Source organism: Bacillus sp. 05T21, from assembly GCF_056396785.1.
This window is the reverse complement of record NZ_JBFTMD010000010.1, coordinates 114,941-165,779: the sequence shown is the minus strand read 5'-3', so window position 1 is coordinate 165,779 and position 50,839 is coordinate 114,941. Positions and strand designations below refer to the sequence as shown.

Below are 50,839 nucleotides of genomic sequence, written 5' to 3'. Positions count from 1 at the left end.
TTAGATTATAAAGATTGTCAAACCTTTGAATCCCTTGAGCTCAACATAAAGGATTATATGGAGGAGTATAATTATAATCGTTATCAGTGGACATTAAAAAAGATGGCTCCGATCGAATATCGGAACCACCTTTTAAGTGCTTGATTTTTTCAGGGCTTTTTTATTAAACTGTCCATTTTATAGGGTACAGTTCATAATGAGAAGCACCCTTTTTAAATTTCGGGATAAGTGATTGTAATGTTAGGCCATTTGCTTTGCCATTTCTTTTGATTAACTCTTTTGTTGTACATATGTATTCGTTCTTTCGTTTCCAGAAAATGAGGTGTAGGTTTCACTTGTAATGAAAGTACATCTTCAATTCCACATGGAGCTGTTAATATGAGATTGTTTTGCTCGTCAAGCGTAACTCCTAAAGCGGTTGCTGTTTCAGGAAATTTAGAAATAGCATCAACAGAAGAAGAGTATGGTGGCATTCCATTCACTACATGCATGCGAGTTTGATTTTTTACTGACCAAGGGATAGAGGCATCCATATTCGCCAGCTTCTGTTTTAATGATTGTTCGTACGCCTCATCTTTATGTAATGGATCATAATAAATGACATCGACATCTGGCGTAGCCGTTCTTACTTCGTAGTTATGTAAAGTATCCCAAATTTTAGAACGGACAAACCCAGCACAAATCCACCAATCAGGTAGCTCTAGTGATTTTGCCATTTTTAATACATACATCATCCATTCGTCGTTTTCTATAAAACGAATTATATCTTGCTCTGTTTTTATCTTCATTGATACATTCACCTTTCTAGTAAATTAATGCATCAGTTCAATAATCCATAAAATCCAGTAAGCACCTGGTACAAATAGTAGTTGTGCCAATAATGTGCCGAAAAGTCTAGATATCATTAGCCAACCATACATTTTACTCATTGCCTCAGCACCCTTTTCAGATTGTAAAGCACGTTCTGTTAAAAGGGCAATGCGTGGATCGAGTAGCACTGTTAATAAAATAGTGGCGAAACCATTCACAAGGCCAGAAGCTGTACTTGCATTTGTTGCATAAGTCGGATTTAAAAAAGAAGCATATAGTGCGGAAAGAACACCAGCTGTATAAATGGCAGTGGCAAACATATTAATAAGCATAATTCGCTTCGGAATTCCGCCAATACGCATTCGATGAATCATCTCAAGCTTTGGAAAGCGTACATATTTTTTTGTGTACTTTAATTTTTGAATGTTATTTGTTTTCATCATTCGAATGAATGAACCATCCGTTTCAAAGTTTTGAATAACGTATCCAAATAGCTTTGTCAAAGTTGGGTAGAGTATAATCGCGAGCAATGTACCGACAGAAGCAGATAATAGAACGAGCCGTATAATATGCTCTAAATCAATAGAAGAATCTAGCTTTGCTTCATCGACAATACCACCAATTAAAAAAGCTTGTAGTAAGTTAGATGTTCTTGAAATAAGTAGTACCATTCCTACGATGGATAAGGCAACGACAATCTTTTTTAAACGAACACCAGCTAATCGAATACTATAAGAGCTAGTTTCAACCGCGTGGATAACAATTGTGAAAGCCATTATAAAAATTAATGTAATTGACATTTGATTCACCAGTTTCTATTAAATTGAGTATAACTTTTTCACTTTATCATATCTTTTGTGATTTTGTAACTGAAAGTATAAGGATAAGAAAAAGTAATTTTCTGAAAAGTTAAATGGTGATAGTATAGTAAAGGGCTAAGTAGGAGCATGGCTTTAATGGGGTACATATAAAATCAGTGGGGGAATTAAATATGTATAAAACATTTCTATTTGATTTAGATGGAACATTAACGGATCCGAAAGAAGGGATTATAAATTCTGTTCTATACGCGTTAGAAAAAATCGGGATTGAAGAAGTAAATATAAGCGAGTTAGATTCATTTATCGGCCCACCAATACAACAATCTTTTGTAGATAGATATAATATGAACGAAATAGAAGTAGAACGAGCAGTGTTTTACTTTCGGGAGTATTTAAAGCAAAGTGGTTTATTAGAGAATAAAGTATACGATGGAATTACAACCCTGTTGCAAGAATTAAAGGATGCTGGCAATCGTTTGTTTGTAGCAACTTCAAAGCCTACTGTATTTGCGAAACAAGTAATAGAGCACTTTCAGTTAACATCTTTTTTTGAAGAGATTGTTGGGAGTAATTTAGATGGGACAAGAATAAAAAAGGAAGAAATAATTGCTCATATTTTACAAACAAATGAAGAACTCAAAAAAGAAGAAATGGTGATGATTGGTGATAGAAAGCATGACGTAATCGGTGCGAACAGTAACGGAATTGCCTCAATAGGTGTATTGTATGGATATGGTAGTGAGATTGAATTGAGTGATGCTGGGGCGATTCATATAGTGAAAGATGTCGAAGAGTTACAAAGCTTTTGTATAGAGAATAGTACGATAAAACTATAGAAATAGAACCTAGAAATCCCTTTATAACATATGACGATGAAATCGTTTTTGTTTAAAGGGATTTTACATATGTAATCGAATACTATAATTAGACAATTTTAGCATGAAAAATTTGTAATAAAGTAAAACTTTAATTAGTGGAAGTTTTGTCCATCCGGCACTGATTATCAGCCCTCACCAATCGGGCTGTTACGAGCAGTTGATATCCCGCCTAGCTTCTGCACATTTGCTGAATTTTAAGGTGGGAGTCTTACTGCCCGCAAATAGCGGGATAAAAAGAGGAGGAATGTCATGAAATAAAAGGGTTCGAAATACGAGTAAAAGTTCGCCATTAAAAGATTGAATTTTCAGTTTAAAAGGAGGGTTATAATTGGAGCTAGTTATTATTTTATTAGCACTTAGTTTACTCATGTTTGTAGCATATAAAGGATTTTCTGTAATATTATTCGCACCGATTTTTGCATTATTTGCGGTATTTTTGACAGAGCCTAGTTTTGTATTACCTTTCTTTTCAAATATTTTTATGGAGAAAATGGTAGGATTTATTAAATTATATTTCCCAGTGTTTTTACTTGGAGCAATATTTGGGAAAGTAGTAGAAATGTCAGGAATCGCTGATTCCATCGCAAAGACGATTGTAGAGTTAGTTGGAGAAAAACGTACAATTTTAGCAATCGTTTTAATGGGAGCTATTTTAACGTATAGCGGTGTTAGTGTGTATGTAGTGGTGTTCGCTATATTTCCGTTTGCGGCGAAGTTGTTTCGACAAGCGGATATTCCAAAGCGTTTAATCCCTGGCACAATCGTTCTTGGAGCAGCAACATTTACAATGGATGCGCTTCCTGGATCGCCACAAATTCAAAACGTAATACCTACAACTTTTTTTAAAACTGATATTTATGCAGCACCGATACTTGGTATTTTAGGCGCAATCTTTGTTTTAACGTTAGGTTTACTTTATTTAGAGAGTAAGCGTAAGAAGGCAAAAGCAGCAGGAGAAGGGTATTTTGGTTTTAACGATGGAAATTCTGAAATGGCAGCATCTTTGCAATTAGAACAAAAAGATATGCCGATATTAAGCAGTATTGAAATTACAAGAGTACAGCAAGTAATTGCGTTTGTACCACTTATTTTAGTAGGTGTAATGAATAAAGTTTTCACAATCATGATACCAAAGTGGTATCCAGATGGTTTTGATTTCTCAGCTATTGGTATGAAAGCATTTGGAAAAGTTGAATTAAGTGCGGTAGTTGGGATTTGGTCTGTAGAATTGGCACTTATTATAGGGATTTTATCAACGCTTTTATTATATTGGAAACGAGTAGTAACTGGATTTCAAGCTGGATTGAATACAAGTATTGGTGGAGCGCTACTTGCAACAATGAATACAGGAGCTGAATTTGGATTTGGTGGTGTTATTGCAGCACTTCCAGGCTTTGCAATTATGAGAGATAGCATCTCTGCAACTTTCACGAATCCATTAGTAAATGGGGCAGTAACGACGAATATTTTAGCTGGAATTACAGGTTCAGCATCAGGCGGAATGGGAATTGTGTTAAGTGCGATGGGTGATAAATTTATTGCTGCAGCAACGCAATATAACATTCCATTAGAAGTTATGCACCGCATTGTATCAATGGCATCAGGCGGAATGGATACATTACCACATAATGGGGCAATTATTACTATTCTAACGGTAACAGGATTAACACATAAACAGTCATATAAGGATATATTTGCTATTACAATTTTGAAAACGATTGCTGTATTTGCAGTCATCGCATTCTATACTTTAACAGGGATCTATTAATACTAGTTAATATACGAAAAGAAAATATTTATTAGATTGATATTTTACATAATAAAATATTTATTGTAACTACTCAGTCACTCTATGAAAAACAGGCAGAAAAGTTTTTTAGTTGGCCAAGAGAGGACCTGGATATTTATAGGAGCGGTCAGGGCCTTTCCTGCCACGCGCAAAGTTTTAAAACAAAGAAAGGTAGTAAGGTGTAGGCCCATTTTTAACTTCATGGCAGCAATCTATATGCTGAAAAATGAAAACAACTTTCTATAGTTAATAAGGGGGCTTATTTTAACTGGAATAATAGACTTTATCAAACTCCTGAATGAAATGCATGGCTGAGTAGTTGCAAATATTTATTATAGATAGAAGGGGTGGAGTACTTGCAAGAAGTTGCTGAGTTTCGTATGCCGAAGTCTGTATTATATGGGAGAAATTCGTTTGAAAAACTAGGGGATCAATCAAGAAAGTTAGGGAAAAGGGCTTTTATTGTAAGTGATACAATTATGGAGAGTTTGGGTTATGTTGAAAGATGTGTGGATCACTTAAATGCAAAAGGGATTACTGTTATTACGTACAATGAAGTAAACACTGAGCCTACAAATTCACACGTATTGGAAGCGTTATCTATTTGTAAAGAAGGAAAATGCGATTTTATCATAGGTATTGGAGGAGGAAGCTGTATTGATGCTGCGAAAGCAGTAGCAGTGTTATATACAAATGGTGGAGAAATTGAAGATTACGTCCAAAAGGATATAGAAATAGAATACAATCCACTACCGCTAATCGCAATCCCGACGACTTCTGGTACTGGATCGGAAGTAACAAGTGTAGCAGTAATTACAAATAAAAAAACAGATGTGAAAATGATGATAAAACATCCAAGCTTTATCCCTCATGTTGCTATAATAGACCCGATTTTTACAAGTTCGGTACCACCTCATATTACTGCAGCAACGGGAGTAGATGCATTATGCCATGCAATTGAAGCTTATATTTCTAAAGTTTCACAACCTCTTACAGATGTTCTTGCTCTTTCAGCTATTGAAAGCATTATGAAATATTTACGTATCGCATATGAAGATGGAGATAATATGGAAGCAAGGGAAGCAATGATGATTGCTTCATTACAAGCTGGGATTGCTTTTTCAAATGCATCTGTTACATTAGTGCATGGTATGTCCCGTCCAGTGGGAGCATTATTCCATGTACCACATGGAATATCGAATGCAATACTATTACCTACAGTTTTAGAGTTTACAAAAATGAGTGCAATAAAAAGGTTAGCAGAAGTAGGACGTAGCTTAAACAAAGATTTGTATTCTCATTCTGATGAAGAAGTAGCGAACTACACGATTGCTGAAATTAAGAAACTTTGTTTTGATCTTCGTATTCCTAATTTAAGAGAATACGGAATTGACGAAGTTGAATTTGAAAATGCTATTTCTAAAATGGCGAAAGATGCAATTGCAAGTGGTAGCCCAGGAAATAATCCACGAGTTCCTTCTTATGATGAAATCAAACAGTTGTATCGAGAGTGTTTTAATTATCAATATGAAGATTCTATAAAAACATCAGGGTTTTAATTTCAGAATATTATAATAAAATTTCCTTGGAAATAGTTAAAACAAGACTTTATATTATAAATTTAAAGTCTTGTTTTATTGTGTATAATATACATAATAAAATGTTGTTATTAGTTTTATAAAAATAGTTTAGGTAGGTGTTTACTATGAAAACGATAGGTCTTATAGGTGGTATGAGTTGGGAATCAACTTCAGAATATTATCGAATTTTAAATGAAGAAATAAAAAGTAGATTAGGTGGATTACATTCAGCCAAATGTCTGATTAATAGTGTGAATTTTGAAGAGATTGAACGATTCCAGTCTAGCGGAGATTGGGATGGAGCAGGAGAAGTATTAGGGAATACGGCGTATTCATTGCAGAAAGGAGGAGCAGACTTTATAATCATTTGCACAAATACAATGCATAAAGTAGTTGAGAAAATAAAGGAGAATATTAACATTCCAGTATTACATATTGCGGATGCAACTGCAAAAGAAATAAATAGAAAAGGTATTCAATCGGTTGGTCTGCTTGGAACAAAATATACGATGGAGCAAGATTTCTATAAATCACGTATAGAAGAGAATGATATAAAAGTAATAGTACCATTAGGAAAAGATAGAGAAAAAATAAATGAAGTAATATACAAAGAATTATGTTTAGGAAAGATAACATCTCAATCTAGAGAGTATTATAAAAGAGTTATAGAAGAGTTAGTGCAAAAAGGGGCGCAAGGAATAATATTAGGGTGTACAGAAATAGGGTTATTAATAAAACAGGAAGACATATCAGTTCCAATATTTGATACAACGCATATACACGCGATTGAAGCAGTCAATTTCGCTTTACATAATAGATTGTAATTATATTATGTAAACTTAACTCATTTGTCTGGAAAACATTCAGAAAATATTTTATAATGTAAGTGGTTACATTTAAGGGGGAATGCGGATGTTTTCAGTTCAGCCAATCGCATTTGTACATAATGAAAGAAAGGAAATAAAAGATGATGAGTGGGGAGAAGTAAGATCCTATATTACTTTAACTGATATGTATACAGAGGAAAGTATACAAGGGATTGAAGATTTTTCTCATATTGAAGTTGTCTTTTATTTTCATAAAGTAACTGATGAACAAATTCAATATTTTGCTAGACATCCTAGAAATAATAATGATTATCCTAAAGTAGGCATTTTTGCACAGCGCGGGAAAAATCGTCCGAATCGCATAGGAGCTACAATTGTAAAGGTGATCAAAAGAGAAGGCAAATCAATTATTGTCGAGGGGTTAGATGCTATTGATGGCACCCCTATATTGGATATAAAGCCGATAATGAAAGAGTTTATGCCGAAAGAAGAAATTCTACAGCCTAAATGGGTAACGGATATTATGAAACAATATTGGAAGGGGAATAAAACAAAATGAGAATATATGAGGCAACAATTGCAGATTTAGATGGACTAACATCTGTTTTTAATAACTATCGCGTATTTTATCGACAAGATTCCGATATTGAAGGAGCAAAAGTATTTTTACGAAATCGAATCGAGAGAAAAGAATCCATTATTTTCGTGGCAGTTGAAGATGGAGAATATATCGGGTTCACGCAACTATATCCATCATTTTCTTCTATTTCGATGAAAGAGTTATGGATTTTAAATGATCTGTTTGTACAAAAGGCGAAGCGCGGATCCGGAACAGGTAAAAAATTGTTAGAAGCTGCAAAAGAATTTGCATTAGAAAATGGTGCAAAAGGTGTAAAATTACAAACAGAGATTGATAATTTATCAGCACAGCGATTATATGCTGAAAATGGATATTTAAGAGATAATCGTTATTTCCATTATGAATTAACTTTTTGAAATATATATAGTTAAATGAGACGTTTTCAAAGTGAAGACGTCTCATTTAATTTTTTTATCGATGATTTAAAATCCAATTTGTAGCATCTTCAAAGTTTTTTGCGATGTAATTTGGTTCAATATGTGCCCATTTATCTCGGAACGTATGTAAAGCATCATATCCAGCACCAGTTTGAACTAATATAGTCGTTGTATTTACTTTTGCCCCAGCAACAATATCTGTCCAGCGATCACCGATTACAGCGCATTTTGTTAAATCAAGCCCATGTTTTTCCGCTGCTTGCAGGAGCATACCTGTGCTCGGTTTGCGGCATTCACATCCGCCACCATGTTTATGAGGACATAGATAAATATCATCAAAACCAAACCTTTTTAATTCTTGCACAAAATCATTCGCAGTTGCTTTTCCATCCGCGATACCTGGTTGATTCGTAAAAGAGAATAGTTTAATATTTTGAGCTTTTAACCTTTGTAAAGATTCCTTTGTAAAAGGAAATAACGTGAAAGAACCTGGATAATGTATTGTAGTATCACCGCCAATTGTTCCGTCACGATCAATGAATATTGCTTCAATGTTTTTCATAGTTATAGTCCTTTCTTTGTACCAGTAGTTTACAAATGTTTTACAAATCGATACCCATTCACTTCATAGCCCAATTTTTCATAGAAGGGGTGTGCTTCTTTTCGGTTCATTCCACTAACAAGCCAAGTACCAATACAGTTATGCTCTTTTGCTAATTGTTCTGCGTAGTCCATTAACACTTGTCCAATACCTTTACGACGTATTGTAGAATCAACACTAATAATTGAAATTTCTCCATAACGAGTTACATCTTCTAAATTTTCACGTATACGAAATCCTAGTAATCCAAAAATAGTATTCTCTTCCTCATAAACATATAAAAAATCAAAAGGGCTCATTTTTACGAATTGTAAACGATTATTCATATCTTCATTAGAGATAGAGGATCCTTTTAATTCTTTTGTAAGAGAACAAAGTGAATCTATATCATCTATAGTCGCTTCACGAATTTGAACTGACATATGATCAACCCCATTTACTTTAAAATCTTCAAACATTAAATATTCTGTTAAAGTATGTTTTTTCCTGCTACCGAAACAAATATTTTAGAAATGATATAATACTATATTAGGAGGGATATGTTATCATTTTCCTTGATTGTATTGTAAATGGAAAGAAGGGGAATGTATGCTAGAAGTGAATATCCGCTCAGCCGGATATGAAATTGGTGAAAAGACAGTTCATGATATTGCATTTGCAATTGAAAAAGGAGAGTTAGTGGCTCTTATTGGTGCAAATGGTGCAGGAAAGAGTACGACAATTAAATCGATACTCGGTTTGCTTGTCAATATGGATGGTGAAATTTCGTTTGGTGAAAAGAAAAATCCATATGCCTATGTACCGGAGCATCCCACTTATTATGATTATTTAACTTTATGGGAGCATATTGAATTGTTAATGGCTGCTCGTGGAAATAAAGTAGGAAATTGGGAGGACAAAGCAAGGGAATTATTACATACGTTTCGAATGGAAAAACATATACACGAATACATATCAAAGTTTTCAAAAGGTATGAAACAAAAATCGATGCTTATACTAGCATTTTTAACAGAGCCAGATTTTTATATTATTGATGAGCCTTTTATTGGTTTAGATCCAGTAGCTACGAAAGAATTCTTGAACTACTTATATAAAGAAAAAGAGCGAGGAGCCGGAATTTTACTTTGTACGCACGTACTGGATACAGCTGAAAGAATTTGTGAAAGATTTTTACTCATTTCGCAAGGTACGTTAGTAGCAGATGGGCATTTAGAGGCGATCCAATCGTTAGCAGAAATGCCAGGAAGTACACTGTTAGATTGTTTCGATGCAATTGTAAGGCGGGAACAACATGATTAAACAACAGTTTAATAAAAGGTTACGTCATGAATTGCAAAGAAAATGGAAAGCGATTCGTTCTGTAACAGATTGGACAGTCGCATTATATATTATTATTCCAGCACTTATATTTGCGGGGATCTATTATCGTTCACTATGGATGAAAGAATTATCGATGGAAGAGACCATCTATTTTGGGTTAGGTTTACTCGCGTTTTATTTTGTCACATTTTCAAGAGGAGTTCGCTCATTTTTTGAACAAGCAGATAGTTTATTTTTAATTTCGTACCCAAATCATATGCGAAAATTAATGAAGCTTGGCATGATATATACGTTAATTCGGATTGCAATAACGAACGCAATTGTAGTATTCATTATGCTGCCTATACTGATGAAAAGTACGGGAGCGACAATTATACAAATCGTACTGTTCTGGATGTTCTTTACTGTTTTTCGATTTATGCTATCGTTGTTGACGAGATTCATAAATGTACGTGTGGGGAAACGATGGGTTTTATTGATTATAAAAGATGTTATATTTTCTTTAAGTTTAGTCTGTTTTGGAATGAGTGTATTTTTCATTTTTAAAAATCCATTGTATTTCATATTATTTACCGGCCTAGTAGCTGTACTTACTGTAGTCTTAGTAAAAGAAAAGATGAATTATAAAAATTTCTTTTTTAAAGAAGTTGAGAAAGAAAAAGAAGAAAGTATGCGCTGGACTGTAGGGATTATGCAAGTTGGTGGTCATGCTGCGAAGCCGAGTAGTTCGAATAAAAAACCGTGGATGTTCCCTCGGTCTAAAAAGATATTAGGAAAAAATTCTGATTCGCGTATTGTAGAAGCTTTTTTAAAAGAATTTTTGCGTACAAGTAGTGCTTTAATGTTTTATGTTCAAATTGTATGTATAAGCACTGTAAGTATTATCGTGACTCCGCAGTGGATAACAGCTATTATTCTTGTATTTGCTATAGTTGCTATTTCTCGCTATGCGCGTGATTATTGGAATGAATTTACGAAGAAAATGTTTCTACATTTATATTGTGATGAAGGAGAATTACTATTATTAAGGTGGAAGGCGGATCGTTATTTGCTCCTTCCAGTCGTATTTATGTACGGAACAGTCATTCTCTCACAGTTTTATTTATTGCCAGCAATAATTATTGGGGTTATTTTTATAGTATTCATTGGTTGGATTGTATTTTTACCATAGAAAAAGAGCCGGAAATGGCTCTTTTTCTAGTCTGTAACACACTGGTAAATAAAATATACTAAAAGGAGTATGCTTGCGGCTGAGTACACGACATCTAAAGTCATCTGATTGCCCCCTCATTGTTGTTGTATTTATAGTGTATGAAATCTTACAATTTCATATTCAAGTGAAAAATATGTGAACGTTAACAAAATTGTAAAGTGCAAAAATTACAATCATTTTGTATAATAGAAGAAACAACCGTTATATAAAATATAATGAGTGAAAGGGGAGGGAACATAAATGCCAAATTGGTTTAGAAAAACCTTAGTCGCATTAATTACCGTATTTACGTTTGGTTTAGTGACGCCTCCTTCCATATTACTTGATAATGCCAAAGCTGCGGACAAGCCTACGAGCACAGCTGGGCAACAAAATTTGGAGAGTACGTCCTATACATATGAAGAAACAAATGATAGGTTAACCACCGATACTTTTGTTAACTATGCGATGCAAGAAGCAGAGAAGCAATCTATGCAAAAATTCGGCTCTAAAATTGGGCCTGTAATTGAAGATGAATTTAAAGATGTTGTATTACCTAAAATTGAAGAGGCAATTGCGGAACTTGCAAATGATGTGCCAGAAGAATCGTTACAATCATTAGCGATTTCTCAAAAACCAGCTGGTGGAAATAATGAAAAGATTTTTCATGTTTATGACACAAAATCAGGAAATGACTTACTGCGATTTCATGTGAGGAGAGATCATCCACCGCAAGATGGATATTATTTTAATTTCCACTATCATCGTTTTGATGATGGATATTCAGGACACCATGAGTTAGGAAATATTTATTGGAATACGAATGTACCGCCGAAATGGTTGTCTTAAAAAGAACGAGAGAAATCTTGTTCTTTTTTTCTTTATGAAAGGATACGACATTTATGTTGTTGAATAACATATGTTTAGGAAAAAAGAAAAAAGGGAGTATGGGGATGCAAAAATATATCGTTTTTGACTTTGATGGCACATTAGTAGATTCACAAAATATATTTGTACCAATTTATAATCAACTTGCTGAAAAGCATGGATATAAGACAGTTAGTGAGGAAGAAATTGAGCCTTTACGAAAATTGACTATTTTTGAAAGATGTAAAAAACTCGATGTACCACTTTATAAACTTCCTATATTGGCGTTAGAGTTTTATAAATTATATCAACCTGCCATAAAAGATCTCGTTTTATTCCATGGGATGAAGGATGTATTAGATGAATTACATAAAAAAGGCTACGGGATTGCGGTTATATCTTCGAACTCAGAAGAGCATATTAGGGCATTTTTACATAGTAATGGCATAGAAAATATTCAAGAAGTGTATTGTTCTAAAAATTTGTTTGGTAAAGATAAAATGATTAAAAGATTTTTAAAGTCGAAAAAGCTAACAGAACAAGATATGTTGTATGTCGGTGATGAACAACGTGATATTGCAGCTTGTAAAAAAGCTGGTGTGAATGTCATTTGGGTTTCGTGGGGGTATGACGTAATTGAGGCAGTAAAAGGAGACGCGCCAGATTATATGGTTAATACGCCAGGGGAAATTGTGCAAGTAGTACAGGCGGCACATTCTTAATATAAATAAACTTTGAGCAGGTATTCATCATATTGAATTTTGGGTAGCAAAGTTTCTTACTGGCAATAAGGTGAAGGTTATACGTGGTCCAATTGAAATGAATCATTATTCGGATGTTACTATACAATAGACTTTTATAACCCGAAGGGCTTTATTGTAGAGGTTGCGTATACACCGAATACAGAAATGTAAGGAGAATAGACATGAAGATAATTACAACGTGGAAAAACAATATACAAATAGTAAAAGATGCTGCAAATATTGAAGAAATCTCTAAAGGTTTCTCACCTGATAAAAAATATATTATTACGACTAGTGATGATAAAAAATATTTATTACGGACAGGTGATATAAAAGAGTATGATAGGAAAAAAATAGAGTTTCAAATTTTAAATGAAATGGTAAAACGTAACGTGCAGGCTCAAAGACCAATTGAACTCGGTATATTGGAGGAAGAAGATTTATGTTATAGTATTTTTTCATATTTAGAAGGAGAAGATGCTAAGAAGCTATTGACTACATATACGCCAAGAGAACAATATGATATTGGTATAGCAGCAGGAAAAGACTTAGCAAAAATGCATACACATGAAGCTCCTAAGGATATACTCCCATGGTATGAAAGAGCAATGAAAAAACATCGAAAATATGTAGAGGCATATAAAACATGCGGAATACAAATTAAAAATGATGATAAAATCATAAAGTTTATAGATGAAAATGAAAAATATTTAAAGAACCGCCCAAATCGATTTCAACACGATGATTTTCATTTAGAAAATATAATTGTACGTGATGCGAAATATGTAGGTGTTGTTGATTTTAATGGCTACGACTGGGGCGACCCACTTCATGATTTCGTAAAAATAGCACTATTTGCAAGGGACATTAGTATTCCATATTCAATCGGACAAATAGAAGGATACTTTAATGGGAGAATACCAGAGGAGTTCTGGAAATTATATGCGGTGTACGTTGGCATGACAGTTTTCTCATCAGTTGTCTGGTCCTTACGAGCAGCACCGCATATGTTAGATGATACGTTAGAACGTCTTACTATAGTTTTAGAGGATCATAAAAACTTTGAATTATCAAAGCCAATCTGGTTTGATAGTGAAATGATGAATAAAAAATAAGGATAGCAGGTGGGAAATCTCACACCTGCTATTTGTAAATAACTCATGAGACGGTCTCTTTACATACTATATATGTAGTTTTTTATGAAGGAATGAAAACCTTGACGTCTACTTTATAATATAAAAAGGGGGTGGACTATTGAAAATCAGGCAAGGCAAATATGAAGAAATAAAATTACGCGATAGAATTCCAGGAATGGTTGAATATATAGAGGATACAATGTTACCTACTGGTTTTCACTATTATATTCCTCCTCATTGGCATAGAAGTATTGAAATTAGTCTAGTCGTATTTGGAGAAGTTTTCTTGTATGTGAATGGGCAAAAAAAGAAAGTATCCGCTGGCGAATTTATTTTTGTGAATAGTGGAGATGTTCATGAATTCGAAAAAGTTGAAAATACAAGTTGTGCAGTAATGATGTTAATTATTTCTTATGAGTTTCTTAAAGAGGTAAATGGAGATTTTGATAAATATAGATTTAATATAAAAGAATTAGTTGTTCAGAAAACTAACCTCCAGCAAATATTTTATGAATTAAAGGAGTTAGTCACAAATTCTGATGATTTAAGTTACATAAAAATTAATAGTTTAATTTATGAAATTGTTTATATTCTATTGCGATATTGCAAAGATGGAGAGAGTATAGACAATAATTATCAACTTGGAAATAAACAGAAAGAAATGATTACGTATATTTATAAACATTATGATGAAGAACTTAAACTGAAAGATGTAGCTAAACATTTTTTTGTAAGTGAAGAACATTTTTCCCGTATGTTCAAAAAATCGTTCGGATCAAATTTCACCACTTTTTTAACGAGATACAGGCTCTATAAAGCGTATGAAGATATTATTAATAGTACAAATTCTATACAAGATATAGCAGTAAAACACGGATTTCCAAATGTAAAATCATTTATTTCACAGTTTAAAGAAAAATACGGATATACACCATTACAGTATAGGAAAAATATCATATCAAAAAATGACAATAATCGAATCAAATATGAACAACAATAAAAATACGTTCCATGGTACATTTTGTACATGGAACGTATTTTTATTTAGTAAACGGGAAGTTATATAATCCTGAATAATGAAAGCGCTTGAATTTAGAGGGGAGAAATATTAGATGACTAGAAAATATGACTTAGACTTATTAGAAAAAATGCAAGAAAAACAAGAAACCATCAATGTACAGGGGGCGAAAGTTTTAGTAAAAAACATACCAGATTGTGATGAAAAAGGAGCGATGGATCCACGTCTTTACAAGGACACGAAGGTTCAAATGAATGTAATGAGGTTTATGCCTAAAAATATGATGAAAATGGACGCTTCTGAAAAATCAGTAAGGAATATGCGAAAACAATTTAATGGAATTAAGAGTGTTCCAATTGTCACTAAAGACGTTAATATTACGCATAAAACAGTGAAAGCGGAAGATGGATATGATATTCCGATAAGAATTTATAACAGTGTTTCTAAACAAGAGAATGCGCCAGTTTTATACTTTATTCATGGTGGTGGATTTATGGCAGGATCACCAGATGTAGTAGAAGAACTTGTGAAATTGATAGTAGAAAAAACAGATATACTAGCCGTTTCTGTGGATTATCGATTAGCTCCGGAAAATCCTTTTCCAACTGGGCATACAGATTGCTACACTACTTTAAAGTGGATTTATGAAAATGCTGATACATTAGGCGGGGATAAGAATAATATCTTTGTGGCAGGTGATAGTGCAGGAGGGAACTTAACACAGTATTGTACAACTAAAGATATGGAAGATGGTAGGAAGTACGTGAAGGGACAGTTGCTTTTGTATCCTACACTTAATATGTGTGACTATGAAGATGAATTTTATTCTTGGAGTATAGATAAATATGAAATTGCTCCTAAGTATAAAAAAGGATTAGAAAAAATGCTTAATATAATGCATTCAATGGTTGGAGGTATGTCAGAAGTACTTGGTACGAAAGAAATTCATTCTAAGTATTTAAGTCCATATGTTGATGTATCCCCGGACTATCCAAGTACATTTATTACGGTAGGAGAGCATGATTTTTTAATGATAGAATGTTTAGCGTATGCAGCTAAATTGACTAAAAAAGGAGTGGATACTGAAACAGTCCTTTATCGTGGTTTAGGGCACGCTTATGGAGATAATGTAGGTGTCTATCCTCAAAGTGAAGATTTAGCAATTGAGATGGGGAATTTTATATTAAAGCATAGTGGAAAGTAGGAGAAATGATGGGAAACAGAAAAGTGATATTAATTTCCAGCTTCGCTATTTTACTATGTATCTTTGCATTTACAGACTTACAAATATCCAATAGTTTATATGAACCAACTAATAAGATACTAGTACCAATGAGTCGTATTGTGGTAGGAGCCCATTTTGCTTCAGATGTTACAGTTGGAGTCGCTATTTCAGTTACTGTTTTTATGTGTTTGAAAAAATTTATATGGAAAGATAAGAAAAATAAACGCACAAATAATAATGATGTTCTTCCACATTCATTGAATCGGTAATAAGAAAGTCTTTTCCTTTGAGGGAATATAATAATTAATGCATGGCTTGTTCATTAAGCTGTTTTGTTGAACTACTCACCACTTAACATTCTCACGGACTGTTTGAAGTGGGAGTTTCCTAAGTACAGAAACCTAACGGTTTCTAATTCATTAGGCTATCCCCGTAGTTCCTACGGTTAAGAGACGAATTGCTTCATTTCTAAGATTGAGTGCTGCATTTCGATCTCTATCGTGATGTGCGCCACAAGAAGGGCAATCCCACTCACGAATGGTTAGATTTTTAACGTCTTTGTTTTTGTATTCACAATTGGAGCATAATTGACTAGAAGCAAATGTTTTAGATACTATAACAACTTGTTTGCCATACCATTTTGCTTTATATTCCAACATAGTCCGAAATTGTGACCAAGATACTTCACTAATCGCTTTTGCAAGCTTTCTATTTTTGAGCATGTTACTGACTTGTAAGTCTTCCATACCGATAACATCGAGGTTTTTGATGATTTCAGTAGAAAGTTTATGTAAGTAATCAGCTCTTGCATTTGCAATATGTTCATGGATTCGTGCAACGTTCACACGTTGTTTATTCCAGTTCGAAGAACCTTTTGTTCTTCTAGAAAGGATACGTTGTGCTTTCGCTAACTTCTCTTCTAATGTACGGAAGAATTTAGGGTTCTTGTATGTTGTGCCATCAGAAAGAATGGCAAAATCTTTTAATCCAACATCAATTCCACAAGTGGAATCAGTTTTAGGCATTTCTTGTACGCTTGTTTGAACAAAGATAGATACAAAGTATTTACCACTTGGGTTACGACGAATCGTTGCATGCAAGATACGCCCTTCTACTTCACGACTTTTAGCAAAGCGAACAAGGCCAAGTTTCGGTAATTTTATTGTGTTGCCTACAATTCCAATATTTCCGTTTGTTTGCTTAGTTGTGTAGGATTGAACTGTATTCTTTTTAGACTTGAATCGAGGCATATCATTCTGTTTCTTGAAAAAACGTGAAAAAGCATCTGCGAGGTTTTTTAATGTGGATTGAAGAGCGATACTATCTACTTCTTTTAACCAAATCGTATCCTGTTGCTTCTTTAATTGAGTAAGCTTGGCAGAGCAAGAAAAGTAGGTTAACCCTTTTCTTGCTTCTTTATACGTATCATTCCAAAGAGCAAGGAAATAGTTAAATACAAAGCGACTGCAACCGATTGTTTTAGCAATTAATATTTCTTGTTTCTTATTCGGGTAGATACGAAATTTATATGCTTTATTTACTAACATAGGTTGCACCTCACTTTTTCATCGTATATCTACAGTATACAAAAAAACGTAGGCTTACGCCTACTGACATTCCTCTCCCACCTAAAATGGGTGTTTCACACCTTCACATTTTTGAGGAAGGAGTCTTCTGTCAGAAAACGATAAATAATTTAGCATTTGGGTTATCCTCATTTCATTTATTAAATTCAATAATAGGATTGGTTGCAAGGTGAATTTCTAATTCCGAAATAATAGAGGGAAGAGTAATCTTCCCTCTATTTAATTTGTTATTTAATTTTCGTAAATGTAAGAGGCTGAGTACTTAAAGTTGCAGGTACGTGTAATTGAAGAGTCGGGAATTCACCATTTACATTCATATCATAAGCGAATAAAAGCCCCATTTTCATTTGGAACAAACTAATTGATGCTGAGAAGATGTCGTAATGATGATGTTTAAGCTGAAATTCCATATCCATAAATTGTACATGTAGGAAATCATCTTGTTTGTATACTTTCAGTGTTCCATAAGCGGGATGCTCAAAAGTTCCAGTGTAGTCATCTAATGCATGAGAAGAGGTAGTCCCTTTTATTGGTTCGGGAAGTGATGTAGTTGCCTCTTTCATCATTTCTTTCATTTTTTCACTATCTTCTACAGCACGTTCATGCCAGTCGATATATTCTAGTCCGAGAAGTTCATCGTAAATATGCTTTGTAATATAAGTAGGAAGTAAAGTTTGTCCAGAATTTGTTAGTACGATAATACCGATATTTTCGTTTGGCATAAATGACGCAAGTGCAGAAAACCCATCAATATTACCGCCGTGATGAATCATTTTATAACCGCGGTAAGCACTAATAAACCAACCGAGTCCATAGCTATTTAATGGTGATTCACTCGTTGATAACATTGGCTGATCCGGGATTGGAGTGTGTGGTGTATACATGTCTTGGAGTAGTTCAGTAGAAATCAAATCATGATTTTCTATTTTTCCTTCGTTTAAATGAAGCAAAACCCATTTTACCATATCTTCAATGGTAGAATTAATACATCCAGCCGCTCCAACTGTATCGATATTTCGGAATGGAATTTCTTTTATTTCACCGTCATTTTCAATATAAGGTAAAGCATAATCATCTGTATTTTGTGAGTCTGTAACAGAGAAGTTTGTATGCCTCATATTTAAAGGCTCTAAAATATGTTCTGTAACGTATTGCTCCCATGTTTGATTCGTAATATTTTCCACAATATAACTAATTGTCGCATACATTAAGTTGTTATAAAGAAATGCTGTGCGGAACGGAGCATCAAGTGATAAATGTTTTATTTTTTCTACTATATCTTTTCGAGTTAAAGAAGAGCTGTACCAAAGAGCATCATGACGACTTACCCCAGTACGATGAGAAGCTAAATCTCGTCCTGTAACTTGCGAGTTAGCGAGCATATCGGATAGAGAGAAGTTAGATACGTAAGTTTGGATAGGAGTATCCCAATTAAACTTTTTTTGCTGTGCTAATAAGCTTAATGAAAGTGTACCGAATGCTTTCGTCGCAGAACCGATTGCGAATCGTGTCTGCGGAGTAACAGCCTCTTTTTTCTCTATGTTACGATAGCCGAAACCTTCTGAAATAATGACCTCACCATCTTTTATAACAGCTACAGCAGCGCCAGGAACGTGTAAATCTTTCATCATCTTCTCAACCTTATGTTGTAACGTACTTAAAACAGGAGTTTTGATTTTAGACATGCTTCCAACCTCCAAATATAAATTTTATGTTCCGCACTATACTTTCTGTAATAGAAAAGTGAAAACCTTTTTTAATATTGAAAGTTAATAATTTTGTAAGAAATATTGAAAGAATTTTTATTAATTTGGATTATTAAATTCGCTGTTTTTCATGTTATGATAAATCTCATATAAGATTGAAAGAAGGTTTTCCTACATATGAAACATGCTGAATATGAATACTTAAATTTATGCCGTCATGTAATGGAGCACGGTACGAAGAAAGAAGATCGTACAGGGACAGGTACTGTATCTGTATTTGGATATCAAATGCGTTTCGATCTAAGTAAAGGATTTCCTTTATTAACGACAAAGAGAGTCCCATTTCGCCTAGTAGCAAGTGAACTGCTTTGGTTTATGAAAGGTGATACAAACATTCGTTATTTATTGCAACATAATAATAATATTTGGAATGAATGGGCGTTTAAGAGCTGGGTAGAAAGCGATGAGTATACTGGCCCTGATATGACAGATTTCGGTCTTCGCTCACAACAAGATGAGGAATTTAAGAAGCAATACGATGAGCAAATGGAATTGTTTAAAAAGAACGTTTTAGAAGACGATGAATTCTCAACGAAATTTGGATATTTAGGAGACGTATACGGAAAGCAATGGCGTGCTTGGAAAACGACAGCTGGTGAGACACTTGATCAATTAAAAGATGTAATTGAAATGATTAAGAAAACACCAGATTCACGCCGGCTAATTGTTTCTGCTTGGAATCCTGAAGATGTACCAAGTATGGCTTTACCGCCTTGTCATACGCTATTCCAGTTTTATGTAGCAGATGGAAAGCTTTCTTGTCAGTTATATCAGAGAAGCGGTGACATATTCCTTGGCATTCCATTTAACATTGCAAGCTATTCACTTTTAACACATTTAATTGCACATGAATGTGGTCTTGAAGTAGGAGAATTTGTTCATACAATTGGAGATGCACACATTTATACGAATCATTTTGAACAAGTAGAAAAGCAATTGGCACGTGAACCACGTCCATTCCCGAAACTTACATTAAATCCAGATGTAAAATCTGTGTTTGATTTTGAAATGGAAGATTTAACTATTGAAGGATATGATCCGCACCCAGCAATTAAAGCACCGGTTGCAGTGTAATTGTAGAGGAGATGACAAGATGATTGTTTCATTTATGGTCGCAATGGACGAGAATAGAGTAATTGGTAAAGATAATAACTTACCTTGGCGTTTACCGAGTGAATTACAGTATGTAAAGAAAACGACGATGGGTCACCCACTTATTATGGGGAGAAAGAACTATGAAGCAATTGGTAGACCATTGCCTGGAAGACGTAATATTATTGTAACTCGTAATGAAGGGTATCATGTAGAAGGCTGCGAAGTAGCTCATACTGTAGAAGAAGTGTTTGAACTATGTAAAAATGAAGAAGAGATTTTTATTTTTGGCGGAGCGCAAATTTATGATCTCTTTTTACCTTATGTAGACAAGTTATATATAACAAAAATCCACCACGCATTTGAAGGGGACACATTCTTCCCAGAAATGGATATGACAAATTGGAAAGAGATTTTTGTAGAAAAAGGTTTAACGGATGAAAAAAATCCGTATACGTATTATTACCATGTATACGAGAAACAACAATAATAATAAAAATTGATGTGAGTATTCGCATCAATTTTTTTATTTGTATTTATAAATGTAAGTTTATAGATGATATTCAATAGTGCTATAATGAAAGGTAGCATGTGAAAAATGCTAAAATTTTCAAAAGTATTCATATAGAAAGAGGAGGAGAATCGGTTGAGAAAAATATGGGGGATTCTTTTTCTTTGCTTTGCATTAATGCTAGTCGGATGCGGTAAAGAAGAAAAACCACAAGAAGCGTTTGATACATATGCAAAAGCATGGAATAAGAAAAAATTTGCTGATATGTATGATCAATTATCAGAAAATGCAAAAAAGAATATTTCTAAAAAAGATTTCACAGAGAAATATGAAAAAATTTATGCAGGTATAGAAGTGAAAAACTTAAAAGTAGAGACTGGCGAAGTAAAAGAGGATAAGAAAGAGAACGGCCCTGTTCCTTTTAAAGTAAGTATGGATACAGTTGGTGGTAATATCTCTTTTGGCCATGAAGCAAAAATGGTGAAAGAAAAAGATGGAGATAAAGAATCTTGGAAAATAGATTGGACTCCTGATTTTATTTTCCCTGGCATGACAAAAGATAGTAAAGTGCGTATGCAAACGACGCAACCAAAACGTGGTGAAGTTTACGATCGTAATGGAAAAGGTCTTGCGACGAATGGGAAAGCTTCTGAGATCGGAATCGTTCCAGAAAAATTAGACGCTACTGCTCCGCAAACGAAAGAAACAGTAGCGAAGTTGTTAAATATGTCTGTAGAAGAAATCGATCAAAAACTAGCTGCTAAATGGGTAAAACCAGGGTATCTCGTACCAATTGGAATTTTACCTGATGGGGCAACGCAAAATACGTACATCGATTTACCAGGTGTTTCAACAAAACCAGTAAATGTTCGTACATATCCGTTAGGAGAAGCGGCAGCGCATTTAACTGGTTATATCGGAAAAGTAAATGCTGAAGATTTAAAGACGCTTCAAAAGAAAGGCTATCAAGCAGATGATCCAGTTGGTAAAGCTGGATTAGAGCAAGTATTGGAAGAACAGCTACGCGGGAAAAAAGGTGGCCGTGTCTTCATGGAAGATGCACAAGGAAAAGAAATTAAAAATTTAGCGAAAACAGATGCTGTTGATGGAGAAAATGTAACTTTAACTATCGATAGTGTTGTTCAAGAAAAAACGTATAATGAAATGAAGGGAGAAGCTGGTTCAAGTGCGGCAATTAATCCGAAAAGTGGAGAAACAATTGCTCTTGTAAGTAGTCCAGCTTATAATCCTAATTTAATTGCACGAGGAACATCAAAAGCACAACGCGAGGCTTGGAATAATGACCCGAAAAAACCGATGACGAATCGATTTACACAATTATCGGTACCAGGTTCTGTATTTAAGCCAATTACAGGTGCAATTGGTCTTGAAACAAAAACAATCGATCCAAAAGAAGAATTGAAAATTGAAGGACTGAAATGGACGAAAGATTCTTCTTGGGGCAATTATTACGTAACACGTGTAAAAGATGCAAATCCGATTGATTTTGATAAGGCAATGAAATACTCGGATAATATTTATTTCGCACAAGAAGCTTTGAAAATTGGAAAAGATAAATTTATGGCTGAGGCGAAAAAATTCGGATTTGATGAGAAATTACCAATTGAATACGGATTCCCAGCTTCTAAAATCGCAAATGATGGCATAAAAAATGATATTCAAATGGCAGATACAGGATATGGACAAGGACAAGTCTTAATGACTCCTCTTCATTTAGCTTTAACGTATGCACCGATTGTAAATGATGGAAAGATTCCATCGCCATATCTTATTAAAACAGATAAACAACCAAAAGCTTGGAAAGAGAACGTGATTTCTAAAGAAAATCAAGATATATTGAAAACGGCTTTAACGAAAGTAATTAACGATCCAGATGGTACGGGGAAAATTGCGAAAATTGATGGTATGACCCTTGCTGGTAAAACAGGAACAGCAGAATTAAAAGTATCAAAAGAGGCAGAAGGAAAAGAACTAGGTTGGTTCGCTGCGTTTGATTTAAATTCACCTGATATGGTCATTACAATGATGATTGAAGATGTAAAAGGTAGAGGTGGAAGTAATATTCCGGCTGAAAAAGTGAAACATGTTTTTCAAAAGTAGTAATTGAAGAAGACTATCTCCATGAAATATGGAGATAGTTTTTTATTTGATTAAAACCTTAATATTTGTATACAAAAACTAACTGAAATAATATAACTTATTAACTTACGAAAAAAAAGTAGCTATTTTTATTGACAGTCATTAAAACTTTTTGTATTATACTTACATAAGGTAAGTTATTTACTATAAAATAATAAGTCTCGAGTTAAAGATAAATTAGAAAAAGGGAGATAATACAATGACAAAAGTACTATTTATTACAGCAAATCCAAATTCAGCAGAAGGTTCTTTCGGTATGGCAGTAGGGGAAGCTTTCATCGAAGCATATAAAAACGAACATCCACAAGACGAAGTTGTAACAATTGATTTATTCAATACAACTGTACCAGCAATCGATGCAGACGTATTCGCTGCTTGGGGTAAATTTGCAGCAGGCGAAGGACTCGAAGCTTTAAGTGAAAATCAGCAACAAAAAGTTGCAGCAATGAACAATAACTTAGAAACATTTATGCATGCAGATCGTTATGTATTCGTGACTCCAATGTGGAACTTCAGCTACCCAGCAGTAGTGAAAGCATACTTAGATAACTTATCAATCGCAGGTAAAACATTCAAATATACTGAAAATGGTCCAGTTGGCTTACTAGAAGGAAAAAAAGCACTTCATATTCAAGCTACAGGCGGCGTTTACTCTGAAGGAGCATACGCATCTATGGACTTCGGTCGCAATCATTTAAATGCAGTATTAGGATTCATGGGTGTATCAGACACTGAATATATTGCAGTTGAAGGAATGAATGYAAATCCTGAAAAAGCACAAGACATTAAAGAAGCAGCAATTGCAAGTGCACGCGAATTAGCAAAACGTTTCTAATATAGAAAACTTCAAAATGTCCAAACACTTGTTGTTTGGACATTTTTTCTTCTTTTTCCTTCGTTTGTCTAGTATAATGAAGGTCGGAATGATAATAGGTGGGGGTTCTGTATGATTCAAACGTTTTTTAAAATCTTTTATTTAATTTTAATCGTAATTGCGATTACGCCAAGGTTGTGGCGTATAAAAAGAAAAGCAAATGCGATGTCACCGCAAGAAAAAGATAGTGTTGTGTATAAAACAACAAACTGGTTTGGTAAGAAAATGGTGCGTGTAACTGGATCGACTGTAGAAGTAAAGGGACTTGAAAATGTTCCGAAAGACAAGCCGGTGCTAGTTGTAAGTAATCATCAAAGTAATATGGATATTCCTGTGTTACTAGGTTACTTAAATAAGCCAATTGGATTCGTTTCAAAAGCGGAAATTAAAAAGTTTCCGGTTGTGCCAACATGGATGGAATTAATGAATTGTGTGTTTATGGACCGCAGCGATCGTCGTCAATCTCTTAAGGCAATTAAAGATGGAATTGAACTGTTAAAGAGCGGGCATTCTATCGTGATTTTTCCAGAGGGAACGAGAAGTAAGGGTGGCGAAATCGGTGAGTTTAAAGCAGGGAGTTTTCACCTTGCTGTAAAATCTGGCGTATCTATATTACCAGTAACTTTAGATGGTACATATAAGATTTTTGAGGCTAATGGAAATCGTATGAAACCAGCTCATGCAACATTAACAATTTCTAAGCCAATTACACCTGAAGAATATGCAAGTATGGATGCTAAAGAGTTAACCCAGCATACAAAAGATATTATTGCATCTCAATTACATAAGTAATAAAAAAAGTTTCAGCTTAAACAAGCTGAAACTTTTTTTATGCTGCGGGTAAGACATAAAACAGTACGCAGAAAAACATCATTGTACTACCGCCTAGTACGAAGAGATGCCAAATGGCATGATTGAACGGAAGCTTTTCCCAAAGGAAGAATATAGCTCCGACAGAATACAAAATGCCGCCTATTAATAGTAGTGAGAAGCCGTGACCGGTTAAATTTTCATAAAGGGGTTTAATGGCAACGATCATGAGCCAGCCCATAATGATATAACATAATGTTGATGTTTTAATAAAGCGACGAACAAAGAAGATTTTGAAAATAATGCCACCAATCGCAAGGGTCCAAATAATTGCGAGTAAAGTCCAACCGAGCGGGCCACGCAGTGTAATGAGTAGAAATGGTGTATACGTGCCGGCAATTAATAAATATATGGCGGAGTGATCTAAAATGGTAAATAACTTTTCTACTTTTGGATGATGGATACTATGTAACAGTGTAGAAAATAAGTATAGCAAGAACATGCTTACGCCATAAACGGTAAAGCCAACAACAGCAGATGCTGTGCCATGTTTGGAAGCATGAATAATTAATATGATTAAGGCAGGGATGCTTAAAATGGCACCGATACCATGGGTAATTGCATTCGCAATTTCTTCTTTTACAAATTGGGTCATTCTTTTAATTTTTTGCGTCATAATGTTAATCCCTTTCACTGTATTGAGATAAGTTATATTTTCCTTAACCATATCATATACAAAAGGAATAGAAAATGATATTCAATTGATTATATTTTCGAATTTTTTTGACAAAAGACAACGGATACATTGACGTTTACGAAATTTTTTGACAAAATGAACTTATGGAATAGTAGGACAAGGAATCTACGTATGAAGGGGATGGGGAAATGTTTTCAAATATTGGCTTTCCAGGGTTAATTTTAATTTTAGTAGCAGTGTTAATTTTATTTGGCCCCAAAAAGTTACCGGAAATTGGGAAAGCTTTAGGGGAAACGTTAAAAGAATTTAAAAAATCAACAAAAGAATTGACTGATGAGGCATTTCAAGAGAAAGAAAAAAATAAATAAATAAAAGAATATGCTGAAGTTTTTCTCGGAATGGATAAATAAAGTGTGGTGAACGAGATGGAAGATCGGGAAATGAGCGTAGTAGAACATATTGTTGAGCTTCGCAAACGAGTAATATATACAGTATTATCCTTTGTATTATTTTTAATTATTGGATTTACTTTTACGAAGGATATTTATTTTTGGCTTGTAAAAGATTTACCAATGAAATTAACTGTTCTCGGTCCAAGTGATGTGTTGTGGATTTTTTTCTCGATTGCTACAGTATTTGCTATCGTTTGTACAATTCCTTTTGCTGCGATACAAATTTGGTTATTTGTAAAACCAGGTTTACATCCCAATGAACAAAAAATGACATTAATGTATATACCGGTATTGTCTATATTATTTATAGCAGGCCTATCTTTCGGTTATTTTATCGTCATGCCATTTTTATTTCATTTCCTAACTACAATTGGTAATGAAATGTTTAATACGATGTTTACAACGGAAAAATATTTTCATTTCGTATTAAATTTAACAGTTCCGTTTGCTGTTATATTTGAATTACCTGTAGTTGTTATGTTTTTAACGAGTATAGGTCTTCTAACGGCAGAATTTCTTCAAAAAATAAGAAGATATGCTTATGTCGTGTTGATTATAATTGCATCATGTATATCGCCGCCAGATTTTTTATCACATAGTTTAGTAGCGGTACCGCTTATTTGTATTTATGAAATCAGTATCGCTTTATCAAAGATAGTTAGTAAACGAAAACAGAAAAGAGAAGAAGAAATACATTCGAAAAGTGCCTCGTTATAAAGGCACTTTTTAATTTATTTGTTATACTCTAGCTATAATTGTATACAATATATAGAAGGAAAAAATTATAGAATCTCCAAAATTTAGACAAACTTTTCATTTTTATAAGTTTATACTGAAGTTATCAAGCTATATATGGATAATAAGACTCCCGTCTCAAAGGATATATAGGACAGGGGTCGAATTAGGTGGATATAAATGAAGTATTAACTTCTAAATGGGGCAGCTTAAGGATATTTTAGTATTCATAGGAAACCTACACTAAAAAACGTGTTAAAGAATAAAGTGGAAGAAGTTCAAAAATCCAACGAAAAAGAGGATTGATATTGTGATTACGAAAAGTTTTTATTTCACTCATGCAACAGGGAATTGTATTAAAATATTTGAAATCCCTGTCCTACAAACACAGCATCCATTAGCGTTTCTAATTCAGTCTCGTCTTCAATTGTTTATTGCGAAAATTCAAAAACATAAAAACCCAAGATTCTCGTACTCTTTCCGTGAATATTTACAAAGTTGTTTGAAGTGGAATGATTATTCAAATGTATATAAGACAAATACTCTTGAAAAGAATGCATAATACACAGCAGGGACAGAGTTAGATAAGCTCTGTCTTTTTTATTTTAGGTATAAAAATATAATTAATTTGGTGAAATTCATTCGAAATTGTTGAAAGCATCGGGAATGCTAGTATAATAACAGGGAGAGCGTATTGGAAAGGGAAGAATATAATATGCAAAAAATTAAAATTGTAACAGATTCAACGGCAGATTTATCAAAAGATATAATTGAGAAGTATGATATTCATGTTTTACCATTATCTATTTCTGTAAATGGACAAACATACTTAGATCGCGTTGATTTACAACCAGATGAATTTATTGAAGAAATGGCGAAATCAGAAGAATTACCAAAAACATCACAACCAGCTATGGGTACATTTGTAGAAATGTATGAAAAGTTAGGGGAAGATGGAAGTGAAGTACTTTCCATTCATATGACAGGTGGAATGAGTGGCACAGTTGCAACAGCAAATAGCGCTGCATCAATGGCAGATACGAAAGTAACAGTTGTTGACTCTCAATTCATTAGCCATGCGTTAGCATATCAAGTAATTGAGGCTGCTAAAATGGCAAGAGAAGGAAGCTCATTAGAAGTTATTTTAAAACGTATTGATGAAGTGAGAAAAAATACTCGTTTATACGTAATCGTAGATACATTAGAAAACTTAGTAAAAGGTGGACGCATCGGTAAAGGTAAGGCACTTATTGGTTCTTTACTTAATATTAAACCAATTGCAAGTTTAGAAGGCGGCGTATATAATCCGGTAACGAAAGTACGTAGCCAAGGGCAGATTGTAAAAACGTTGGCTAAACTATTCGAGGAAGATACTGCTGGAAAAGTGGTGAAAGCTGTTGCGATTCCACATGCTAAAGCAATTCCTTTAGCAGAAAGTGTAAAAGCTGCTGTGGAAAAAGTGAATGGATTCACTCAATCAGAGATTTTCTATACAACACCAGTTATCAGTACTCATACAGGACCAGGAGCAATTGGTTTTATGTATTTAGCAGAGTAATAAAAAAGCTACTTGAAATGAATTTTCAAGTAGCTTTTTTATTATTTCAGGACAGAAAATAAGAAATGAGAAGGGCAATACAGGCGCTACCGCTAATTATATAGCGAGTCTGTAAATAATCTTTCATGGAAAACACCCTTTTCAATTTTTTAAAGTATATGATAAATTACTCGCAAAAATTAGTACTATTATACATGAGAAGTTTCTGTGATTTTTGCTGGTTCTTTAACTGGGACAATAGGGCTATAAGTGAAAGTTTGACCTAAAAAGAGAACATGTAGCTGTTCCCACGGTAGCATTCGTAAATTCCAGTTATTTCGTAGTCGTGTTACTGCTTCCCTTGGTGTTTCATCTGCTAAAGCAAAAGTACCGTAGTGCATGGGAATGAAATGTGTAGCTTTTATATCTAGATAGGCTTGCACAGCTTCTTCTGGTGAAACGTGAGACACTTTCATAAACCATTCTGGTTCATAGGCACCAATTGGCATAAGTGCAATATCGATTGAAAAACGTTTGCCGATCTCTTTAAATCCTTGGAAATAACCACTATCACCACAAAAATAAATGGTTTCTGAAGAAGTCATATTATCAATGATCCATCCTCCCCAGTGAGAGGTGTTCATATCAAATAATGTTCTTCTCGTCCAGTGCTGGGCAGGTACGAAGTGAAAAGAGACTTCATCAATTGTTGTACTTTCCCACCAGTTGTATTCTTCTACATTGGTGAATTTTTTACGAGTAAATAATTTTTTTAGCCCAGTAGGAACAAGGTATAAGGCATCATCATTTAGTTGACGAAGAGATGAAAAGTCTAAATGATCGTAATGACCGTGTGAAATAAGAACGATATCGATGTTAGGTAGTTCTTTTATAGTGAGCCCGGGCTCAGTAAGTCGTGGAACTAACTTTAATTTATTTGCCCATACTGGATCTGTTAAAATATTTAAGCCGTTCGTTTGAATGAGAAAAGTTGAATGACCAATCCATGTGACAGTCGTTTTTTCAAAGTTATTTAGTAGAAATTTACTTTGTTTAACAGGTGATTGTTCTACTAAAAAAGAAAAGTCTTTTTTGTTTTGCTTTCTCTCTTTACGCCAACGTAAGAAGGAGCGAATTAATTTTTTTGTACTTGCATTATCCATATTTTCATAGCGCTTTGCCATGAACATCACCTCATTTAAAATCGTTGTAGTTGTATTGTACCGAAATGTTGTTAAGGAATACAGTGTTTAACATGGATTAATGTTTAAGTAATTGTAAAAAAATAGGGGGATTTATTTACAAATTTAACAATGAACTTCGTTTCGCAAATAATGGTTAGAGAAATAATAGTAGTAAAATATATTTTGTCTAGTAATTCGCTTGAAATAAAGAAGTAACATACGTAAATTCGTACGATTTCGTGAACAAATGATGTAAACAATTTTCTCATAGTGTTTACTTTTGTTATGATATACATAACTTACATAAATTAAGGATAGAGAAAAGAGGTTTAATAATGAAGCGTTATCAAAAGTTAATTGGTCTTATGGTTGTATTTTGTCTCTTTGTACTTGCAGGTTGTAGCAGTTCAGGGGCAAAACTCCGTAAACCGTTAAACTGGGATTTAGAAACTTTCCAATTTACAAATCAAGAAGGAAAGCCGTTTGGTACAAAAGATTTAAAAGGGAAAGTTTGGGTAGCAGATTTCATGTTTACAAACTGTCAAACAGTTTGTCCGCCAATGACTGCTAATATGGCGAAATTACAGAAAATGGCTAAGGAAGAGAAATTAGACGTTCAGTTTGTTTCGTTTAGTGTAGACCCTGAACTTGATAAACCAGAAAATTTGAAAGCATTCATTCAAAAGTTTACAGAGGATACAAGTAATTGGAACTTGTTAACAGGTTATTCACTGGAGGATATTACAAAGTTTTCAAAAGATAACTTCCAATCGCTTGTAGATAAACCAGAGAATGGGCAAGTAATACACGGTACATCATTTTTCTTAGTCGATCAAAATGGAAAAGTAATGAAAAAGTATAGCGGCATTAGCAATACGCCATACGAAGATATTATACGTGATATGAAGCGATTAGCTGATTAAAAAGAAGGGTGCTTAGCACCCTTCTTTTATTAGTATTCAGTCTATGGATAATATGTCATGCTGTTGTGGTAATTTCGGTGCGCGAATTTCTAATACACCGTTTTGATAAGAAGCTTTCGTTGCTTTTTTATTAATTAAATATGGTAACTTAATAATTCTTGACGCTTCTGAAATGGAACGTTCTCGGCGATAATAGTTATGAGATGTCTGTTCTTCTTCCGTCTCTTCAAGTATATCTTCTTTTACAGAGACTTTTAAGTATTCGCTTTGTATTTCAATTTGAATTTGTTCTTTTTGTATACCTGGTAGTTCGGCTGTAACGACGAGTTCGTCACCAACTTCGTATAAATCTACTGGGAATGTTAATAAACGGTTTCCTTTTTGGAAAAAATGATTTAAATCAGCAATTACGCCACGGAGAGGTGTTTGTTCGAAAAAATCATCAATTTGTTTTAAATAATTACGAACCGGTGGGCGAGAAGAATCTTTTTTTTCTTCACTCATGGTATTACCTCCTAGAAATCAATTTGCAATATCATATGACAAAAGCGGAGAAAGGTGAGTGCCTAGTTTTCATGTTTTCATAAAAAAATGTTAAAAATGTGAAATGGAGTGAGTTTTTTATAGTTTTTGGTCGCCATATTCAGTTGATTATGCTAGTATAAATAGGGTTGATATAGTAGTATTGAGACAGAATGAAAACTGAAAGAGGGTAAGAAGTATGTGTGGTTTTGTAGGATGTTTATGTGAAAACCCTAGAGAGTTTTCAGAAACAGAAAAACATCAATTTGAAAATATGAACACGATGATTTTCCACCGCGGTCCAGATGACGAAGGATATTTTCGTGATGAACATGTACAATTTGGCTTCCGCCGTTTAAGTATCATTGACTTAGAGGCAGGACATCAGCCGTTAACTTATGAAAATGATCGATATGTAATTATTTTTAATGGTGAAATTTACAATTATGTAGAACTACGTGAAATGTTACTTGAAAAAGGTGCAACTTTTGCTACACAATCTGATACAGAAGTTATCATTGCATTGTATGCACATATGAAAGAAAAATGTGTAGACTACCTTCGTGGTATGTTCGCATTTATGATTTGGGATCGTGAAGAAAAGACACTTTTCGGTGCACGTGACCACTTCGGTATTAAGCCTTTATACATCGCACAACAAGGTGATACTACATTCTTCGCATCTGAGAAGAAAAGTATTATGCATGTAATGGAAGACAAAGGGGTAAACCCAAAGTCACTACAACACTACTTTACGTACCAATATGGTCCAGAGCCAGAAACATTAACAATTGATGTTAACAAAATTGAGCCTGGTCATTACTTCGTAAAAGAAATCGGTAAAGAGATGGAAATCCATCGCTACTGGAATCCTTATTTCAACGCTTCAAGCGCAACGAAAGAGGAGCATATCCAAGCAATTCGTGATGTATTATACGATTCTGTAAAAGTACATATGCGTAGTGATGTACCAGTAGGTTCTTTCTTATCTGGTGGTATTGATTCATCTATTATTGCTTCTATCGCAAGAGAAATGAATCCAAATCTATTAACATTCTCTATTGGTTTCGAACAACGTGGTTTCAGTGAAGTTGATGTTGCGAAAGAAACTGCTGAGAAATTAGGAGTTAAAAACCATAACGTATTCATTACAGCGCAAGAATTTATGGATGAGTTCCCAAAAATCATTTGGCATATGGATGATCCTTTAGYGGATCCCGCAGCTGTACCATTGTATTTCGTTGCGAAAGAAGCGCGTAAACATGTAACGGTTGTTCTTTCTGGTGAAGGTGCAGACGAGCTATTTGGTGGATATAACATTTATCGTGAGCCAAACTCGTTAAAAATGTTCTCTTACATTCCTAGCCCAGGAAAGAGTGTTCTAAAGGCATTAAGTGGTGCTCTTAAAGAAGGGTTTAAAGGAAAAAGCTTCTTAGAGCGTGGATGTACGCCAATCGAAGAGCGTTACTATGGAAATGCGAAAATCTTCCGTGAAGAAGAGAAAGCTGAATTAATGAAGTATTACGATGAAAGTGTTAACTATATGGATATCACGAAACCATTGTATAACGAAATTAAAGATTATGATGATGTAAGTAAAATGCAGTACATTGATATGTTCACATGGTTACGCGGCGATATTTTATTAAAAGCTGATAAAATGACGATGGCAAATTCATTAGAACTTCGTGTACCGTTCTTAGATAAAGAAGTATTTGACGTTGCATCTAAAATTCCGACAGAATTTAAAATTGCAAACGGAACAACGAAAGCTATATTACGTGAAGCTGCTCGTGGAATTGTTCCGGATCACGTGTTAGATCGTAAAAAGCTTGGATTCCCAGTACCAATTCGTCACTGGTTAAAAGATGAAATGCACGATTGGGCTGTAAATATTATTAAAGAAAGCAAAACTGAGCATTTAATCGAAAAACAGTATGTATTAAACTTACTGGAAGCACATTGTGCAGATAAAGGCGATTATAGCCGTAAAATTTGGACTGTACTTGCGTTTATGGTATGGCATCAAATTTATGTTGAGCATAAATACGATACGAATAAGTTCCACGAAGAAACAAAGCGTGCGTATAGCTTAGTTTAATAAAAAACCTTAAGGTCGCATTCGATCTTAAGGTTTTTTTCATAAATTGCATTTATTATTGATACAATAATAGTAAAAGGATGGACAACATATGATTACGTTTGAGAAAGTAAATACAGAAAATGAAAGCGCTGTAAAAGAAATGTTTCACTCACACAGCTTAGATGAGAAAAAGGTTCAGTATTGTGTAAAAGTTGATGATACATATATTGGCGTAATAGATTATAGCGTTCAAGAAGAGAGTGCTATTTTGTCACAGTTAATTATTCATTTTGATTATCAAGGTTATGGATACGGGACAAATACGTATTTTACATTTGAAGAAATGATGAAACAGAGAAATGTGAAAGAAATAAAAGTATTGCAAGAGATGTTTACTGAACAAGCTAAATCTTTCATAGAGGGATCTGGTTTTATTGAGGGAAATGGAATATATGTAAAGAAAATATAGTGAATATTGATTAGGTGATGATATGAATATAAGGTAGGTGGACGTATGACGATAACTTCTGGTCTTGTATTAGTTGGAGGTTGTTTTATAGTAGCAGAACTATGCCAGACTTTTATTCGGAAAAGAATGTATAAGAAGAGAAGACCATATGAATTACAATATATTCCCGTATTTTTAATTTTGTTTTGTATGCTATTTGTATTGCAAAACATAACGTATTTCCCACCTCTTTTGAACATTTTTTTGAAGTTTGGGTTGCTATATAGCGGCGGTGGGATATTTCTTTTATTTCTTTTATTTTGCATACGTTACATCCATTATCAATCGTATATATTCATTTTAAATTGGCTAAAGCAAAGCGATAGAAACCGCCTTACATAAGGGGGTTTTTTTATTTGTACTTGTAACGGAACTTGTACAATTAACATAAAATAGGACGAGTAGGAATGAAAGCTTATTACAATAAAGAAAGGAATGAAATAGATATATGAAACTTGTTATAGACGCAGGGCATGGTGGATATGATTCTGGTGCTGTTGGTAATGGGTTAGTGGAAAAAGAGTTAACACTTCAAATTGCTAGACGTGTGCGAGATATTTTATCTGCAAATTATCCAATCAATATTAAAATGACACGTGATAGTGATGTGTTTATCTCTTTATCAGAACGTGCTAATATTGCTAATTCATTTGGTGCAGATTATTTTATCTCATTTCACATTAATAGTGGCGGTGGAACTGGATTTGAAAGTTATATTTACAATGCGCTATCTAATAGTAGTTCCGCATATGAAAAGCAACAAAAGATGCATGCAGCAGTCAATCCTGTATTAACAAAATACGGTCTTCGTGACCGAGGAGCCAAAAAAGCAAATTATGCGGTACTAAGAGAGACTGCAATGGATGCAATTTTAACAGAGACTGCCTTTATTGATACAACGTTTGATGCTAATTTATTGAAAAATCCACAATTTATCGAAGATCTAAGCCAAGCGTATGCAAACGGAATAGCAGCTATTTTTGGAGTAGCTCCAAATCCGAATCCTCCAAATCCACAACCTCCAAACCCACAGCCAACACCACAAACGAAGGGGATTGCCTATATACTTGGGAAAAATGTGAATTTAAGAAGTGGCCCATCAATGTCTTCTTCAGTTATTCGTCAACTAAACGCCCCAGAATCGTATGTCGTATATCAGGAAAGTAACGGATGGTTAGACTTAGGAAATGGACAATGGGTGTATAATGACCCTTCGTATATTAATTTTGTAAAGACGAGCAATAGTGATGGAAGCGCAATTGGTGTTGCATATATACAAGGAACAAATGTGAATTTAAGAAGTGGTCCATCAACATCTTCTTCAGTTATTCGTAAATTAAATAATCCGGAATCTTATTTAGTATATATTAATCAAAACGGTTGGTTGAACCTTGGTGGAAATCAGTGGGTGTATAATGATCCATCATATATTAAATATAATCAATATTAGGAAATAAATTTATGATGTAATATGAATGCGTATTTATGTATAACGTAGATACGCATTTTAAGAACGTTTATTGTTTTCATACTTATATACTTTATTTTAAAAATAAACATTTGAATAGCGGATAGAATCTAAAATGTATATATTAAAAAAGTTTTCTGATATACATTGACAATGTATGTAATATACATTAACCTTTAATTGTTAATGATAATCAATTTCATCTAGGGGGACATATGGTACATAGTAAAAAAATATTTATGTTATGCATTATGATACTTATGGTAATAATCGCAGGGTGTAGCAAAGAAGAGAAAAAAGGAAATGATCCATCAGCTAAAGCAAAAGATTCGTATACTGTAAAGCATGCAATGGGTGAAACAACAGTAAATGGTACACCTAAAAAAGTAGTTGTTTTAACAAATGAGGGTGCGGAGGCACTTTTAGCTGTTGGAGTAACGCCAGTTGGAACTACAAAACCACGTGCTGGTGATGAATGGTATCCTCATTTAGCGAAAGATTTAAAAGATACGAAAGTTGTAGGAACTGAGCGTGATATTAATTTAGAGGCAGTTATGAAGCTTAAGCCGGATTTAATTATCGGGAATAAAATGCGTCATGAAAAAATATATGAGCAATTGAACGAAATAGCGCCAACTGTATACGCTGAAACATTGCGCGGGGATTGGAAGGAAAACTTTACACTCTATACAAAAGCTGTAAATAAAGAAAAAGAAGGGCAAAAGGCTCTTGAAGATTATAAAAAACGTATTGAAGGAATGAAAGAGAAGTTAGGAGATAAATTGAATTCTAAAGTTTCTATTATTCGCTTCGTACCAGGTGACGTTCGTATTTATCAGAAAAACTCATTCTCAGGTGCTGTTTTAAATGATATTGGATTTAAGCGACCACCACTACAAGATAAAGATGAATTTGCGATAAAAGGAATTACAAAAGAGCAAATTCCGAATATGGATGGGGACTACATATTCTACTTCACATCTGATAAAGATGCAGATAAGAATAACGAAGGAACCACGTTAGCAAAAGAATGGACAGAAGACCCACTCTTTAAGCAGCTGCAGGCTTCTAAAGACAATAAAGTATTCCAAGTGGATGAAGTAATTTGGAATACAGCAGGCGGTATTAAAGCTGCAAACTTAATGTTAGATGATATTGAAAAATATTTTCTGAAATAAATGAATGGTTGAGTGCATCACTTTAAATAGGTGATGTACTTTTTTTGTTTAGTTAAATACAGAAAATTCCTTCTTTTAAGTGTGGATAAGTTGTACAATAAAATCAATTATGGAATAAAGGAGTGGGAAGGAATGAAAGCTACTCATAAAGATTGGATTTTATTTAACGGAAGAATTGTGAATACGAAGGAAGAACAGCCGATGGTCCCATTAGAGGAGAGGGGCTTTCAATTTGGTGATGGTATATATGAGGTGTTTAGGTTATACGATGGGAAGCCTCATTTATTAGACTTACATTTGGAACGCTTTTTTAAATCTATGAGGGAAATAAATATTGTTCCGCCGTTTACAAAGGAAGAGTTAGTTGAAGAACTTCATCAAATGATTGAAAGAAATCAATTTCAAGAGGATGGGAATGTGTATCTTCAAATATCACGTGGAGCTCAAGCTCGAAATCATGTGTATGAAAAAGATTTACAGCCAACATATTTTGCGAATATTGTTTTGTTTCCAAGACCTACCGCTACTATGGAACAAGGAATAAAGGTTACTGTAGAAGAGGATATACGCTGGAAGTTCTGTCATATAAAATCTTTAAACCTTCTACCTAATATCATGATTAAAAATAAAATAAACGAGCAAGGGTATCAAGAAGCGATATTAGTACGAGATGGAGTTGTAACAGAAGGGTGTCATTCGAATTTCTTTATGGTGAAAAATAATAAATTAATTACACATCCGGCCGATAATTTCATTCTACACGGCATTACTCGTCACTACGTTATTACATTAGCGAAAGCTTTACATATTGAAGTGGAAGAGCGTGAATTCTCATTGCAAGAAGTATACGAGGCTGACGAATGTTTCTTTACAGCGACACCACTTGAAATATTCCCTGTTGTTCAAATTGGTGATGAGAAGTTTGGAAGCGGCGAAAGAGGACCAATTACGAAAAAACTACAAGCTGCATATGAAGAAAGTATTAATTTGTTTAAAGTGACAAATTAATAATGAGGGAAAAAGCTGGTATTCCCCCAGCTTTTTTTCATGATATAATTCAACCATAGGACAAGTTTTGAAAACGCTGTAAAAAGGGGATTTAATATATGAATTATGAAGATTTTAAAGAAGTAATTCACGGTAGACGAAGTGTTAGAAAGTTTACAGAACAAGAAGTATCCACTAGTGATATAAAAGAAATTATTGATTGTGCTCGTTATGCACCGAGTGATACGAACTCACAAACGTGGGAGTTCTTGGTCATTATGAACCGAGAGAAAATTAAAGAAATTGAACAAATGACATGGGATGCATTACATAAACTTGCGGCAAAAGCAGCAGAAAATGGAGAAGAGAAAGCAGGGAAATTACTTACACGTTCTTTCGGTCCATATGCGACAGCTTTCTCTGAGGCGCCAGTATTAATCGTATGTTTGGCAACACCATATGAATCAAAGTTTCGTGAAAAGATATTTGATCCAATTGCCTTCGTTCCTGATTCAGTATGGGAAGAGGAAGGAATTAAGAGTAGCTGTTTAGCAGCACAAAACTTAATGTTGGCTGCACATGCGAGAGGACTGGGTACTTGTCCAATGACAGGACCTGTATTATTAGCTCAAGATGAACTGCGACAATATTTACAAATTGAGCCTCAAAAACAAATTAATATGGTAATTTCACTCGGGTTTCCGAAAGATAAGCCGAAGAAACTTTCTCGAAAAGAAGTTGATGAGATTACAACATTTATTTTCTAAATGTTATGTAGAAAAGACATTGAAATGACAATGTCTTTTTATTTTGAATGGATATTTTTTTAGTAAATTGGGCTAAAATGATGAATAGATTGGAATTACTATTTATTTCTTTAAAAAAATTAATGTTCTTAAAATGAAAGTATGGTACAGTAATCGTGAGCAAGCTAATATTTGTTCATGAAAGTGTTAAAAACTAGTTTTAAAATCAAGAAGTTATTTTTGTATAATAAATTATAATGAAATAACAGGGGGAATGAATTTTGAAGAAATTCATAATCGCTGGATTGTCTGTATTGTTATTAGTAGGCTGTGGTACTCCAAAGGAAAAAGAGGATGCACAGTCAAACCAGGAAGAACAAGTTGTAAATGCAAGTGATGAGAATATGGTCGTATTTCCTGAAGGAGCAGTGCCAATCGGAGAAGGGAAAGTAAAAGTAACTACTCCAGATGGTACTTCTGAAAATGGCAATATACCAACTGTATTCATAAAAAAGGATACTTTAATTCAGCAAGTCGAATTAGAACTTTCCAATTTTCAAAACGATAAAGAAACATTTGTATTTGTAGATCAAATATTTGCAGATAAACATCAAGTAACTAGTACAACACAGACAACAGTACAATTAAAAGAAAAGACGCTTGAGACAGGTAGTCATACGATTACTGCAGCTCAGTTTGAAAACAATGACCCGAAAGGAAAAGTCATTAGCTTTAATCAAGCAACGTTTGAAACAAAGCCTGCGTCTTAATTATGGATAAAAAGTACATTACTTAAAGTGGTAGTGTACTTTTTAATTTGGATAGGATTAGGTTGTTGAGAATAATTTGTTTCACTTTCTAGTACGAATGAATAGGAAGAACTTATTCTTTACTATCATGTAAGAGGAAGGGATTGAAAGTTTGAAACGAGTTATTCGTATTTTCTTATTTATTATAATGTTTTCGGTCATTTGGTTTACTTTACAAGAGGCGGTTGAAGTTACGCTCAATTATCACATTCATGACTTGTTAATTGGAGCTGTATGCTTTGTCATTGTGTATCGGTTTTATCCCGCTATTTGCGGGCAGTAAGACCCCTACCCACATGTGAGGAAGTTAGGTGGGAGATCAACTTGTCCGTAAAAGCCCGATTGGTGAAGGATAATAATCATAGGGGGATGGCCCCCCCCCTATGATTAAAGTTTCACTTTATGATAAACTCGGATTAAGGTAAGTATTGAGTTGGAAATGTAGGGATTTCATTTGAAATGTCGAATAGTACATACGATGTCGTAATAACAAATTTTCTATTGTTTACTGTGAAACAGAAGAAGGAGAGATAGTAGTAATGAAACGAGCTCTTATTAATATCGACTATACATATGATTTTGTAGCTGAAAAAGGTGCTTTAACTTGCGGGAAGCCAGGTCAAGAAATTGAGAAAGAACTTGTGCATATAACGAAGCAGTATATTGAAGATGGAGATTATGTAGTGTTTGCGATTGATAAACATGAAGACAATGATGTATATCATCCAGAAGCGAAATTGTTTCCACCTCATAATATAGCAGATACAAATGGAAGAGACTTATTCGGTGAATTACAAGAAGTATACGAAAAATATAAAAATGCTGAAAATGTATATTACATGGACAAAACACGTTACAGTGCTTTTGCAGGAACGGATTTAGAAATGAAGCTAAGAGAAAGAGGAATAGAGGAAGTGCATCTTGTAGGTGTATGTACAGATATTTGCGTCCTTCATACAGCAGTAGATGCTTATAACAAAGGGTTTCAAATTGTCGTTTATGAAAAAGCAGTAGCATCTTTTAATGCGCAAGGGCATGAATATGCACTTGGACATTTTAAATCTTGTTTAAATGCAGAAGTGAAGTGAAAAAAAGAGGCCTTCAAAAGGTCTCTTTTTCACATTTAAATAGAGACGACTTGCTGTTGAATTAACTTTTTAATGAACGGGCTAATCTTTTTTGGTAGCCCATTTAAATCAAAAAATTGTACATGTAATGATTCAGCTTCGTCTGCTTTTAACAAACCACCTGTAATGTCTTTGCAAAGGTATGCGATTGTAATAGGATAAAATTCATCTCCATTTGGTAATTGTACAAAAAATTCTTTACCTGAAAATACACTTACTAACTGAAGTGTACCAATTTCAATACCTGTTTCTTCAAGCACTTCTCGTCTCCCAGCTTCTTCTGTGGATTCACCAAGTTCCACAAAACCTCCAGGAACTCTCCAAATGCCATTTCGTCTTTGTTGTAGTAATATTTGACCGTGTTCATTGAAAACAGCTACAGCAACTCCTGCTAGATTGAGTGGTCTTGATCCAACAACTTTTCTTAGTTCTTCAATATATCCCATTGTTAGTAACCTCCGCGAGTAAAAATATATTCAAATGAACTATTCGGTGTCATATGAATATTTTCCTTGTAATGAAGTGAGTATTGCGGATTTAAAAGAAAGGCGTTTATCCCGCTATTTGTGGGCAGTAAAACTTCTACCTCAAAATTCGGCTGGAGCAAAGAAGTTAGGTGGAAGCCCTGCTGCCCGTAAATGCCCGATTGGTGAGGGCTAATAATCAGTGGGAGATGAACAAAAACCCCACTGATTAAAGTTTCATTTTATAAAAAATTCTATTGTAATCTCCCTTTAGGGTATTAAAAAGGGTATATTTATAGTGAATAGAAAAGGACATCTGAAGTTGAAAGATTGATGAAATGGTTATATTGTTGAAGATGAACAATGAATACAAATACATAGTTAAGAAAGTACGATTTAAGATCAGGATAAAAGATGTTTCGAAAACAAGTGTTGAGATGATAAATGTGTATTTAAAATAGAGTAGCTCTGCATGAAATTTTCATTAGTAAGGAAGTGGATGGATGAGTTTATTAACGTATACTGAAGAGTTTTTTAATTATGTAAGGGAATTTTTACTTTTAAGATTTTTACTATTTGCTTTAGTTCTTATCATTATTTCTTTTGTCATAAACCGCATTATTGATTGGTTTTTTAAAAAATCAAGCTTTTTTGATGAAGAGGTAGAGCAGACGATTCAAAGTGTTATTCGATCTATTTTTAGATATATCATTATCATCAGTCTGATCATATATTTAATTAGTCAATTTGTAGATATAAAAAGTATTATTGCAGGTGCAGGGATAGCGGGAGTTGTCATCGGTTTTGCTGCACAACAGATGCTAAAAGATGTCATATTAGGCTTCGCAAGATTAGCGGACAAAGAGTTTCGTGTTGGCGATTTTGTAACTTTTAACGGAACAAATTCAGGAACTATTGAGGAAATTAGTATTCGTTTTATGCAAATTCGTGAATGGTCAGGGAAGCTCCTTACCATACCACATGGAGAGATTAGAACGATACAGAATTTTAATAAAGGGTGGATGCGAGTTATTGAACGCATCACGGTAAGTTATCAGGAAGATCCTACAAGAGTTAAGGAATTGTTAGAAGAAGTATGTGTTATTTGTAATGAAAAATTGGACCAAAATCTTTATAGAGTAGATGATGAAGCTGTTGAACCATTTAAATATGTTGGAGTTACAGACTTAAATCCTAACCTTAAATATGTTGGATATGAATTTTGTATTACAGGTTTGATTAAACCTGAAGATTATTTTGAAACTTCCAGACAAGTAAGATTTGAATTAATGTCTATGTTCCATAAAAATCAAGTGCAAATGCCAGCAGCGAATATGTTCGTTAACACTGAAAGTTTACAGCATATCCATGTGGGACAATCTTTATCAGACAGTTAATGAAAACTAGCTAATTTCTGTTTTGGTTTAGAATTTAGATTTGCAAATCAGCAAATTTGAATGTACTGTATGGGATATCTCCGAAAAAAGAGCTGAAGGAATTCGGTTCTTTTTTGTTTGTAGTATTTTGAAATTTCTTAATGTTATAATGGTAGTTGGTGATGAGAATGAGCATAGATGAAAAAGAGATGCATCGTTTAGAGGCATTAAAAGAAATTGCTGAGTTACTAAATGAAGCAACAAACTTACAGGAAATGTTAGGAAAAGTGTTACATACATTATTACAAGTTATGAATTTACAAACAGGGTGGATATTCTTTATTGATGAAAGTGGAAAGCATCGTATGCTTGTAGACCAAAACTTACCCCCAGCTCTTACGTGGCAGGAAAAGAAGCCGATGTGTGAAGGAGATTGTTGGTGTGTAGAACGTTTTGTGAATGGAAGATTGGAAAAAGCGACAAATATTATTGAATGTAAACGAATAGAGGATGCGATTGAATGTAATTGGGGCGAGACAGAAGATGTTACACATCATGCGACAATCCCGCTAAGATCTGGATCAGAGAAATTTGGTCTATTAAATGTAGCCTCGCCTCATAAAACACATTTTTCTGAGGAGGAGTTAGCGTTATTAGAAGCGATTGCATTTCAAATTGGAACGACAATACAACGTATTCAATTAGTTGAGAAAGAACGAAAATATGTAGTTGTAGCTGAAAGAAATCGATTGGCTCGTGATTTACATGATTCTGTTAAACAATTGTTATTTTCAATTATGCTAACAGCGAAAGGGACTCTAAATATGACGAAGGATAGAGACTTGCAAGAGATGTTAAGCTATATTGGAGAATTATCACAGGAAGCATTACAAGAGATGACACTTTTGATTTGGCAATTAAGGCCTGAAGGATTAGAGAAAGGTTTAGCAGAAGCGATTCAAAATTACGGAAAACTGTTAGGGATTCAAGTGGATGTTCGAATTGATGGAATGGTTTTAATTGAAGATGAAATAGAAGAAGTTTTATGGCGTATAAGCCAAGAGGCATTACATAATTGTAAAAAACATGCCTCATGTGAAAAAGTATGTATTCATTTAAGGATAGAAAATAATAAGTTGCATTTTTACATAGAAGATAACGGAATAGGATTTATACAGGATCAAGTAAGAGAGTCAGCACTTGGTTTGAAAAGTATGAAAGAACGAATTGAATTAATGAGGGGGATTTTTCGAATAAAAGCAGAACCGGAAAAGGGGACAAAGATAGAAATTCAATTACCGGTTTGAGAGGGAGAACGTCAGTGAAAATTAAATTATTACTTGTAGAAGATCATCATATCGTTCGAAGGGGACTCGTATTCTTTTTGAAGACGAGAGAAGAATTTGAAATTATTGGGGAAGCAGCAAATGGTGAAGAAGCATTAACATTCGTCCAAACAGAAAGGCCGGATGTAGTATTAATGGATTTATCAATGCCGAAAATGGATGGTATTGAAGCGACAAAACGTATAAAACAATACGATGAGACAATAAAAATTCTTATGCTCAGTAGTTTTTCAGAACAAGATTACGTTTTACCAGCATTAGAAGCTGGGGCAGATGGCTATCAATTAAAAGAAGTGCAGCCAGATCAACTCGTTGCGTCAATCGTTGCGGTATATCAAGGAAATGCAAATTTTCACCCGAAAGTAACACCAGCACTATTAGGACGATCAGCAGTCAAGAAAGAAAAAGAGAATCCTTTTTCTATGTTAACAAAAAGGGAACAAGAAGTACTTCGTGAAATTGCGAAAGGAAGAAGCAATAAGGAGATTGCAGCAGAGCTTCATATTACAGAACAAACTGTGAAAACACACGTTTCTAACGTATTGGCTAAATTAGAAGTAGATGATCGTACACAAGCTGCATTATACGCAGTAAAGCATGGGGAAAACTAGAAATAAGTATGAATAATTGTGTCATATGTTACGGCAGAATACATAGGAGCAAATAAAATCGCTAAATAAAGGTGTTTCTTCTTTCGATTATTAGGTACAATATAGCTACTATGGAAGGGGAAGATACGATATGCCTGGTACAAAAAGTGGGATTGGAAAGATTCAGGCTTCGTTAAATGGTTTATCACCGAAATTACGAAGTATTGCCGAACATATTTTGAAACATCCACAAGATGTTGTACATAAATCAATTACGGAGTTAGCGGAAGTTACGAATAGTTCTGAAGCAACGATATTCCGCTTATGCAAACACCTAGGTTTTCAAGGGTTTCAAGACCTGAAAATTACATTAGCTCGTGAGATTGTACATACCCCGATGCAAAATATTCATGAGGAAGTATCGGTAGAAGATAATATGGTCACTGTTGCTAAAAAAGTTTTTCATTCACATATTACAGGACTGCAAGATACATTACATTTGTTAAATGACAACGCGTTGGAACAGGCAGTAAGTGCGCTGAATGAAGCGAAACGAATTGAGTTTTATGGAAATGGTGGTTCGGGTATTATTGCGATGGATGCTTATCATAAGTTTATGAGAACGGGTATTTCTTGTATTGCTCATACGGATTCACATTTTCAAATTATGGGAGCTGGCTTGCTGACAAAAGAAGCGGTGGTCATTGCAATTTCTCATTCGGGCAGTAATAAAGGATTACTTGAAGCATTAGAAGTAGCGAAAGCAAGAGGGGCTCGCATTATTGCGATTACAAGCTATCAAAAATCGGCATTAAGCCAACTTGCTCATATAACACTATATACTTCGACGCGTGAGACGGAATTTCGTACAGAAGCAAGTTCGTCACGATTAGCGCAGCTTAGTTTATTAGATACTTTGTATGTGGGATTGTCATTGCAGCTACAAGAGGAAACACTACAAAATTTACAAAGTATACGTGAAACAATTTCGATGAAACGAATATAAAGGGCTCTTCAAATGTTAAATTTAGATAATAACTTATAGGGTAGTTAGTCCATTACGGGGCTGATTATCCTTTTTATTTACATAATGAATAAAAAGAATGAATATTCAATTCGATTAGTATAATGTAGATATGGAATTTGAATCGTTTGTTTGGCTTTTGGGAGGGGGACAAAGCCTCGGAGAGTGTTTTAATGAGGGTTAAAGAAATAAACATTGGTAAAAAGAAAAGCTTTCCTACTAGTGGATTCAGAGGGGGTACCTGTTACATCAGTAGCTTAGTAATAGACCGATTAGAAAAACAAAATTTAGTAGAACGAAAAACTGATAAATTAGATCGGGGATATACATGTCTTTACATTTTAGAACAAGTTAAAGACTATATTGAAAAGTTAATCTCTGATTATTTTGTGCCATTACTTGCAAAAATAAAGGCATTGAACAAGGAAGAGTAATTAGCTATTTCTGAAGGAATCTCCAAATTTTGTGACCTAATTGATAAAAATAAGTGAGTTAATTATAAAATACTTTTATTGAAGGGAAAAAGAATTATGTTTCTCATAGCGTATTTACCTATTTTTCTGTATTTATTATTAGAATTTTATAGAAGTTCACCTGTTAAAGAGGAAAAACAAAATCGTGGTTCTAGTTTTTTTATCGGAGTAGTCTTTGCATTGATGTTAACCATTCCAGAGATTATGTATTTCATTACAGTAAAATAAGATTAATTCATTGCTGTTTTTGGGTGTTATTATCGGGCTAATTGGTGTATGGATAAGATTTTCTTCAATGAAAATCCTAGGAAGATTTTACAGTAAGAATGTCGGAATGCAAGGGGGACATACGTTAATTCAAAACGGTCTATATAAATATGTTCGCCATCCTGGTTATTTAGGGTCTTTTTTGACCTTTTTAGGATTTGCTATATCTTCATCTTCATTCATTGCCATTATCATAAATATTATTTTATTTTTCCTTGTGTATTCGTATCGTATAAAAATTGAAGAGAGAATTCTTATTACGCTGTTTGGTGAACAATATAAACAATATCAGTCCAAGACTTGGCGAATTATTCCGTTTTTATACTAGGGATTATAGGAGAAATTTCTTAAATAGATGGATGCGGGGTCCCACCACATTATAAAAAGACAGGAACAAATATGTTCCTGTCTTTGATTTTATTGAGTCTAAAGTGTATGACCTAAATATAATAATAGAAGGCTTTTTATATTGGTGAATAGTTGTTGATATATCCGCTAGATTTAGTGGTTCTAATTGTCTATAGAAATATATTACTTATAATCTCCCAAGCTTAAAAAATATTTTTTAAACCTCTATATTCTTTGCATATAAACCAAAAAGAAATGCCTGATAAATTTCAATGTAAATATGATGGAATTTCAGTTTTCCTTTCAAATATAGTAAGAAAATACTTGGTTAATAATTCAAATATTGTTCAATATTTCACAATAATCTTATGAAATTCCATGTTATGATGAACCTGTAATGATGATTGAACACTTAAATTTGGCACAATAATTAGCCAAAATAGTGAGGACAGTAGTTGTGAGATAAACTCATTAAAACTCTAAAACACTAAAGGGGAGATCACATATGAAAGCAGTAGTAGTTAATAAAAACAGCAAAGCAAACATTGAAGTTATTGAAAAGGAATTACGTTCGCTACATTCGGGTGAAGCGCTAGTAGATGTAGAGTATTGTGGAGTTTGCCACACTGATTTACACGTTGCAAATCATGATTTTGGAAACACCGATGGCCGCATCCTTGGTCATGAGGGTGTAGGTATTGTTACTAAAATTGCTGATGATGTTACTTCACTAAAGATAGGTGACCGTGTAAGTATTGCATGGATGTTCCAATCTTGTGGACGTTGTGAATATTGCGTAACGGGTAGAGAAACATTCTGCCGTGAAGTGAAAAATGCTGGTTATTCAGTAGATGGTGGTATGGCTGAACAATGTATTGTTACAGCTGATTATGCGGTGAAGGTACCAGAAGGATTAGATCCTGCTCAAGCATCATCAATCACATGTGCGGGCGTAACTACATATAAAGCTATAAAAGTATCAGACATTAAACCTGGTCAACCTATCGTAATCTATGGTTGCGGTGGATTAGGAAACTTAGCTATCCAATATGCTAAAAACGTATTTGGTGCAAAGGTAATTGCAGTAGATATCAATGACGACAAATTAGCCTTAGCAAAAGAAGTTGGTGCTGATATGACTATCAATCCAATTTCTCAAGGTCCTGCTGATAAAATTGTTCAAGAGGAGTTTGGTGGTGCTTATGCTGCTGTAGTAACAGCAGTTTCTAAAGTAGCTTTCAACTCAGCAGTTGATGCAGTACGTGCTTGCGGTAAAGTAGTTGCGGTAGGTTTACCAGTAGAAACTATGGATTTAAACATTCCACGACTTGTATTAGACGGGATTGAAGTAGTTGGTTCTCTAGTTGGTACTCGTAAGGATCTGGAGGAGGCATTTATGTTCGGCGCAGAAGGAAAAGTAGTGCCGGTTGTTCAAACGTGTTCTCTAGATAAAGTACAAAATGTATTCGAAGAAATGGAACAAGGTAGAATTCAAGGACGTATGGTAATCGATTTTAAACAGCATAATTGTGATTGTAAATAATTCATTTTAAATATAAAAAGCATGAGTCTAGCAAAGGACATGTAAAAAAGTTAGACGGCATAAAAAAGATGATCCCTCGTATTCAATAGGGATCATCTTTTTTATATTCTACTAATATCAATGCCAATTAATACTTGATTGATGAGACATGATTAAAAATTCACTTTATTTGCAAACGAAAAAGAATCTTTATTTTCAACAAATTTTTTATGATCTGGAACGGTTTGAATTGCTACAACTTGCGAATCTCTTGCTTTCAGTGCATCTTGAATTCCGATTGTCATAAGCTTAATAAAAAGAATCGTAATAAAGAATGAAACGAGAGTATAAAAAATAATCCACCATGAAAGATTCATTTCATAACGATTTAATCCAATAAGACCTGCCCAATCATTAGATAGAGAAACAGGTTTGGGCACTCCGTCATAGAGTTCCCGCATTTGTATCCCGCCAATTACAATGTTAAGCAACGCTAAATGGATAACGAGTATGAGTGTTTGGACGATATGTTCCATGAATAACACAAATAAGCGATCAAGTAATAAGACTCGTAAGTGTTTTTTGATAATATGAAAACGGCTAGCACCCAGCAATTGAGAACTTAAAATGTAATCTTGTTTCATAAATTCATCAACCTCTGAGGATATATATAAAGAAAGTGTAGGTAGAGCGACGAAAATAAGTACGAGTACTTGATAAAACATAAATGAAATATTTGGGTCTAATCTATCAGCGTTTGATGTGATTACAATATTAACGGGCGTGATGAGTATAAATGCGATAAATAGAGTTGGAATATAATAAAAAACTTCTGAGCATGACTGGAAAAATCTCTTGAATTTTGGAGCGTATAAACTTAAGAGGATTCCTATACATGTTCCGAATAAAATTCGAAAGAAGCTAATTGCCACGGCTAATAAAATGGTGAATTTTGCTCCTTCTACAATTTGTAAGAAAACAGACTCTCCAAAACGATCAGATCCAAAAGGCGGCATTAACGATGGCGAAAAGGGGGCCTTTCCAAGTAATTCGTTATTGTCATTGTAAAGTAACTGAGGAGGTTTTGGGATGTTATCTTTAAAGAACCAACTATAAATAAAACTAGCTGAAACAAGTATGAATAGATAAGTAAAGCCGATTAAAAATCGTTTTGATTTCCAAATAGATTTCATAATGCTGCTCCTTTCAATTGCTTTTGCCATCTATTCATCATGAATGAGATTATTTGAAAAATGGTATAAAACGGTAAAATAATCATAACAAGTATGATAAATGCAGCTGGGGGTGAAATAAACGCCTTCTTAAATAAAAATTGAATAATGCCTTCCATATTAAAAACAAATTCTAAAATGAATAAGTTAGAAAGTAAGAAAACAAAAATCGTTTTTAAATGGTGAAAGAAGTGGATAGATATATTTTTGAATAAATGAATGCAAAGTATATAACTTGATGAAAGTCCTTTTCCATATGCAACCTCTACGTAATGTTTTTCATGTTCTTCTTTTATGTATAACACCATCATCCGAAACATTTGTAATGTAGGTAAGGCTGCTAAAGATAAAATAGGGAGTAAATAAGCTCGATTTTCATTAAAAGAAATAATGGTGACAGGAGATTCCCCGAATTTCTGAAGTACCCATATGAAAAATATTTGCAAACAAATCATCATCATCATATCAGGGATAGCTTCTAATATGAATACAATTCGGTTTATCCATTTTTTTATATAATCTTTTGCTAAAAAATAAAAAAATGCCATACTAGATGATAGAAAGAGTGCAAGCAAAAAGGCTATAAATAATACAGTAAATGAATATAGGTAAGGTTCTAAAACAGTTGGAAATAATGGTGTTTTTTTGAAACTACCAAATTTCGGGTCTGATCCGATAACCACTAATGATTCAGGGGAGAAAACCTCTTTTAACATAGTAACGATCTGATTAAAAAAGTAAATTGGTTGAAAGGTAAATCCTTGTTGAGTGATAAATAAATAAGGTAAATTTAATAATAGTAAGAGTGATAAAAGAATTGATGAAAGCTTAATTGTGAATTGAGATATTGTATTTAACATTAAATCCCTCCGACATCTTTTTACAACATTATACAATAAAGTTTATATTCTGTTTTGATTTTTCTGAAAAATATAAATACTATTAGATTTTATAGTATGGAACATATATTTACAAGGTAAAAAAGTGATAGTAGGGAGCCACGCCCTATGTCCATCAAGCTAAGAAAACGAGAACTTATATATTATTATCTTTAGGTGGAGGGGAAAGAATGTTTGATAAATTAAAAAGGTTATTTAAAAAAGATAAAGAGAATGATTTAGAAGATGAGAGGTACGTTTTGATTTGAAAAAAATTTTCTTCTAATAACTTGATTTATGAAAAATATTTTATATACTAATTCATGTAAACGGTTTACTAGATCGTATTTTGCTAGAAACGAGAGGGAGGTTCGCATGGAAACAAGGGGGAGACTAATCGGGGTTGACATCGGTACCACAAGTACGAAAACGGTTGTATTCACTGAAAAAGGAAAAGTCGTTGCTTCACATGCAATTGATTATCCAATTATTCAACCGAACGTCGGATGGGCTGAGCAAGATCCTGATGTAATGTGTGCTGCTGTATATAAAACTGTAAGCGTTGCTATTAAAAAGGGTAATGTGTCACCGGAAGATATTTCTTCAATTGGTATTAGTACAGCGATGCATGCCTTAATTGCTGTAGATGAAAACGGTGCGCCGTTAACGCGCTCTATTATTTGGGCAGATAATAGAAGCACAAAGCAATCAGAAAAACTATTACAACAAATGAATGGTCATGACATTTATAGAAGAACTGGTACACCAATTCATCCGATGTCACCACTTTCTAAATTACTGTGGATGAAAGAAGAAGAAACGGATTTATTCAGAACTGCTTATAAATTTATTTCCATTAAAGAGTATGTCATTTATCAATTATTTTCACGCTATGTAGTTGATCATTCAATCGCATCAGCTACTGGGTTATTTAATTTAGAAACATTAAACTGGGATGAAGATGTTTTAACTATGTTAAATATGTCACCAGAACAATTATCAACACCTGTACCAACTACATATATTTTATCGGGAATGAAACCGGAATTAGCACAAAAGATGGGCATTCATGAAGATACTCCAGTTGTTATTGGTGCGAGTGATGGTGTTCTTGCAAATGTAGGTGTCGGTGCAATATCACCTGGATCAGCTGCAATTACGATTGGGACAAGTGGTGCGGTTCGAACAATTTCATCAAGTGTTAATACAGATGAAAAAGGAAGAACCTTTTGTTACGCATTAACAGATGAGCACTGGGTAATCGGTGGACCGACGAATAATGGCGGGATTTTATTAAGATGGCTACGTGATGAATTCGGTAGTCCAGAGCAAGAAGTTGCAAGGAAGCTTGGGATTGATCCTTATGATTTATTAATTAAGTATGCAGAAAGTGTACCAGCTGGAGCAGAAGGATTGCTATTTTTACCGTTTTTATCTGGGGAACGTGCACCTTACTGGAATGCAAATGCTCGTGGTACATTCTTCGGTATAAACCTTCAGCATAAACGAGAACATTTTATACGAGCAGTTATGGAAGGTGTTTGTATGAGTGTGTATTCAGTAGCACTTGCCATTCGAGATTGTACAGGGCCACTTACTGAAATACGTGTTTCAGGAGGCTTTGCGAAATCTGCATTTTGGAGACAAATGTTATCTGACATGATGGGGAAAGAATTACTTGTTCCAGAAAGTCATGAAGCATCTGCGCTTGGGGCAGCGGCACTTGCTTTGTATGCAATT

Annotated in this window: 56 protein-coding genes and 1 pseudogene (1 of these 57 only partly in view); 45 read left to right on the top strand and 12 right to left on the bottom strand. The window is 34.1% G+C overall.

Annotation, left to right across the window (positions count from 1 at the left end; translation table 11 throughout):
- Positions 1–144: IS3 family transposase (locus tag AC1DKZ_RS18875; RefSeq protein WP_396022982.1), on the top strand; the 144-nt coding region annotated here is incomplete at its 5' end.
- 68 nt (positions 145–212) lie between these two features.
- Here the strand turns inward: AC1DKZ_RS18875 and AC1DKZ_RS18870 are convergent.
- Both AC1DKZ_RS18870 and AC1DKZ_RS18865 read right to left on the bottom strand, forming a co-directional pair.
- A complete protein-coding gene (locus AC1DKZ_RS18870; protein WP_113937766.1) occupies positions 213–788 on the bottom strand; it encodes a nucleotidyltransferase family protein in 576 nt (191 codons plus the stop codon).
- Between the two features lie 24 nt (positions 789–812).
- Positions 813–1,610 (bottom strand): lipid II flippase Amj family protein, encoded by a 798-nt coding sequence (locus tag AC1DKZ_RS18865; protein WP_061673890.1) that lies wholly within the window; start codon positions 1,608–1,610, stop codon positions 813–815.
- A gap of 191 nt (positions 1,611–1,801) precedes the next feature.
- On the opposite strand from AC1DKZ_RS18865, the gene AC1DKZ_RS18860 reads away from it, so the two are divergent.
- The 6 genes from AC1DKZ_RS18860 to AC1DKZ_RS18835 all read left to right on the top strand — a co-directional run bounded on the left by AC1DKZ_RS18860 (position 1,802) and on the right by AC1DKZ_RS18835 (position 7,701).
- On the top strand, positions 1,802–2,467 hold the full coding sequence (locus AC1DKZ_RS18860; RefSeq protein ID WP_476996841.1) for an HAD family hydrolase: 666 nt from the start codon (positions 1,802–1,804) through the stop codon (positions 2,465–2,467).
- A 370-nt stretch (positions 2,468–2,837) separates the two neighbouring features.
- A complete protein-coding gene (locus tag AC1DKZ_RS18855) occupies positions 2,838–4,277 on the top strand; it encodes a GntP family permease (RefSeq protein WP_113937769.1) in 1,440 nt (479 codons plus the stop codon).
- Between the two features lie 377 nt (positions 4,278–4,654).
- A complete protein-coding gene (locus tag AC1DKZ_RS18850) occupies positions 4,655–5,857 on the top strand; it encodes an iron-containing alcohol dehydrogenase (protein ID WP_431182148.1) in 1,203 nt (400 codons plus the stop codon).
- A gap of 146 nt (positions 5,858–6,003) precedes the next feature.
- Positions 6,004–6,702 carry an aspartate/glutamate racemase family protein gene (locus tag AC1DKZ_RS18845; RefSeq protein WP_219302153.1) on the top strand — a complete coding sequence of 233 codons (699 nt, stop codon included), beginning with the start codon at positions 6,004–6,006 and terminating at the stop codon, positions 6,700–6,702.
- Positions 6,703–6,790: 88 nt separating this feature from the next.
- Positions 6,791–7,264, top strand: coding sequence for an SAM-dependent methyltransferase (locus tag AC1DKZ_RS18840; RefSeq protein ID WP_002085895.1), 474 nt, complete (start codon positions 6,791–6,793; stop codon positions 7,262–7,264).
- The gene (locus AC1DKZ_RS18835; RefSeq protein WP_476996840.1) at positions 7,261–7,701 is read left to right on the top strand and encodes an N-acetyltransferase family protein; all 441 of its coding nucleotides are present in this window, start codon (positions 7,261–7,263) and stop codon (positions 7,699–7,701) included. Before AC1DKZ_RS18840 ends, AC1DKZ_RS18835 begins: the two co-directional genes overlap by 4 nt.
- A 55-nt stretch (positions 7,702–7,756) precedes the next feature.
- Here AC1DKZ_RS18835 and AC1DKZ_RS18830 read toward each other — a convergent pair whose 3' ends face one another.
- Positions 7,757–8,284, bottom strand: a complete 528-nt coding sequence (locus AC1DKZ_RS18830) for an HAD-IIIA family hydrolase (protein WP_476996839.1) — start codon at positions 8,282–8,284, stop codon at positions 7,757–7,759.
- A 29-nt stretch (positions 8,285–8,313) separates the two neighbouring features.
- Positions 8,314–8,745, bottom strand: a complete 432-nt coding sequence (locus AC1DKZ_RS18825) for a GNAT family N-acetyltransferase (RefSeq protein WP_476996838.1) — start codon at positions 8,743–8,745, stop codon at positions 8,314–8,316.
- Between the two features lie 166 nt (positions 8,746–8,911).
- Here AC1DKZ_RS18825 and AC1DKZ_RS18820 point away from each other — a divergent pair, with 166 nt between their 5' ends.
- From AC1DKZ_RS18820 to AC1DKZ_RS18780, 9 genes and pseudogenes are all read left to right on the top strand, one after another.
- A complete protein-coding gene (locus AC1DKZ_RS18820; protein WP_476996837.1) occupies positions 8,912–9,622 on the top strand; it encodes an ABC transporter ATP-binding protein in 711 nt (236 codons plus the stop codon).
- Complete coding sequence (locus tag AC1DKZ_RS18815; protein WP_476996836.1) at positions 9,615–10,814, top strand: ABC transporter permease; 1,200 nt, start codon at positions 9,615–9,617, stop codon at positions 10,812–10,814. Before AC1DKZ_RS18820 ends, AC1DKZ_RS18815 begins: the two co-directional genes overlap by 8 nt.
- A gap of 282 nt (positions 10,815–11,096) precedes the next feature.
- Entirely contained in the window at positions 11,097–11,684 is a 588-nt protein-coding gene (locus tag AC1DKZ_RS18810; protein WP_002012605.1) for a YpjP family protein, read from the top strand.
- Positions 11,685–11,788: 104 nt separating this feature from the next.
- Entirely contained in the window at positions 11,789–12,424 is a 636-nt protein-coding gene (locus tag AC1DKZ_RS18805; protein ID WP_476996835.1) for an HAD family hydrolase, read from the top strand.
- 43 nt (positions 12,425–12,467) lie between these two features.
- Positions 12,468–12,616, top strand: a pseudogene (locus tag AC1DKZ_RS18800) (VOC family protein); the annotation flags it as partial.
- Between the two features lie 11 nt (positions 12,617–12,627).
- Positions 12,628–13,560, top strand: a complete 933-nt coding sequence (locus tag AC1DKZ_RS18795; protein WP_002193007.1) for an aminoglycoside phosphotransferase family protein — start codon at positions 12,628–12,630, stop codon at positions 13,558–13,560.
- Positions 13,561–13,699: 139 nt separating this feature from the next.
- Positions 13,700–14,581 (top strand): AraC family transcriptional regulator, encoded by an 882-nt coding sequence (locus AC1DKZ_RS18790; RefSeq protein ID WP_431182152.1) that lies wholly within the window; start codon positions 13,700–13,702, stop codon positions 14,579–14,581.
- Between the two features lie 112 nt (positions 14,582–14,693).
- A complete protein-coding gene (locus tag AC1DKZ_RS18785) occupies positions 14,694–15,803 on the top strand; it encodes an alpha/beta hydrolase (RefSeq protein ID WP_242308474.1) in 1,110 nt (369 codons plus the stop codon).
- An 8-nt stretch (positions 15,804–15,811) separates the two neighbouring features.
- Positions 15,812–16,093 carry a phosphatase PAP2 family protein gene (locus AC1DKZ_RS18780; protein WP_002085886.1) on the top strand — a complete coding sequence of 94 codons (282 nt, stop codon included), beginning with the start codon at positions 15,812–15,814 and terminating at the stop codon, positions 16,091–16,093.
- 150 nt (positions 16,094–16,243) lie between these two features.
- On the opposite strand, the gene tnpB is transcribed toward AC1DKZ_RS18780, so the two are convergent.
- Positions 16,244–17,371, bottom strand: a complete 1,128-nt coding sequence (gene tnpB, locus AC1DKZ_RS18775; RefSeq protein ID WP_476996834.1) for an IS200/IS605 family element RNA-guided endonuclease TnpB — start codon at positions 17,369–17,371, stop codon at positions 16,244–16,246.
- 266 nt (positions 17,372–17,637) lie between these two features.
- The gene (locus AC1DKZ_RS18770) at positions 17,638–19,095 is read right to left on the bottom strand and encodes a serine hydrolase (protein WP_476996833.1); all 1,458 of its coding nucleotides are present in this window, start codon (positions 19,093–19,095) and stop codon (positions 17,638–17,640) included.
- Positions 19,096–19,293: 198 nt separating this feature from the next.
- Here AC1DKZ_RS18770 and AC1DKZ_RS18765 point away from each other — a divergent pair, with 198 nt between their 5' ends.
- From AC1DKZ_RS18765 to AC1DKZ_RS18745, 5 genes are all read left to right on the top strand, one after another.
- Positions 19,294–20,250, top strand: coding sequence for a thymidylate synthase (locus AC1DKZ_RS18765; protein WP_061673895.1), 957 nt, complete (start codon positions 19,294–19,296; stop codon positions 20,248–20,250).
- Positions 20,251–20,269: 19 nt separating this feature from the next.
- Entirely contained in the window at positions 20,270–20,758 is a 489-nt protein-coding gene (locus AC1DKZ_RS18760; protein ID WP_000637202.1) for a dihydrofolate reductase, read from the top strand.
- A gap of 156 nt (positions 20,759–20,914) precedes the next feature.
- Positions 20,915–22,900, top strand: a complete 1,986-nt coding sequence (pbpC, locus tag AC1DKZ_RS18755) for a penicillin-binding protein 3 (RefSeq protein WP_219302162.1) — start codon at positions 20,915–20,917, stop codon at positions 22,898–22,900.
- A 238-nt stretch (positions 22,901–23,138) separates the two neighbouring features.
- Positions 23,139–23,774, top strand: coding sequence for an FMN-dependent NADH-azoreductase (locus AC1DKZ_RS18750; RefSeq protein ID WP_476996832.1), 636 nt, complete (start codon positions 23,139–23,141; stop codon positions 23,772–23,774).
- Positions 23,775–23,885: 111 nt separating this feature from the next.
- A complete protein-coding gene (locus AC1DKZ_RS18745) occupies positions 23,886–24,605 on the top strand; it encodes a lysophospholipid acyltransferase family protein (RefSeq protein WP_431182154.1) in 720 nt (239 codons plus the stop codon).
- Between the two features lie 37 nt (positions 24,606–24,642).
- Here the strand turns inward: AC1DKZ_RS18745 and trhA are convergent, their stop codons facing one another.
- On the bottom strand, positions 24,643–25,299 hold the full coding sequence (trhA, locus tag AC1DKZ_RS18740) for a PAQR family membrane homeostasis protein TrhA (RefSeq protein WP_476996831.1): 657 nt from the start codon (positions 25,297–25,299) through the stop codon (positions 24,643–24,645).
- A gap of 209 nt (positions 25,300–25,508) precedes the next feature.
- Here trhA and AC1DKZ_RS18735 point away from each other — a divergent pair, with 209 nt between their 5' ends.
- The 4 genes from AC1DKZ_RS18735 (at position 25,509) to AC1DKZ_RS18720 (ending at position 28,065) form a co-directional block, all read left to right on the top strand.
- Positions 25,509–25,688 carry a twin-arginine translocase TatA/TatE family subunit gene (locus AC1DKZ_RS18735; RefSeq protein ID WP_002012719.1) on the top strand — a complete coding sequence of 60 codons (180 nt, stop codon included), beginning with the start codon at positions 25,509–25,511 and terminating at the stop codon, positions 25,686–25,688.
- Between the two features lie 57 nt (positions 25,689–25,745).
- On the top strand, positions 25,746–26,489 hold the full coding sequence (gene tatC / locus AC1DKZ_RS18730) for a twin-arginine translocase subunit TatC (protein ID WP_431182198.1): 744 nt from the start codon (positions 25,746–25,748) through the stop codon (positions 26,487–26,489).
- A 328-nt stretch (positions 26,490–26,817) separates the two neighbouring features.
- Positions 26,818–27,069 carry a DUF2535 family protein gene (locus AC1DKZ_RS18725; protein ID WP_002012715.1) on the top strand — a complete coding sequence of 84 codons (252 nt, stop codon included), beginning with the start codon at positions 26,818–26,820 and terminating at the stop codon, positions 27,067–27,069.
- Between the two features lie 153 nt (positions 27,070–27,222).
- Positions 27,223–28,065 (top strand): DegV family protein, encoded by an 843-nt coding sequence (locus AC1DKZ_RS18720; RefSeq protein WP_431182155.1) that lies wholly within the window; start codon positions 27,223–27,225, stop codon positions 28,063–28,065.
- A 188-nt stretch (positions 28,066–28,253) separates the two neighbouring features.
- On the opposite strand, the gene AC1DKZ_RS18715 is transcribed toward AC1DKZ_RS18720, so the two are convergent.
- Entirely contained in the window at positions 28,254–29,228 is a 975-nt protein-coding gene (locus AC1DKZ_RS18715) for an MBL fold metallo-hydrolase (RefSeq protein WP_476996830.1), read from the bottom strand.
- Positions 29,229–29,563: 335 nt separating this feature from the next.
- On the opposite strand from AC1DKZ_RS18715, the gene AC1DKZ_RS18710 reads away from it, so the two are divergent.
- Entirely contained in the window at positions 29,564–30,151 is a 588-nt protein-coding gene (locus AC1DKZ_RS18710; protein ID WP_002141632.1) for an SCO family protein, read from the top strand.
- Between the two features lie 36 nt (positions 30,152–30,187).
- On the opposite strand, the gene AC1DKZ_RS18705 is transcribed toward AC1DKZ_RS18710, so the two are convergent.
- Positions 30,188–30,655: an Hsp20/alpha crystallin family protein gene (locus AC1DKZ_RS18705; protein ID WP_002012708.1), complete on the bottom strand. Its 468-nt coding sequence runs from the start codon at positions 30,653–30,655 to the stop codon at positions 30,188–30,190.
- A 217-nt stretch (positions 30,656–30,872) separates the two neighbouring features.
- Here AC1DKZ_RS18705 and asnB point away from each other — a divergent pair, with 217 nt between their 5' ends.
- The 10 genes from asnB (at position 30,873) to AC1DKZ_RS18655 (ending at position 39,540) form a co-directional block, all read left to right on the top strand.
- The gene (gene asnB / locus AC1DKZ_RS18700; RefSeq protein ID WP_476996829.1) at positions 30,873–32,774 is read left to right on the top strand and encodes an asparagine synthase (glutamine-hydrolyzing); all 1,902 of its coding nucleotides are present in this window, start codon (positions 30,873–30,875) and stop codon (positions 32,772–32,774) included.
- A gap of 91 nt (positions 32,775–32,865) precedes the next feature.
- A complete protein-coding gene (locus AC1DKZ_RS18695; RefSeq protein WP_002085863.1) occupies positions 32,866–33,225 on the top strand; it encodes a GNAT family N-acetyltransferase in 360 nt (119 codons plus the stop codon).
- Between the two features lie 45 nt (positions 33,226–33,270).
- Complete coding sequence (locus tag AC1DKZ_RS18690; protein WP_012260872.1) at positions 33,271–33,606, top strand: hypothetical protein; 336 nt, start codon at positions 33,271–33,273, stop codon at positions 33,604–33,606.
- A 106-nt stretch (positions 33,607–33,712) separates the two neighbouring features.
- Positions 33,713–34,714 carry an N-acetylmuramoyl-L-alanine amidase gene (locus tag AC1DKZ_RS18685; RefSeq protein ID WP_476996828.1) on the top strand — a complete coding sequence of 334 codons (1,002 nt, stop codon included), beginning with the start codon at positions 33,713–33,715 and terminating at the stop codon, positions 34,712–34,714.
- A 233-nt stretch (positions 34,715–34,947) separates the two neighbouring features.
- On the top strand, positions 34,948–35,910 hold the full coding sequence (locus AC1DKZ_RS18680; RefSeq protein ID WP_431182159.1) for an ABC transporter substrate-binding protein: 963 nt from the start codon (positions 34,948–34,950) through the stop codon (positions 35,908–35,910).
- A gap of 132 nt (positions 35,911–36,042) precedes the next feature.
- Complete coding sequence (gene dat, locus AC1DKZ_RS18675; protein ID WP_219302168.1) at positions 36,043–36,918, top strand: D-amino-acid transaminase; 876 nt, start codon at positions 36,043–36,045, stop codon at positions 36,916–36,918.
- 98 nt (positions 36,919–37,016) lie between these two features.
- Entirely contained in the window at positions 37,017–37,664 is a 648-nt protein-coding gene (locus tag AC1DKZ_RS18670; RefSeq protein ID WP_002012699.1) for a nitroreductase family protein, read from the top strand.
- A 260-nt stretch (positions 37,665–37,924) separates the two neighbouring features.
- Positions 37,925–38,413, top strand: a complete 489-nt coding sequence (locus tag AC1DKZ_RS18665; RefSeq protein WP_016092680.1) for a putative periplasmic lipoprotein — start codon at positions 37,925–37,927, stop codon at positions 38,411–38,413.
- 151 nt (positions 38,414–38,564) lie between these two features.
- Entirely contained in the window at positions 38,565–38,735 is a 171-nt protein-coding gene (locus tag AC1DKZ_RS18660; protein ID WP_374108389.1) for a hypothetical protein, read from the top strand.
- Positions 38,736–38,991: 256 nt separating this feature from the next.
- The gene (locus tag AC1DKZ_RS18655) at positions 38,992–39,540 is read left to right on the top strand and encodes a cysteine hydrolase family protein (protein ID WP_476996827.1); all 549 of its coding nucleotides are present in this window, start codon (positions 38,992–38,994) and stop codon (positions 39,538–39,540) included.
- Between the two features lie 35 nt (positions 39,541–39,575).
- Here the strand turns inward: AC1DKZ_RS18655 and AC1DKZ_RS18650 are convergent, their stop codons facing one another.
- A complete protein-coding gene (locus AC1DKZ_RS18650; RefSeq protein WP_476996826.1) occupies positions 39,576–40,025 on the bottom strand; it encodes an NUDIX hydrolase in 450 nt (149 codons plus the stop codon).
- Between the two features lie 521 nt (positions 40,026–40,546).
- Here AC1DKZ_RS18650 and AC1DKZ_RS18645 point away from each other — a divergent pair.
- From AC1DKZ_RS18645 to adhP, 8 genes are all read left to right on the top strand, one after another.
- Positions 40,547–41,440, top strand: a complete 894-nt coding sequence (locus AC1DKZ_RS18645; RefSeq protein ID WP_427279730.1) for a mechanosensitive ion channel family protein — start codon at positions 40,547–40,549, stop codon at positions 41,438–41,440.
- Between the two features lie 167 nt (positions 41,441–41,607).
- Positions 41,608–42,726, top strand: a complete 1,119-nt coding sequence (locus AC1DKZ_RS18640) for a GAF domain-containing sensor histidine kinase (protein WP_476996825.1) — start codon at positions 41,608–41,610, stop codon at positions 42,724–42,726.
- A gap of 14 nt (positions 42,727–42,740) precedes the next feature.
- Positions 42,741–43,376, top strand: a complete 636-nt coding sequence (locus AC1DKZ_RS18635; RefSeq protein WP_002031722.1) for a response regulator — start codon at positions 42,741–42,743, stop codon at positions 43,374–43,376.
- Positions 43,377–43,506: 130 nt separating this feature from the next.
- Positions 43,507–44,361 (top strand): MurR/RpiR family transcriptional regulator, encoded by an 855-nt coding sequence (locus tag AC1DKZ_RS18630; protein ID WP_476996824.1) that lies wholly within the window; start codon positions 43,507–43,509, stop codon positions 44,359–44,361.
- A gap of 191 nt (positions 44,362–44,552) precedes the next feature.
- Positions 44,553–44,813: a hypothetical protein gene (locus tag AC1DKZ_RS18625; protein ID WP_113937789.1), complete on the top strand. Its 261-nt coding sequence runs from the start codon at positions 44,553–44,555 to the stop codon at positions 44,811–44,813.
- 96 nt (positions 44,814–44,909) lie between these two features.
- On the top strand, positions 44,910–45,080 hold the full coding sequence (locus AC1DKZ_RS18620) for a hypothetical protein (protein WP_476996823.1): 171 nt from the start codon (positions 44,910–44,912) through the stop codon (positions 45,078–45,080).
- 67 nt (positions 45,081–45,147) lie between these two features.
- Complete coding sequence (locus AC1DKZ_RS18615) at positions 45,148–45,447, top strand: methyltransferase family protein (protein WP_476996822.1); 300 nt, start codon at positions 45,148–45,150, stop codon at positions 45,445–45,447.
- A gap of 525 nt (positions 45,448–45,972) precedes the next feature.
- Entirely contained in the window at positions 45,973–47,010 is a 1,038-nt protein-coding gene (adhP, locus tag AC1DKZ_RS18610; protein ID WP_113937791.1) for an alcohol dehydrogenase AdhP, read from the top strand.
- A gap of 152 nt (positions 47,011–47,162) precedes the next feature.
- Here the strand turns inward: adhP and AC1DKZ_RS18605 are convergent, their stop codons facing one another.
- Both AC1DKZ_RS18605 and AC1DKZ_RS18600 read right to left on the bottom strand, forming a co-directional pair.
- The gene (locus AC1DKZ_RS18605; protein WP_404455089.1) at positions 47,163–48,182 is read right to left on the bottom strand and encodes an ABC transporter permease; all 1,020 of its coding nucleotides are present in this window, start codon (positions 48,180–48,182) and stop codon (positions 47,163–47,165) included.
- Positions 48,179–49,081 carry an ABC transporter permease subunit gene (locus AC1DKZ_RS18600; RefSeq protein ID WP_476996821.1) on the bottom strand — a complete coding sequence of 301 codons (903 nt, stop codon included), beginning with the start codon at positions 49,079–49,081 and terminating at the stop codon, positions 48,179–48,181. Before AC1DKZ_RS18600 ends, AC1DKZ_RS18605 begins: the two co-directional genes overlap by 4 nt.
- Positions 49,082–49,474: 393 nt before the next feature.
- Here AC1DKZ_RS18600 and gntK point away from each other — a divergent pair, with 393 nt between their 5' ends.
- On the top strand, positions 49,475–50,839 hold the 5' portion of the coding sequence (gene gntK / locus AC1DKZ_RS18595) for a gluconokinase (protein WP_476996820.1). The gene runs 174 nt beyond the window's last position; 1,365 of the gene's 1,539 nt are visible here — the first part of the coding sequence; its start codon is at positions 49,475–49,477; its stop codon lies off the right edge, out of view.

Excerpts from the sequence above, each read along its gene's own strand:
- AC1DKZ_RS18870 (WP_113937766.1), bottom strand. The coding sequence starts at position 788 with ATGAAGATAAAAACAGAGCAAGATATAATTCGTTTTATAGAAAACGAC.
- AC1DKZ_RS18865 (WP_061673890.1), bottom strand. The coding sequence starts at position 1,610 with ATGTCAATTACATTAATTTTTATAATGGCTTTCACAATTGTTATCCAC.
- AC1DKZ_RS18860 (WP_476996841.1), top strand. The coding sequence starts at position 1,802 with ATGTATAAAACATTTCTATTTGATTTAGATGGAACATTAACGGATCCG.
- AC1DKZ_RS18845 (WP_219302153.1), top strand. The coding sequence starts at position 6,004 with ATGAAAACGATAGGTCTTATAGGTGGTATGAGTTGGGAATCAACTTCA.
- AC1DKZ_RS18840 (WP_002085895.1), top strand. The coding sequence starts at position 6,791 with ATGTTTTCAGTTCAGCCAATCGCATTTGTACATAATGAAAGAAAGGAA.
- AC1DKZ_RS18835 (WP_476996840.1), top strand. The coding sequence starts at position 7,261 with ATGAGAATATATGAGGCAACAATTGCAGATTTAGATGGACTAACATCT.
- AC1DKZ_RS18830 (WP_476996839.1), bottom strand. The coding sequence starts at position 8,284 with ATGAAAAACATTGAAGCAATATTCATTGATCGTGACGGAACAATTGGC.
- AC1DKZ_RS18825 (WP_476996838.1), bottom strand. The coding sequence starts at position 8,745 with ATGTCAGTTCAAATTCGTGAAGCGACTATAGATGATATAGATTCACTT.
- AC1DKZ_RS18820 (WP_476996837.1), top strand. The coding sequence starts at position 8,912 with ATGCTAGAAGTGAATATCCGCTCAGCCGGATATGAAATTGGTGAAAAG.
- AC1DKZ_RS18815 (WP_476996836.1), top strand. The coding sequence starts at position 9,615 with ATGATTAAACAACAGTTTAATAAAAGGTTACGTCATGAATTGCAAAGA.
- AC1DKZ_RS18810 (WP_002012605.1), top strand. The coding sequence starts at position 11,097 with ATGCCAAATTGGTTTAGAAAAACCTTAGTCGCATTAATTACCGTATTT.
- AC1DKZ_RS18805 (WP_476996835.1), top strand. The coding sequence starts at position 11,789 with ATGCAAAAATATATCGTTTTTGACTTTGATGGCACATTAGTAGATTCA.
- AC1DKZ_RS18795 (WP_002193007.1), top strand. The coding sequence starts at position 12,628 with ATGAAGATAATTACAACGTGGAAAAACAATATACAAATAGTAAAAGAT.
- AC1DKZ_RS18785 (WP_242308474.1), top strand. The coding sequence starts at position 14,694 with ATGACTAGAAAATATGACTTAGACTTATTAGAAAAAATGCAAGAAAAA.
- AC1DKZ_RS18780 (WP_002085886.1), top strand. The coding sequence starts at position 15,812 with ATGGGAAACAGAAAAGTGATATTAATTTCCAGCTTCGCTATTTTACTA.
- tnpB (WP_476996834.1), bottom strand. The coding sequence starts at position 17,371 with ATGTTAGTAAATAAAGCATATAAATTTCGTATCTACCCGAATAAGAAA.
- AC1DKZ_RS18770 (WP_476996833.1), bottom strand. The coding sequence starts at position 19,095 with ATGTCTAAAATCAAAACTCCTGTTTTAAGTACGTTACAACATAAGGTT.
- AC1DKZ_RS18765 (WP_061673895.1), top strand. The coding sequence starts at position 19,294 with ATGAAACATGCTGAATATGAATACTTAAATTTATGCCGTCATGTAATG.
- AC1DKZ_RS18760 (WP_000637202.1), top strand. The coding sequence starts at position 20,270 with ATGATTGTTTCATTTATGGTCGCAATGGACGAGAATAGAGTAATTGGT.
- AC1DKZ_RS18745 (WP_431182154.1), top strand. The coding sequence starts at position 23,886 with ATGATTCAAACGTTTTTTAAAATCTTTTATTTAATTTTAATCGTAATT.
- trhA (WP_476996831.1), bottom strand. The coding sequence starts at position 25,299 with ATGACGCAAAAAATTAAAAGAATGACCCAATTTGTAAAAGAAGAAATT.
- AC1DKZ_RS18735 (WP_002012719.1), top strand. The coding sequence starts at position 25,509 with ATGTTTTCAAATATTGGCTTTCCAGGGTTAATTTTAATTTTAGTAGCA.
- tatC (WP_431182198.1), top strand. The coding sequence starts at position 25,746 with ATGGAAGATCGGGAAATGAGCGTAGTAGAACATATTGTTGAGCTTCGC.
- AC1DKZ_RS18720 (WP_431182155.1), top strand. The coding sequence starts at position 27,223 with ATGCAAAAAATTAAAATTGTAACAGATTCAACGGCAGATTTATCAAAA.
- AC1DKZ_RS18715 (WP_476996830.1), bottom strand. The coding sequence starts at position 29,228 with ATGGCAAAGCGCTATGAAAATATGGATAATGCAAGTACAAAAAAATTA.
- AC1DKZ_RS18710 (WP_002141632.1), top strand. The coding sequence starts at position 29,564 with ATGAAGCGTTATCAAAAGTTAATTGGTCTTATGGTTGTATTTTGTCTC.
- AC1DKZ_RS18705 (WP_002012708.1), bottom strand. The coding sequence starts at position 30,655 with ATGAGTGAAGAAAAAAAAGATTCTTCTCGCCCACCGGTTCGTAATTAT.
- AC1DKZ_RS18695 (WP_002085863.1), top strand. The coding sequence starts at position 32,866 with ATGATTACGTTTGAGAAAGTAAATACAGAAAATGAAAGCGCTGTAAAA.
- AC1DKZ_RS18690 (WP_012260872.1), top strand. The coding sequence starts at position 33,271 with ATGACGATAACTTCTGGTCTTGTATTAGTTGGAGGTTGTTTTATAGTA.
- AC1DKZ_RS18685 (WP_476996828.1), top strand. The coding sequence starts at position 33,713 with ATGAAACTTGTTATAGACGCAGGGCATGGTGGATATGATTCTGGTGCT.
- AC1DKZ_RS18680 (WP_431182159.1), top strand. The coding sequence starts at position 34,948 with ATGGTACATAGTAAAAAAATATTTATGTTATGCATTATGATACTTATG.
- dat (WP_219302168.1), top strand. The coding sequence starts at position 36,043 with ATGAAAGCTACTCATAAAGATTGGATTTTATTTAACGGAAGAATTGTG.
- AC1DKZ_RS18670 (WP_002012699.1), top strand. The coding sequence starts at position 37,017 with ATGAATTATGAAGATTTTAAAGAAGTAATTCACGGTAGACGAAGTGTT.
- AC1DKZ_RS18655 (WP_476996827.1), top strand. The coding sequence starts at position 38,992 with ATGAAACGAGCTCTTATTAATATCGACTATACATATGATTTTGTAGCT.
- AC1DKZ_RS18650 (WP_476996826.1), bottom strand. The coding sequence starts at position 40,025 with ATGGGATATATTGAAGAACTAAGAAAAGTTGTTGGATCAAGACCACTC.
- AC1DKZ_RS18645 (WP_427279730.1), top strand. The coding sequence starts at position 40,547 with ATGAGTTTATTAACGTATACTGAAGAGTTTTTTAATTATGTAAGGGAA.
- AC1DKZ_RS18640 (WP_476996825.1), top strand. The coding sequence starts at position 41,608 with ATGAGCATAGATGAAAAAGAGATGCATCGTTTAGAGGCATTAAAAGAA.
- AC1DKZ_RS18630 (WP_476996824.1), top strand. The coding sequence starts at position 43,507 with ATGCCTGGTACAAAAAGTGGGATTGGAAAGATTCAGGCTTCGTTAAAT.
- AC1DKZ_RS18625 (WP_113937789.1), top strand. The coding sequence starts at position 44,553 with ATGAGGGTTAAAGAAATAAACATTGGTAAAAAGAAAAGCTTTCCTACT.
- AC1DKZ_RS18620 (WP_476996823.1), top strand. The coding sequence starts at position 44,910 with ATGTTTCTCATAGCGTATTTACCTATTTTTCTGTATTTATTATTAGAA.
- AC1DKZ_RS18615 (WP_476996822.1), top strand. The coding sequence starts at position 45,148 with ATGAAAATCCTAGGAAGATTTTACAGTAAGAATGTCGGAATGCAAGGG.
- adhP (WP_113937791.1), top strand. The coding sequence starts at position 45,973 with ATGAAAGCAGTAGTAGTTAATAAAAACAGCAAAGCAAACATTGAAGTT.
- AC1DKZ_RS18605 (WP_404455089.1), bottom strand. The coding sequence starts at position 48,182 with ATGAAATCTATTTGGAAATCAAAACGATTTTTAATCGGCTTTACTTAT.
- AC1DKZ_RS18600 (WP_476996821.1), bottom strand. The coding sequence starts at position 49,081 with ATGTTAAATACAATATCTCAATTCACAATTAAGCTTTCATCAATTCTT.